This window comes from Virgisporangium ochraceum (assembly GCF_016863655.1).
Taxonomy (GTDB): domain Bacteria; phylum Actinomycetota; class Actinomycetes; order Mycobacteriales; family Micromonosporaceae; genus Virgisporangium; species Virgisporangium ochraceum.
On the sequence record NZ_BOPH01000062.1, the window covers coordinates 1 to 57,671 of the forward strand.

The window sequence follows — 57,671 nt, forward strand, 5'->3', positions numbered from 1 at the left end:
AACGATCAACAGACCCCCGAACGACTCGGGTTCCTAGTGTCCTGAGTCGTTAAATCGTTGTCAGTGGGTAGGGTGGGGTTATGCCTTCCCCGGTGGCGGTTCCGATCGTGCTCACTGACGACGAGCGTGAGCAGTTGCAGGCGTGGTCGCGGCGGCCGTCGTCGGCGCAGGCGTTGGCGCTGCGGGCACGGATCGTGCTGGCGTGCGCCGACGCCGCCGGTGAGTCCAACGGCGTGATCGCGGCATCGTTGGGCGTGTCACGCAACTCGGTGACCAAGTGGCGCAACCGGTTCGCCACGGACCGGCTCGACGGGCTGCTCGACGAGCCACGGCCAGGCCGGCCTCGCACGATCGCCGACGCCGACGTCGAGCGGGTCATCACCACGACGTTGGAGACCACGCCGCGTAACGCCACGCACTGGTCGACCCGTTCCCTGGCCGGCGAGGTCGGCCTGTCACAGACGGCGGTGTCGCGGATCTGGCGCGCGTTCGGCCTTCAACCGCACCGCCAGGACACGTGGAAGCTGTCGAAGGATCCGCAGTTCATCGACAAGGTCCGCGACGTCGTCGGCCTCTACCTCGATCCGCCCGAACGGGCGGTGGTGCTGTGCGTGGACGAGAAGTCCCAGATCCAGGCCCTCGACCGCACCGCGCCGGTCCTGCCGATGATGCCCGGCACCCCGGCCCGGGCCAGCCACGACTACCTCCGGGCCGGCACCTCCAGCCTCTACGCCGCCCTGGACATGGCCACCGGCAAGGTCGTCGGCAGCCTCCACACCCGGCACCGGGCCATCGAGTTCAAGAAGTTCCTGACCAAACTCGATCAAGAGGTCCCCGCCGATCTGGACGTGCATGTCGTGCTGGACAACGCCTCCACGCACAAGACCCCGGCGATCAAACGTTGGCTGCTGGCACACCCCCGTTTCGTCCTGCACTTCACCCCGACCAGCAGCTCGTGGCTCAACCTCGTCGAACGCTGGTTCGGCGAACTCACCACCAAGAAACTCCAACGCGGCACTCACCGCAGCGTCCGCGCGCTCAACGCCGACATCCGAGCCTGGATCGAGGATTGGAACGACAATCCACGACCCTACGTGTGGACCAAGACCGCCGACCAGATCCTCGAATCCATCGCCCGCTACTGAACCCGAATTAACGACTCACGACACTAGACCACCTGGATCAGCTTGCACAGCCAGGTGTCGGCGGGCCGCTCCATCCGGACGGCCATCGCCCAGGTCCGCGTTCCGTATCCGAGCACGGCGGCGACCTCCACCACGCCGTCGCGCGGTTGGCACATGCGCATTCCCAGCAGCCGCACCCGCGGTGGCCTCGTGGCCGTGGCCCCGGGGCGACCCAGGTAGGTGCGGTTGGTGCGGCCGATGAGCTGGTCGGTGACGGGCTTGAAGTCGGCCGGTGCGGTCACCGCCCGGAGGTGGCTGGCCGCCCGGTGCCCGTTCAGCACCTCGACGCACACGTGGACGAACCGCTGCGCCGCGAGCATCCCGGGCGACGGCCGGGGCCGGGGGTGCGGTGCCGCCCGGTCGCCGTGGGCGGTCGCAGCGGCGGGGCCGCCCGGGCCGGCGTGGCCGGCGGGGCCGCCTTGGCCGGCATGTCCGGCTTGGCTGGCGTCGAGCGGCCTGTGCGGTGGACGCGGGGTCACCGGTCGCTGGGTGCGCGGTCCGCGCCCGGGCTGGGCGAGCGGCGTGGGCGGGGGCCAGTACGGATCGACCTCGTCCTCGAACGGTGGCTCGAGCGGCGGTGCCCGGAGGACCCGCACGGGAGGGGGCTTCGCGAGGCAGGTGGCACCGGGATCGGCGCTCACGGTGGGACCCGCCCGGGTACCGACCTCGACCGACGGGACCGGCCCGGCGTCGGCGTTGGACACCGGCGTCGGTTCAGCAGCGGGTCTTGCAGCGGGCCCCGCCCCGGGGGCGACGGTGGGCGCAGACATCCCGAACGCTCCGATCTTGCGTTTGCTTTCGATTGCCTTGAGTGGCCTCCCGAAAGTTGTACCGGCGCAAGCGAGATCGCCTCAAGACCCTTGTGTTTGCTTTCGTTTGCCTCCGACGGGCATTACGACAATGGCGACGATTCGCCCGTGCCGCAGCGGCTACGGGCCCTCGTCGTCGGGTTCGTCGCGGAGGATGAGGGGGTTCGCCTGCACCCAGGCGGCGGTTTCCGCATACTTGCGCTCGATGTACTCCTCGAGCTTGCTGACCTCGATGCGCCACTGGCCCCGCCCACCGACCTTGATGGCGGGCAGTTCACCACTGCGCACCATGTGGTAGACCTGCGACGGCGAGACGTTGAGAAGTTCGGCAACGTCCGACATCTGCAGGAACCGGGGCTCCATGGCCTCAGTTTGCCATCGTTAGCCTTCGACAACGATCCCGGAGGACATTCGTGACCACAGGCCTGGTGCGGGTCTACCTTCCCGCGACGATCGCCCAGCTGGGCCCGTTGCGTGACAGGGGACCGCTGAGTCCCCCGCCGATGGCCCATGCCGTCACCCCCGATCTGCGCGAGTGGTACGCCGAGGGGGACGAGGAGGAGCTCGAGTACGTGGCGTTCACCCGGGCGGCTCAGGAGGCGCTACGGCTGCTCCGGCACAGTCCCGAGGCGAAGCGGCGGCGCGTGGTCATCTCCGCCGACGTGCCGCCGCAGACGGTGAAGCGGCTCGACCGTGACCTCGGGTCGAGCCTCGTCGAGGTCGCCGGTCCGGTGCCGTTCGAGGCGATCGCGGCGATCCACGTCGACAGCGCCGACGCCGAGGAGGCGGTCGCGGCGGCCGCCGCCGTGGTCGAGGAAGCGGTGGCGGGGGACCCCGACGCGCAGTTCACCGTCGACGGCGCTGAGGACCACGAGCTGGAGTGGTACGACCCTTCCGAGCTCGACCAGGTGTCGCCCTAACCTCGCCCCTAGCCTCGGCCCCAGCCTCGCCCGCGGGCACGTCACCGGCGGTGTTGTCGGCCGCTGCCGCCTTCCCGGTCGCCTTGGCCGCCGCAGCCCTGCTGGCGGTCTCGGCGGCCGCGGTCTCGGCGGTGGCGGTCTTGGTGGCCGCGGCCTTCCCGGTCGCCTTGGCGGCCGCCACCTTGCTGGCCGTCTTGCTGGCCGTCTTGCTGGCCGCCGTCTTGCCCGCTGCGGTCCTGGCCGTGGTCCTGGCCGGTGGCGGCGGAGCCGACGACAGCGTCCGCCCGTGCACGATGATCGCCACCACGGCGCCGGTGAACAGCACCACCAGGGCCGTGCTCAGGCGGGTGTCGGCGACCAGCTGCGTGGCGCGCTCGTCGAACGTGTCGTTGCCGCTCATCGCGCTCAGCAGCGGGGTCCCCCCGAGCCGCGTCGCGACCTCGGCGATCAGCAGGAGCAGGCCCGGCGCCGCGCCGGCGGCCAGGTGCGCGGGCCACTTCAGGCCGCTCCTCCGCAGATAGAGGGACGCGGTGAGCCCGGCGACCGCACCACCCAGCAGCGCCATGGCGAACCCGATCTGACCCACCGCGGCCAGCTGCGCGGCGACGGAGTCGTCACGCACGATCGCCTCGCGTAGGCGTCCACCGAAAAGCCCTTCGAGGAACCCGAGGGCGAACCGCACCAGGCTGCCGATCACCCCGGCCACGACGACGGCCGGCCACGGAACCCCGCCGATCGCGCCACCGACCGCCGCGGCCAGGGCCATCGCGATCGACAACGAGACGAGCGCCGCGACCGTGCCGTACCCCAACAGCACCAGCGCACCGGCGACGGCGCCGAGCGCGAGCCCGGCCCCCGCGCCGGCGAGCACCTGCCAGCGGGGCCGCACGAGCGTGCCCCGGAGGGTCAGCCACCCGACGACGACCACGGCGAGCGCCGCGCCGGCGACGATGCCCGACGCGATCAGCAGCGGCATCGCGAGGGACGCGTTGACGAGTCCGAGCTGCGGTTCGCGCTCGCCGACCACCGAGGCGTGCGTCAGCCAGAGGGCGGCGACGAACCACGCCACGCTGACGGCCGCCACCACCAGCGGACCTTTACCGATCTTCGCGGTTGTGCCGACCCGGCTGGCTGGCTCGTCCGTCATGCGGGCCAGCCTAACCGTGGGACGATGAAGGCCTCCCGTCACCCTGTAGAGCCACCCATACCTACGGAGTCGTCAATGGATGCCGTCTTCTCGGTCCCGGAACCCCGGAACGAGCCGGTTCTCACGTACGCGCCCGGAACCCCCGAGCGCAGCCGGTTGCAGTCGCGCCTGGCCGACCTGGCCGCCGAGCGCCTCGACCTCACGATGACGATCGGCGGCCGGGAGCACGCCGGCACCGGTGACCCGATCGACGTGGTGCAGCCGCACCGGCACGCGCACGTGCTCGGGGTCACGCGCAACGCGTCCACAAAGGACGCTGAGGCGGCCGTGACCGCCGCGATGACGGCGGCACCGATGTGGCGCGACCTTCCCTACAGCGAGCGGGCCGCGGTGTTCCTGCGGGCGGCCGACCTCCTCGCCGGCCCGTGGCGCGACACGCTCAACGCCGCCACCATGCTCGGCCAGTCGAAGACCGTGCAGCAGGCCGAGATCGACGCGGCGTGCGAGCTGATCGACTTCCTGCGCTTCAACGTCCACTTCGGACAGTGGTTGCTCACCGACCAGCCGCGCTCCTCGGCGGGCGTGTGGAACCGGTTCGACCACCGTCCGCTGGAAGGGTTCGTCTACGCGATCACGCCGTTCAACTTCACCGCGATCGCGGGGAACCTGCCGTCGGCGCCGGCCCTGATGGGCAACACGGTGGTGTGGAAGCCGTCGCCCACCCAGCAGTTCGCCGCGCACTTCACGATGCGGCTGTTCGAGGCCGCCGGTCTTCCTCCGGGCGTCATCAACATGGTGACCGGCGACGGGCTGGCCGTGTCGGAGGTGGCGCTCACGCACCCCGACCTCGCGGGCATCCACTTCACCGGGTCGACCGGCACGTTCCAGCACCTGGTGAAGACCGTCGGCGCGAACATCGCCGACTACCGCACCTACCCGCGGCTGGTCGGCGAGACCGGCGGCAAGGACTTCGTGATCGCCCACCCCTCCGCCGACGCCGACGCGCTGGTGACCGCGCTGGTGCGTGGAGCGTTCGAGTACCAGGGCCAGAAGTGCTCCGCCGCGTCGCGGGCGTACGTGCCGGCGTCGCTGTGGAACGCGGGGGTGCGCGACCGGCTGGCGTCGGTCACCGAGTCCCTGACCTACGGCGACGTCACCGACTTCGGCAACTTCGGCGGCGCGGTGATCGACCGCCGCGCGTTCGACAAGCACAGCGCCGCGCTCGACCGCGTGAAGAACTCAGCGGCCTGCACGGTGCTGGCCGGCGGCACCACCGACGCGTCCGAGGGCTTCTTCGTACGGCCCACGGTGATCGAGTGCACCGACCCCGGTCACGAGGTGTTCACCACCGAGTACTTCGGCCCGATCCTCGGCGTGTACGTCTACCCCGACGACAGGTACGACGAGGTGGTCGCCCAGGCCGAGAGCATCGCCCGCTACGCACTGACCGGCGCCGTCTTCGCCACCGACCGCGCCGCCATCGACCGGGCCCTGCACACGCTGCGCTTCGCCGCGGGGAACATCTACGTCAACGACAAGCCGACCGGTGCGGTGGTGGGCCAGCAACCGTTCGGCGGCGCCCGCGCCAGCGGAACGAACGACAAGGCCGGATCGTGGCAGAACCTGGTGCGGTGGGTGAGCCCGCGGACGGTCAAGGAGACGTTCGTGCCCCCGACCGACCACACCTACCCGCACATGGGGTGAGCGGGTAGGCAACCAGCGTCAACGGTCGAACGTGCGGCCCGGCCGTCGGCGTCAGGGGCGGGACACGCTCAGGATGCGGCTCAGCGCGAACGCCCGTTCCTCGTTGCGCAGGTGGCACCAGGCCAGCAGGATCTTTCCGCCGGTGATCTCGACGGGGTTGATCATGCGGCTGGAACGGCGGCCGTCTTTGCTCACGTAGTCGATGTGGACGGGTAGTTCCTTGGCGATGGCGTCGTCGAGGAGGTCGAGGTCGGTCGTGACGGGCGAGCCGGCCAGCCAGGTGCGGTCGGCCTCGTCGGTGCGATCAGGGGTGGAGTCCGCGGTGGACTCGCTGGCCGCGATCAGCTTCTTGGCCAGGGCGGCCGCGTCGGCCGGGCGGACCGACGGGGTGCGGCGGCGGACGCGGCGTACCGTCACCGGGCGTTCGGCCCGGCGCTGGGCCGGCACGTCGACGAGGACCTCGCCGGTGGCGTCTTCGGCGACCGGGGCGTAGCCCGCGCCGCGCAGCGCCGCCAGGGTCTCGGCGGGCGGGCGGGTGCTCGCCAGGACGGTCGGGGTGAGCGCGGCCAGGCCGAGGGGAGCCAGCCGGCGGTCGGCGGTGACCTCGGCCAGCAAAGCCGGGTCGAGCCCGTGCAGGACGCAGCCGACCGCGCGGACGCGCAGCGAGCCGTGGCGCCGGGCGACGTCGTTGACCAGGTACTCCACGGCCTGCGGCAGGGTGCCGGCGGCACGCAGCGACTCGACGAGCCCCTCCGGCGTGGCTCCGCCGTCGAGCGCCCGCCGCACCGAGGCCGGCGTGAAGCGCCACATCGACGCGGCGCCCCGCACCTCGCGTTCGGCGCACGAGTCGAGCAGCCGGCCCAGGGAGACCGACGGCGTACCCGACACCATCGCGGTGAGGTCGGCCTGGAAGGTCGCCCGCTCGGCGGGCTCGATGACCAGGGACTGTGCCGCCGCCACGAGGTCGGTGCCGTCGACCACGGCACGTCCCAGCGGGCTGAGCACGCCGCGGGCGACCAGGCCGAGCGCGACGGCCTCGCGCCACAGCCGCAGGACGACCGTTGCGGGCTCCTCGCCGGGCAGGTCGAGCGCCAGCGGGGCGTGCCACGACAGCAACGGGATCAACAGTGACCCGTTGGCCGGCAGGGCGCCGCCGACCTCGGCCAGCACGGCGAGCATCGTGTGCCGCAGGCCCTCGGTGCCGGCCAGGCCGTACTCGGGCTTGAGCGGGACGCTGGACGACCGCTCGCGGTGCTGCTCGTACCAGGCGTCGACGAGCGCGGCCAGCCGGACGGCCGGCGGCTCGGCGGCCCAGCCGTCGTACTCGGTGCTCGGCAGCACCTCGTCGGGCGTACCGGCCAGCAGACCCGCGGCCGACGCGAGATCGACGACGAAGCCCACCTCGAAGTCGGACGCGCCGGTGGCCCGGCTGACCCGCTTGATCTCGCGGGCGCCCAGGCCGCCGGCCCTGAGGAGGACGAACGGAGCCTCGTCGAGCACCGCGCCCACGGCGCTGAGCAGGGCCGCTGTCGCGGCGGCGGCCTCGCGCTCGACGGCGGCCGCGTCGGCGACGGCGAGCGGGGGCAGCGGCGGACGCGGCGTGAACGGCGCATGCCAGCCCGGCCCGCGCAGGGCGATGGACACCTCGCGCGGCATCTCGGCGCGCTCCCAGCCGTCGCTGACCAGGAGACCGCGCTCAACCGCCCATCGAAGATCGTCGGGCAGGTAGCCGAACTCGCCCTCGACCTGCGGACCGGTGGCGGCCACCTCGCCGAGGAACGTCGCCAGCCCCTCGGGCGCCCCGTCGACCAGTGCCCGCACCCTTTCGGGGTCGCCCAACCGGGTGGCGACCGCCTCGATCGCGGACTGCTTGTTGCGACCGGCGAGCCGCAGGCCGAGCCGCTCGCCGATCCGACGCACCTCGTCGGCCGGACGGGCCTCGAACAGCTTCGCGGCCGGACGCCCGAGCCCGAGCGGGAACGTGAACCCGCTTCGCAGCGGACCGACGAGCACCACCCGCTCGTCGGCCGGCCAGGCCAGCGCCCGCTGGTACAGCACCTCCAGTGCGGCGGTGAGCTCCGGGTCGTCGGCGGACCGGCCGAGCAGCTCGGCGAGCCCGGCCCGCGAGACGGCCTCGTCACCCGGCGCGACCAGCGCCTGCGCGGCCTCGGCGACCTGCACCGCCGGCGCGCACAGCCCCCGGAGCGTGGCGTGCACGTGGTGGTGCTGACTCAGCCGCGCGGCAAGGTCGCCCAGGTCGCGCAGGGTCGGCACGGCCGCCGACTCGGGACGCCGCACCAGGATGCCGGCCAGCTCCGCCGGCGCGAGGCCGCGGAGCCAACGAGACATCGAATGGGGTCGCACGAACCAGAGGTTACGCCCCGCATACGACAATTCGCGGATCGAGAAGCGGACCGGGAAGGGGTGTCCCCGATTCGTGCCACCGTTCGGCCGCCCTCGATTCCCCGGGGGCTTGCGCACGTAGCGTCTCCTTTCGATAGGTGTGAACGCAGCCCGGGGGAGGGCAAGGTCATGGATGGTCAGGTGCTCGACGGTCGTTACCGTCTCGACGCCGAGATCGCCCGCGGAGCCATCGGCGTGGTGTGGCGGGCGGTGGACCTCACGAACGGTGAACCCGTGGCGGTGAAGCTGCTCCGCCCCGAGGCCGCCGCCGCGCCCGACCTGGTGAGCGGCTTTCTCGCCGAGGCGGAGATCCTCGCCGAGCTCGACCACCCGAGCATTGTCCGGGTCCGCAACCTGATCACGGGTGACGGCGTGACGGCGCTCGTCATGGACCTGGTGGTCGGTTCCGACCTGCGTCGCCGGCTGCGCACGGGTGGGCCGCTGCCCGCCCAGCGGGCGGCCGAGGTGGTGGCACAGGTCGCCGACGCGCTGGGCCACATCCACGCCCTCGGCATCACCCACGGCGACGTCAAGCCCGGCAACATCCTGCTTCCCGACGACGGCGGACCCGTGCGGCTCGCCGACTTCGGGGTCGCCCGCCGGGCCGGCCAGCCGGCCGGGCCGACGCTCGCCACCCCCGAGTACGTGTCTCCGGAGGTCGTCGCCGGTGACCCGCCGTCGCCGGCCGCCGACGTCTACGCGCTCGGCATCGTGGTCTACGAACTGCTCTGCGGTCGCAGCCCGTACCGGGGCGGCCCGCCCAGCGACGTGCTGCGCCGCCACGCCGCGTGCGTGCCGGTGCCGCCCGCCGGCATGCCGACCCCGCTGTGGGACCTCGCCGACGCCTGCATCCAGCTCGACCCACGGCTGCGGCCGAGCCCCGACTCGCTCGCGTCGCGCCTGCGGGCCGCGCAGGCCGGGCTGGCCGACCACCCCGCGCTCGCGCCGCTGCCCGCCGGTGCCGTGACGTACTGGCCCCGCTCGGCCGAGGTGACCGCGCCGATGACGTCCGCCCTGCCGAAGGTCGCCTGGGTGCCGCTGGCCGCCGCGCCGGTGTCGCCGGCGGGTACCGACGCCGCCCGCTTCGTGGCGGTGCCGGTCGGTTCACCGGAGGCCGCCGCGGCCGCGACCGGACCCGTTCCGGAGGCCGCGACCGAGGCGGTGCCGGCTTCGGCCGCGGGGCTCGTCCCGCCGGTCGGCGCGCGGTCGAGCGTGCCGGTGCCGCCGTCGTCGGTCGCTCCGGTTCCGGTCCCGGTCCCGCCGGTGGCCGCAGAGCCGGGGACCGCGGAGGCGGCAGCCGTGGAGCCGGTGGCCGTGGAGTCGGTTGCCGCGTCGGTGCCCGCGGAGGAGCGGACCGTCGATACCCGCAAGCCGGAACCGCCCACCCTGGAGCAGCCGGTCTCCGGCGCTCCCATGCCGGGTGGACCGGTCTCCGGCGGCCCGATCTCGGGTGGCCCCGTCTCCGGTGGCCCCGTCTCCGGTGGCCCCGTCTCCAGTAACCCGGTGTCCAGCAACCCGGTCTCGCCCGGCCCGGGCGTCGCCGCGCCGTTCCCGCCGTTCCCCATGCCGGTGGGCGCGCCGGACATCCCGCCGGCGGGTGCGCCGGACATCCTGCCGCCGGTCAGCCCGGCGCCGTTCCCGCCGGCGGATCCGGTGGACCCGGCGCGGCCCGACGACCGGTCGCGGCGCCGCACGCCGGTGCTCGCCGGCCTCGCGGCGGCGGTGCTGATCCTGCTGATGGTCGGCGCGGGCGTGTTCCTCGCCACCAATGTCTTCGACGCGGAGAAGCGGCCGACCGGGTCGGTAGGTGAGGCGCCCGGACAGAACGGTCAGAACGGATCGCCGTCCACGGCGCCGTCGCCGAGCGGTGAGCCGTCGCAGCCGACGCCGTCGGCCTCCACGCCGAGCGCCGGACCCGGAACCGGAAACGACGGTTCCGGCAACGGTAACGGTGACGGCGGCAACGGAAACGGCAACGGAAACGGCAATGGTGGCAACGGAAACGGCGGAAGCAACGGCGGGAACGACGGCGGTGGCGGTAACGGCAACGACGGCGACCCCGAATTCCCCGGCGGTATCGGCGATCCGTTCCCTCCGATGCCCACTCCGCCGCGCCGCTGAACGCATGTAGACCGTCCACGATCGACTGTCCCGACCGGCCGTCCACACTCGACTGTCCGGTCGGGACAGTGCACAGTGGAGTCTGGTGGCGGTGAAATCCAGGAAAATCCTGGACTGTCGGCCGTCGAAGTGGCAACTTGGTGGCATGGCCGATTCCGGACTCAACCCCACCGCGGCTGCGCTGCTCGGTCTTCTGCACGACGGACCGATGACCGGTGGGCAACTGATGGGCGCCGCGCAGAAGCGTCTCGGTCCTTACTGGTCGATGACGCGCAGCCAGGTCTACCGCGAGCTTCCCGCGCTCGCCGAGGCCGGTTTCGTCAAGCTCGGCAAACCCGGTGCCCGGTCGAGCCAGCCGTACTCGATCACGCCGGCGGGCAAGCGGGCGTTCGTGCGCTGGCTCGGTGAGCCGGCGTCGCGCGAGGTGATGCGTAGCCCGCTCGCGTTGCGGGTGGCGTTCGGCGCGCACCAGTCCGCGGCCCAGTTGCAGCAGGCCTACGCGCAGGCGACCGAGTACCACACCGGTGCCCTGAACGAGGCGCGCGAGCAGGCCAAGGAGGCCAAGAAGGAAGGCGACGAGTTCGGCTCCGCCTCCCTCGAGCTCGCGGCCGCCTACCACCGCGCGGCGCTCGCCTGGCTGAAGAACGCTCCGGCCAAGTAAGCGCCTACAGTGAGAGTGTGACCGTCGCCGACCACTCCGAAGCTCTCGACTCCCTCGACTCGACCCTGCGCAACATCGAGGCGGTGCTCGACCTCGACCGGATGCGTAAGGAGAAGGGCGCCCTCGAGGAGCAGGCGTCGGCGCCCGACCTCTGGGACGACCCGGCCAAGGCCCAGCAGGTGACCTCCCGGCTGTCCTACGTCCAGGGTGAGATCAACCGCGTCGAGAAGCTGCGGTCGCGGCTCGACGACGCGCGCATCCTCCTCGAGCTGGCCGAGGCGGAGGGTGACGCCGCGTCGGTCGACGAGGTGGGCACCGAGATCGGTTCGCTGCGCAAGCAGATCGACGAGCTCGAGGTCCGCACCCTCCTCAGCGGTGAGTACGACTCACGTGAGGCCCTGGTGTCGGTCCGGTCCGGTGCGGGCGGCGTCGACGCCGCCGACTTCGCCGAGATGCTGCTGCGCATGTACCTGCGCTGGGCCGAGCGCCACGGCTACGCCACCGAGGTATACGACACGAGCTACGCCGAGGAGGCCGGCATCAAGTCGGCCACGTTCGCCGTCAAGGCGCCGTACGCGTTCGGCACGCTGTCGGTGGAGGCGGGCACCCATCGGCTGGTGCGGATCAGCCCGTTCGACAACCAGGGCCGCCGCCAGACGAGCTTCGCCGCGATCGAGGTCGTGCCGGTCGTCGAGCAGACCGACGACATCGAGATCAACGACGACGATCTCCGTGTCGACGTCTACCGCTCGTCGGGCCCGGGGGGTCAGGGCGTCAACACCACCGACTCGGCGGTGCGCCTCACCCACCTGCCCACCGGCATCGTGGTGTCCTGCCAGAACGAGCGCTCGCAGCTGCAGAACAAGGCGACCGCGATGGGCGTGCTCAAGGCGAAGCTGCTGGCGCTGAAGCAGGCCGAGGAGCAGGCGAAGATCGACCAGATCCGCGGCGACGTGGCGGGGTCGTGGGGCGACCAGATGCGCTCGTACGTGCTGCACCCGTACCAGATGGTCAAGGATCTGCGCACCGAGCACGAGACGGGCAACCCGTCGGGCGTCTTCGACGGCGATATCGACCCGTTCATCGAGGCGGGCATCCGGTGGCGCCGACAGCGGGCGGCGGAGTAACTTACACGCTCCGTAGTCGTCTGTGATGGGACGCACATCACAGTTGGGTGACTTGGCCTTGCGTGGCCTCGACGTTCGTGCTGCGTCTTTGCGGTGCATTAAGTATGAATCGGGCATCGTCGCACACGCCGGCCTTGGCGAATCCGTACCTACGCGTAGACTGACGCCCCGTGATTCAGCTCGAACGCGTGACGAAGACCTACCCCAAAGCGTCCAGGCCGTCGTTGGATGACGTCTCGGTCTCCATCGACAAGGGCGAGTTCGTCTTCTTCATCGGCCCGTCCGGGTCCGGGAAGTCCACCATCATCAAGCTGCTTCTGCATGAAGTCACCCCCACCAAGGGCAAGGTCATCGTCAACACCCGTGACGTGACCGCCATGAGGTCGTGGCGCATCCCGGCGTTCCGCCGGTCGATCGGCTGCGTCTTCCAGGACTTCCGGCTGCTGCCCAACCGCACCGCGTACGAGAACGTGGCGTTCGCGCTGGAGGTGATCGGCAAGTCGACGGCGGTCGCCCGACGGGTCGTGCCCGAGGTGCTGGAGCTGGTCGGCCTCGGCGGCAAGGAGCACCGCTACCCCCAGGAGCTGTCCGGTGGTGAGCAGCAGCGCGTGGCCGTCGCCCGCGCGTTCGTCAACCGGCCACTGATTCTGCTCGCCGACGAGCCCACCGGTAACCTCGACCCGGACACTTCGATCGAGATCATGCGCCTGCTCGACCGCATCAACCGCACGGGTACGACGGTCGTCATGGTCACCCACGACTCGAACATCGTGAACCAGATGCGGCGTCGGGTCATCGAGATCGAGAACGGTCGGATCGTGCGCGACCAGCCGCGCGGCGTGTACGGCTGAGCCCCGGAGAGGATTGTTCCTTCAATGCGCGTGAAATACGTCCTGTCCGAGGTTTTCACCGGCCTCTGGCGTAACGTCACGATGACCATCGCGATGATCATCACGATGGCGGTGTCGCTCACCATGCTCGGTGGCGGCCTGATGCTGTTCTGGCAGATCGACCGGATGGAGACCTTCTTCTTCGCCCGCGTCGAGGTCTCGATCTTCCTGAAGGCCGACATCACCGGCGAGCAACGCACGGCCCTCGATGAGGAGCTGCGGGCCGATCCGCTCGTCGACTCGGTCGAGTACGAGAGCAAGCAGCAGGCCTACGACAACTTCACCCAGTTGTACGAGGACTCGCCCGACCTGGTGGAGTCGGTCAAGCCCGACACCCTCCCCGAGTCGTTCCGGGTCAAGCTGAAGAACCCGGAGAAGTTCAAGGAGATCTCCGAGCGCTATCAGGACAAGGCCGGCGTCGACGACATCGTCGACCAGAAGGAGCTGCTCGGACGGGTGTTCAGCATCCTCGGGTCGATCCAGTCCGGAGCGCTGATCGTCTCGATCTTCCAGGGCGTGGCGGCCCTGCTCCTGGTGGCGAACACGATCCAGGTGGCGGCGTACTCCAAGCGGAGGGAGGTCGCCGTCATGAAACTCGTCGGCGCCTCCAACTGGTTCATCCAGGCGCCGTTCGTGCTGGAGGCCGTGTTCGCCGGTCTGATCGGCGCGATCCTCGCGTTCGCGTTCCTGTTCACGGGCTGGTGGGTGATGTTCTCCGAAGGCGGCAGACTCGAGTCGCTGGAGACCGTCCTGACCCCGGTCCGATGGCAGGACGTGCTGCTGATGCTGCCGATCCTCGCCGGGATCAGCGCGCTGGTCAGCGCGGTGACGGGGTGGATCACGCTGAGGTTCTACGTCCGCGTCTAGCCCGAATTGGTCGTAAATCGGCCAATATCCGCAAGACCGCCTATATTGTCGGAGTGTGCTACGCACTCTACTGATCGTCGTGGCCGGTGCCGTGCTCCTTGCGGCACCGGCCGTCGCGAGTCCAGAGGACGACAAGGCACGGGTCGACCGGGAACTGGCCGCCGCGTCGGAGGATCTGACGACGGCCACCGCGAAGGCCCAGAAGGCGGCGGCGGACTACGCCACCGCCGTGGAGGCGCTGCCGGCCGCCGAGACCGCCGCGGCGGAGGCCGCCGGACAGGTGGTCGCCGCCGAGGCCGCGGCGCGCCGGGCGCAGCGTGAGGTCGACGCCGCCCGGTCCGAACAGGCGAAGGCAGACGCGGTGCTGGCGTCGGCCTCCGTCGAGGTCGACCGGGCGCGCAACGGCGTGGCCCAGTTCGTCACCGCGACCTACAAGGGCGGCGGGGTGGCCCTGCTCGACTCCATCGTGACCGCCGGCTCGCCGAACGAGCTCGCGGTGCGCATGGGCTACCTCGACAAGGTCGCCGAGAGCCGCAACTCCGCGGTCGACGCGCTCGTCGACGCCCGCGGCGTCGCGCGGGAGCAGCGGGGGATCGCCGGGCTCGCGTCCCACAAGGCGCAGGAGGCGGCCGACGCCGCCGCGCGGGCGCTGGACCGCAGCCGGGCCGCCGCCGCTGCCGCGGCCGCCGCCACCGAGCGGGTCAAGACGCTGATCACCCAGCGGGAGGCGGCCGTGGCCGCCGCGACCGAGGAGCGCGGCGCGGTGCTGGCGAAGTACAACGAGCTGCAGGAGGAGAGTGCCCGCGTCGCGGCCGACCTGCGTGCGGCGGCGGCGCGCAAGCCGTCGCCCGGTGGTCCGACGGCCGGCGGCGGTGGCAACCTGCCGGCGGTCTCGAACGGGGCCTTCCTCACGATGCCCGTACGCGGACGCAAGACGAGCAACTTCGGCCGCCGCTTCCATCCGCTGTTCCACTACTGGCGGCTGCACAGCGGGATCGACGTCGGTGCCGGCATGGGCGCACCGATCGTGGCGTCTGCCGACGGCGAGGTCGTGCGGGCGGGGTACAGCGGCGGCTCCGGGAACTACACGTGCATCTACCACGGTCGACGGGGCGGCGACGCGGTGTCGACCTGCTACGCGCACCAGTCCCAGATTCTCGTGAGACCGGGACAGCAGGTGCGCCGCGGCCAGCTGATCGGTCGGGTGGGCAGCACGGGCACCTCCACCGGGCCGCACCTGCACTTCGAGGTCCGTCTCGACGGCAACCCGGTCGACCCCGTGAAATGGCTTCCGTCGTGCCTGTGTTGAACCGATAGCATTAGCCGCTCATCGGGACAGGGAGGCCAGAACCATGCCGCGCGAGAAGGGCCGCAAGGTCGTCGCCTCCAACCGCAAGGCGTACCACGACTACACGATCCTCGACACGTTCGAGGCCGGCATGCAGCTCACCGGTACCGAGGTCAAGTCGCTGCGGGCCGGCCGGGCCAACCTCGTCGACGCGTTCGCCGAGGTGCGGCAGGGCGAGGTCTTCCTGTTGAACATGCACATCCCCGAGTACGCCCAGGGCACGTGGACCAACCACGAGCCGCGGCGCACCCGCAAGCTGCTGCTCAAGCGGCCCGAGATCGACCGGCTGCAGGGCAAGGTCCGCGAGACCGGCAACACGCTGGTGCCGCTGGCCGTGTACTTCTCCGACGGCTGGGCCAAGGTCGAGATCGGGCTCGCCAAGGGCAAGCGCACCTACGACAAGCGGCAGGACCTCGCCAAGCGCGACGCCGACCGCGAGATCGCCCGCGCGGCAGGCCGGCGAGGCAAGGGCTACAGCGAGTGACGTTCACCTGAGGTGATCATGGGGTTGTTGTGGCGGGAGGGCCCCGGGTAAGTTGATCACAGTGTCACTTACCTATAGTCAATGAGTGACCGAAATTCGGCTCGACGTCGAGTTGGAGCACCCGCCGGAGCGGATCTGGCGGGCCATCGTCGAACCGGACAATCTGGCCGAGTGGTTCTTCCCGAACGGGTTACAGCCTGTCGTGGGTCACCGGTTCCGCATCGAGCCGGAGGGTGAGGCCGGGTTCGTCGACCCGATCGACGCCGAGATCCTCGAGGTCGACGCCCCGAAGCGGCTGGCGATGCGCTGGCTCGCCCCCGAACTCGACGCCCGGGTCACGTTCAGCCTCATGAAGGTGGCCGGTGGCAGCCGCCTCACCCTGCGGCAGAGCGGGTTCTTCGGCATGCAGGGCCTGCTGCGCCGCCGGGTGCTGCACCGGGTCTACACCGAGATGCTCGGCCGGCGGCTGCCGGAGGTGCTGGCGCGGCTCGCCGTCGACGACGGCCGGCGCGGTCCGAGCGGCGCGGTCGGCTCGGCCCTCGCCCGCCGACGCGCCCAGCGCGCCCGCTCCAACGACGCGGCCGGCCGGCGCAACGTCGCCCGCCCGTTCCGCCGGCGCAACTCGCTGGGCCGCCGGTTGCGCGCCGTCGGGCGCGTGCACGTCACCCGGCCGCTGAGCCTGGAGTCGACGCTGGCGATGGCCGCCGCGGCGCTGCCGGGCCGTCGTCGGGCGTCGCGGTCGGGTGGACGCCGGAAACCGCCGTCGGAGCGCCGGCGGGTCTACCGCGCGAAGCTCTACCGGACCCGGGAGCGCGTGGTCGACGTGCTCGCGTCCATCGGCACCGCGGTGGCGCGGCCGGCACCACAGACCGAGGACGCGCGGGCCCGCTCGGTGGCGATCGGGGCGGCCCTGATGCTCGTGCTCGTCGTGGTGCTGGCGATCGTGGCGGCTGCCACGATCATGATTCCGGCCAGCGATCCGCAGGTCGGGGAGGGCTTCGAGGGCAGGTCGGGCTACGCCGAGCTCCCCGGCCGTCCCGTCGCTTCGGTGTCCGCCGGCACCAGCCGCAACGCCTCGACGGCGCCCGCGCCCGGCGGGGGCCTCTCGGCCGCCGCCTCGGGCCGCGCCGCGCTTGCGGCGGCCTACGCCGAGGAAGGGCTGAGGATCGGCGGGTACCGCGGCAGGATCACGCTGACCAACCCCGGCCCGGCGCCGGTCTCCGGCTGGACGGTCGTGGTGACGCTGCGCGAGACCGTGACGCTTCCGCTGATCGGCACCGTGGTGCGCTCCCCGGTGGGTGCCGAGGCCCGGCAGGAGGGTGCCACGGTGACGTTCACCCCGGCCGCCGCCACCCGGGAGGTCACCCCGGGCACCCCGGTGACGTTCACCTTCGAGGTCGACGGCGTGGGCCGGCCCGCCACCTGCACCGTCGACGGCCAGCGCTGTAACGGGGTCGGGGAATAGGGCGGTGGGCTGGTAGTGTTGGTAGCTGTGGTAGATCCACTCCAGGGGGTGACTGGTTTCGACTTTGTGCGTTGCGGCAGGTGAAGCGAGCCGAGGAAGCCAACGTTGTCTCGCTAATCATTCGTTGGAAAGTAATAAGCGCCAAGATGAAGCGCTCCGAGCTCGCGCTCGCCGCCTGAGGCGGGTAGCGACTCTGTCGGCCTAGGAATGCCTTCGTCCTAGATCCCGGCATCAGCTAGAAGGCTGGCCAAGCGGACGCGGCTACGGCGTCCGGGCGGCGAGATCTAATGTGGCTGGGCCCGTCACTCCGACTCGCTCGTGTGATCGGAGGGGCCGAGTAGAGGCATAGCGAGCTGCGCTCGGAGAAGCCCTGTCAAGACGGCGAAGGACCCGGGTTCGATTCCCGGCACCTCCACAGGACGGAAGTGGCCTGTGTACGCGGACAACGCGGACACGGGCCATTTCGTTGTCCGGGCTGTCGGCCGTTCGGGTCGATGTCGCGGGTTTGGCTTCACCGCCGCCGGGGTCGAGCCGATCCCGGGCTCGTGACATGTGGCCATGTGGCGGAGCCGACGGCGCACCCCGACCCGCTCGAGTCGCTTCTCGAACGGGCCGAGGAGGCGCGCTCGAGCGGCGACTACCGCGCGGGAGCGGCCCTCGCCCGCCAGGGTGTCGCCGTCGCGGGCAGTCCGGCCGGCCGGGCACGGGCCCTGCGGTCGCTCGCCAACCAGCAGCTGCGGCTGGGTGAACTCGAGGACTGCGTGCGCGCCTGTCGCGACTCCATCGCCATCCTGGAGGAACTCGACGACGACGCCGGGATCTGCTGGGACCGAACGGCCCTGGCGTTCGCGTACTCGGAACTCGGACTCTTCGAAGAGGCCCTCGAGGAGCTGAACCTGGCCCGCGACCTGGCCCTCAAGTGCGGCGACCGGGGGCTGCTGTACTGGGTCCACAACCGCGCGGGCGTCGTCCACAGCACCATGGGCAACCACCAGCAGGGCAACGCCCTCCTGCTGCAGGCCCTGGAACTGTCGACCGACATGGACGCCGAGGCGCGCTTCTGCATCCTGAACAACCTGGCCGACAACGCCGTCGGGCTGCTGCGCGCGCAGGGCGGCACCGCACCGACCCACGCGATCCTGGTGGCCGCGCTCGACCACGCCGAACAGGCGCTGGAGCTGGCGCGAGCCGCGTCGCACCCGTTCCGCACCGCGATGAGCCTCGACAACCTCGCCATGCTGCTCGGCCTGGCCGGTCGAATTCCCGCGGCCTTCGCCGCCGTCGAGGAGTCGCGGCTGCTCGCGGCCGAGCGCGGGTACCGCTCGTTGGAGCTGTCGACCCTGTTGAGCGTCGCGCGGGTGCACCGGCTGGCCGGCGACACGGGCAGGGCTATCGACGGGCTCGTCGAGGCGCTCGGCCGGGCCGGCGGGGCCGGCGAGAAGCCGCTGATGATGACGGCGCACAAGGAGCTGTGCGACGCCTACGAGCAGAACGGCGACTTCCGCCGCGCCCTGGAGCACTACCGGAGCTACCACGAACTGGAGCGGGAGACGCGCAGCGATGTGGCGGCGGCCCGGGCGCGTCTGATGACACACCACTTCGAGCTGGACCACGCCCGCCTGGAAGCCGAGAACGCCCGGTTGGAGGCCGAGCTCCACCGGGTCCGCAGCCGCGAGCTCGAACTGCGCGCCGTGGAGCTCGACCGGTACGCGCACGAGGACTCCCTGACCGGCCTCGCCAACCGGCGCTGGGCCGATCTCACCGTGCCGCAGTTGCTGGACGCGGCCGAGCGGTCGGACGCGCCGTTCACCGTGGCGATCGCCGACATCGACCGGTTCAAGGGGGTCAACGACGACTTCGGGCACCTGGTCGGTGACGAGGTGCTGCGTCAGGCCGCCGCGGTGCTGCGCGCCGGCCTCGCGGAGCCCGCGTTCGTCGCCCGCCTCGGCGGTGAGGAGTTCGTCATCGTGCTGCCGGGCGCCGGACCGGACGCCGCGCTCGCCGTGTGCGACACCCTGCGGACCCTCGTGAGCGCGTACGACTGGGCCTCGGTGTGCGCGGGGCTGGCGGTCACGATCAGCATGGGCGTCGCCGACCGGCGGCCCGGCGACGACTACCGGAGCCTGCTCGACGCGGCCGATGCGGGCCTCTACGAGGCGAAGCGGACCGGACGCGACCGGGTCGTTCCCGCCCCGTCGCGGACGCGGGTGTTGTCCGGGTCGTAAAGGGGCTCCGCCGTGACCGTGGCCCGCTCCCACGCTCCGAAGACGCCGACCTCCACCTCCGCGCCGACCGTGACCTCCGCCGGCAGGTACGCGTACGCGATGGACGCCCCCACGCGGTAGCCGATGCCGCCCGAGGTGACCCGCCCGACCGGCACGCCGTCGACCCGGACGGGTTCGGTGCCCAGGCACGCGGTCGACGGGTCGGCGAGGACCAGGCAGCGCAGCCGCCGGCGCGGGGTCGCCGCCAGGAGGGCCTCGCGGCCGAGGAAGTCGCCGTCCGTGCGGACAGCGAACGTCAGGCCGGCCTCCGCGGGCGTGGTCTCGGGCGTGATGTCGGAGCCCCAGACCCGGTAGCCCTTCTCCAGGCGCATGGAGTCGATGGCACGGTAGCCGGCCGGCCTTGCCACGCCCGACCGCAGCAGCAGGTCCCACAGGGTCAGGGTGTACTCGGCACCGGCGTAGAGCTCCCACCCGAACTCGCCGACGAACGTCACCCGCTGGGCCAGCACCGGAACGGAGCCGACGAACAGGTCGCGGGCCTTCATGAAGCCGAAGTCCAACGGGTCGTCGGTCAGGGGTGCCAGGACGTCGCGGGCGTGCGGGCCCCACAGGCACAGGCAGCCGTAGGCGCCGGTCACGTCCACAATGGACACGTCGTGACCGGTGGCGTGCCGGCGCAGCCACTGGGCGTCGCGGGTGCCGCTGGCCGTGCTGGTCACCAGGCGGAAGTGGTCCGGGGCCAACCGGGTCACCGTCAGGTCGGCCTCGATCCCGGCGCGGGCGTTCAACAGCTGGGTGTACGTGACCGTTCCCGGCGCGCGGTCGACCCGGCCGGCGCACATCCAGGACAGGAACGTCGCGGCGTCGGGGCCGCGCACGTCGAGCTTGGCGAACGAGGACTGGTCGAACAGACCCGCGGCCGCCGTCGTGTGCGCGCATTCGGCGGCGATGGAAGGGGACCAGTTGCGGCCGGCCCAGCCGCGCGGGCGCGCCGCCGAAACGTCTGCGCCCCACCCGAACCAGTTGGCCCGCTCCCAGCCCGCCTTCTCGCCGAGCGCGGCACCGGCGTCGGACAGGCGCGGCCACACCGGCGAGCGGCGCAGCGGACGCGCGGCGGTCCACTCCTGGTGGGGGAGCACGATGTCGTAGTAGCGGGAGTAGGCGTCCAGCGCCTTGGCGGTGGCCCAGGAGCGGCTGCCGGAGAACGCGCCGAACCGGCGAATGTCCATCGTGGACATGTCCCACTCGGGCAGGCCGTCGACGATCCACTCGGCCATCACCTTGCCGACTCCGCCGGCGGCGGCGAGACCGTGCACGCAGAAGCCGGCGGCCACCCAGAACCCGCGCACCGCCGTCTCGCCGAGGAGGAACTCGCCGTCGGGCGTGAACGCCTCCGGCCCGTGCACCACCTTCGCGATCGACGCCGGCCGCAGTGACGGAACCCGCTTCCGGGCGTTGGACCACGACTCGTCGAACTTACCGAGGTCGGGCTCGAACAGCGTCCGCGGGGAGGCCAGGGTCGAGGACTCCCAACAGGTCTCGGTGTCGCGGATGTAGCCGCCGACGAGCAGCCCATCGCCCTCGGGCCGGAAGTACACGATGTGATCGGGGTCGCGCACCGTCGGCAGGTCCGCGAACGACGGCGACGGCGACGACACCACGTACTGGTGCCTGATCGGGACCACCGGAACCGCCGCACCGGCGAGCCGGCCGACGCTTCCGGCCGCCGCACCGGCGGCGTTCACGACGGTGGAGGTCTCGATGCGTCCGTGCGTGGTGACGACCGCCCGCACCTCACCGTCCGTGGTCTCGATCGCATCCACCCGGACGCCCGTGAGCAGCGTCGCCCCGAGCTGACGCGCACCGGCGGCCAGGGCCTCCGCGAGGCGGGCCGGTTCGAGGTAGCCGTCGCCGGCGAGCCACCCGGCCGCCAGGACGTCGGCGACGTCGAGGGCCGGTGCGAGGGCTGCGGTCTCGGCCCGGTCGAGCAGGTGCAGGTCGAGCCCGTACGTGGTGGCGGAGCTGACCTGCCGGCGCAGCTCGTCCACCCGGTCCGGGGTGGTGGCCAGCCGCAGCCCGCCGACGCCGCGCCACCCCGGGTCGAGGCCGGTGCGCTCCCGGAGTTCGGCGTAGAGCGACGACGAATACATGATCATCTTGGTCTGGGTGATGGTGGACCGGAGCTGGCCCACGAAGCCGGCCGAGTGCCAGGTGGTGCCCTCCGTCAGCTCGTGCTGCTCGACGAGCACGATGTCGGTCCAGCCGAGCCGGGCCAGGTGGTAGGCGATGCTGCAGCCGGCGACGCCACCGCCGATGACGACGGCGCGGGCCCGCTCGGGAACCGTGATCTCCACGGGGGCTTCATAGCACCGCGGGACCGGAGAGATAAAGGTCTGACGCCGTTCCAATATTTCCCCGGCCGCCTATTGACGGCTGGCATCGCCCAGGCCCAAACTGCGCTGATCAACCCCGTCCAGGTCAGGCGGAGGGCTCACGCATGAGCGATGTACCGGTCGAGGTCCTGCTGGGCCGGATCGCGACCGTCGCTGGGCGTGCGGTGACGTGGGAGCCGCTCCCGGGCGGGCTCAGCCACCACATCTACCTGGTCGACGCCGACGGTGACCGGTACGTGCTGCGCGTGCTGCAGCCCGCGGTCTCGGCGGCCGGTCTGGGCGTAGCACCGGCCGACGAGGTCGAGAACACCCTCGCCGCCGCGCGGAGCGGGATCGGCGCGCGGGTGGTCGAGGTGCTGCCCGACGTCCCGGCGCTCCTGCTCGAGTTCCTGCCCGGCCGCACGCTCGGCGCCGCCGACGTGCGCGACCCGGGTCTGGCGCACCCGATCGCCACCGCCTGCCGCGCGCTGCACGCCGGCGAGCGGTTCGGTACCGACTTCGACATCTTCGCCAAGCGCGAGGAACTCCTGGCCCTGTGCGCGCGGCACGATCTGCCGGTGCCCGAGGGTTACCACGACCACGACGACGCGGTCGGCCGGCTCCGGCGGGCGCTGGCGACGGACCCGTTGCCGACCGTGCCGTGCCACAACGACCTCCTGCCCGAGAACTTCGTCCAGGAACCCGACGGGCGGGTCCGCATCATCGACTACCAACTGGCTGGCAACAACGACCCGGCTTTCGAGCTGGGTGACATCGCCGCCGAAGCCGACTTCGACCCCGATCAGGCGGGTCGGCTCGCCGCGGCGTATTTCGGGCCGGAGCACAGCGCCGCGCTCCTGGCCCGGGTGCGGCTGAACCTCATCGCGTCCAACGTGACGTGGACGCTGTGGTTCGCTGTCCACTGTGGATTGATCACCGGCGGGGACAGTGGATTCGACTATGCCGGGGAAGCGGCCGACAAGTGGGGGCAGGCCGTACGCGACCTGACCGCACCCGGGTTCGGCCGGTTGCTCGACACCGCGGCGGGTCGACGGCCCGCGGCCAACCCCATGTAGCGGGCTTCCTTAGCGGGAAAGAGGTGCCATGGCAACGGCATCGCAGCGGGTCAACGAACCCGACGACGACGAGAGACTCCTCGCGGAGCTCGGTTACAAGCAGGAGCTCAAGCGGAAGTGGAGCGCGTTCTCCAACTTCGCCATATCCTTCAGCATCATCTCGATCCTGGCCGGCTGTTTCACGACGTTCGGCCAGGCCTGGAACAACGGCGGCCCGGTCGCGATCTCCTGGGGCTGGCCGCTCATCTCCATCTTCATCCTGCTCATCGGTTTCGCGATGTCGGAGCTGGTGTCGGCGTACCCGACGGCCGGTGGCATCTACTGGTGGGCCTCGAAGATGGGTGGGCCGGCGTACGGCTGGTTCACCGGCTGGCTCAACCTCATCGGTCTGATCGCGGTGACCGCGTCGGTCGACTACGGGTGCGCCACGTTCCTGAACCTGGTGCTGGCCAACACGGTCGACGGCTGGGACGGCACCCTCAACCAGGCGTTCGTGCTGTTCGTCGTCATCCTGGTGGCGCACGGGCTCATCAACATCTTCGGCCAGCCCATCATCCACACGCTGCAGAACGTCTCCGTGTGGTGGCACGTCTTCGGCGCGGTGGTGATCGTCGCGATCCTGATGTTCGTGCCCGACAAGCACCAGAGCGCCGGCTGGGTGTTCGGTGAGCGGTTCAACAACTCCGGCTTCGCCGACGGGGCCAACAGCGGCGGAATGTACTGGCTCTACGTGCTGCCGCTCGGCTTCCTGCTGACCCAGTACACGATCACCGGGTTCGACGCGTGCGCGCACGTGTCGGAGGAGACCAAGGGCGCGGCGCGGTCAGCGGCCAACGGCCTGTGGCAGTCGATCGCGTACTCGGCCATCGGCGGCTGGATCCTGCTGCTGGCACTGCTGTTCGCGGCCACCGAGGTCGACGCGATCAACGAGTCGGCCGGGTTCTCCGGCACCGTGCTGGAGACGGCGTTGTCGTCGGGCTTCTTCAAGGCCGTCATCATCATCTCGACGATCGGCCAGTTCTTCTGCGGCATGAGCTGCGTGACGAGCATGTCGCGCATGACGTTCGCGTTCGCCCGTGACCGCGGCATGCCGGCGTCGAAGACACTGTCCAAGGTGGACCGCAACGGAACCCCGGTGGCGGCCATCGTCTTCGGCACCGCGGCCGGCCTGATCCTGACCCTGCCGGCGCTGTACGAGGCGCCCAACGGTGTTCCGGTGGCGTTCTACGCGGTCGTCTCGGTGGCCGTCATCGGTCTGTACGTCGCGTTCCTCATCCCGATCCTGCTGCGGCTGCGGATGGGTGACCGGTTCGTGCCCGGCCCGTGGACGCTCGGCCGCAAGTACAAGGTGATCGGCTGGATCGCCGCGATCGAGATCATCGTGGTGTCGATCTACTTCATCCTGCCGTTCAGCCCGGCCGGTATCCCGGGCAACGCCGACTTCGACTGGAAGGCCGTCAACTACGCGCCGATCGCGCTCCTGATCGTCGTCGTGTTCGTCGCGGCGCTGTGGTTCGCCAACGGGCGCAAGCACTTCACCGGTATGCGGCGCAACGTCGACGAGCCCGCGCAACAGTAGATCCGTACGAGACCGGCCGTCGGTGTACCGCACCGGCGGCCGGTACGGGGAAGGCGGCTCGTGGCGGCGGATCTGACGGAAGTGCCGGTGTGGCGGCCGGTCCGGGGCGGCAACGCCTTCGAGATCACCGTCGCCCGGTTGGCCCAGGCCATCCGGCTCGGGCTGGTCGCGGTCGGTGAGCGGCTCCCGCCGGAGCGCGAGCTGGCCGAGCAGTTGCGGGTCTCGCGGGTGACGCTGCGGGAGGCGATCGCCGCCCTGCGGGAGGCCGGGTACCTGGAATCGCGCCGGGGCCGGGCGGGCGGCACGTTCGTCGTCCACTCCGGTCCCACCACCGGGCCGGCGCCCGACGCCGGGACCCTCGCCCGCGCGATGGGCGACCAGTTGCACGACGCGCTCGACTTCCGGCGGGTGCTCGAACCGGGTGCCGCCGCGCTGGCGGCCGGCCGGCCGCTGTCGGCCGCGCAGCGCTCGCGCCTGGTGGCCTGCCTCACCGCGAGCCGCGAGCGCGACCCGACGACCAGGCGGGTCAACGACTCGCGGCTGCACCTCGCGATCGCGGCGGCCAGCGGCAGCGAGTCGGTGGCTGCGGCGGTCGCCGACGTGCAGCTGCGCCTCGACCAGCTGCTCGCCGCCATCCCCGTGATCCGCCGTAACCTCGACCACTCCGACGCCCAGCACACCGCCGTGGTCGACGCGATCCTCGCCGGTGATCCGGAGGTGGCCCGGGTGGGTATGGAGGAACACTGCGACGGCACGGCCGAGCTGCTCCGCGGTTTGCTGGGTTGAGCTTGTCGTCAAAGGTTTGCTGGTAGACCATTTACGGTGGAGGTCCAATGTTGACGCTGGAAGAGCTGGCCACCCGGGTCGAGCGCGGGGACATCGACACCGTGGTCGTCGCGATCACCGACATGCAGGGGCGCCTGCAGGGCAAACGGTTCCACGCCCGGCACTTCCTCGACGAGGTGGCGGAACACGGCACCGAGGGCTGCAACTACCTGCTGGCCGTCGACGTCGAGATGAACACCGTCGAGGGCTACGAGATGTCCTCGTGGTCACGCGGCTACGGCGACTTCGCGATGACGCCCGACTTCTCCACGCTGCGCACCATGCCCTGGCACCCGGGCTCGGCCCTCGTGCTGGCCGACCTGAACTGGCTCGACCACACCCCGGTGCCCGCGTCACCGCGGCAGATCCTGCAGAAGCAGCTCGCCCGCCTCGCCGACGCCGGGTACCGCGCGTACGCCGGAACCGAGCTCGAGTTCGTCCTCTACAAGGACTCCTACGAGGACGCGTACGCCAAGGGCTACCGCAACCTCGTGCCCGGCAACATCTTCAACGCCGACTACTCGCTGCTCCAGACCGCCCGCGTCGAGCCGTTCCTGCGCCGGATCCGCAACGACATGTACGGCGCCGGGCTCACCCCGGAGAGCGCGAAGGGCGAGTGCAACCTCGGACAGCACGAGGTGGCGTTCAGGTACGCCGAGGCCCAGGAGGCCTGCGACAACCACGTCATCTACAAGAACGGCGCCAAGGAGATCGCCGCGCAGGAGGGCATGTCGGTCACGTTCATGGCCAAGCCCAACGCGCGCGAGGGCAACTCCTGCCACATCCACTTCTCCATGCGCGGCATCGGGAACGACGAGCCGGTGTCGTACGGCGACGGGCCCGGGCACACGTCACCCGTGATGGGCCACGTGATGGCCGGGATGCTCGCCACGATGCGTGAGTTCACGCTCCTGTTCGCGCCGAACATCAACTCGTACAAGCGGTACGTGGAGGGCTCGTTCGCGCCGACGGCCGTGCGGTGGGGCACCGACAACCGCACCTGCTCGCTGCGCCTGGTGGGCCACGGCCCGTCGTCGTTGCGGGTGGAGAACCGGGTGCCGGGCGCCGACGTCAACCCGTACCTGGCCGTGGCCGGCCTCGTGGCCGGGGCACTGCACGGCATCGAGAACGAGCTGGCACTCGAGGACGAGTACGTGGGCAACGCCTACGCCGACGCCGACGCGCCGCACGTTCCGGCCCACCTGCGCGACGCGTTGGCGCTGTGGGAGTCGAGCGAGATCGCGAAGAGCGCCTTCGGCGACGACGTCGTCGCGCACTACGCCAACAACGCGAAGGTCGAGCTGGCCGCGTTCGACGCGGCCGTCACCGACTGGGAACTGGTTCGAGGGTTCGAAAGGCTGTAATGACCGATGTCATAAGCCCCGTCACCGAAGAGGTGGTCGCGACCGTACCGGCGGCGTCCACTGAGGACACCGACGCGGCGATCGCACGGGCGCACAAGGCCTTCCCGGCGTGGAAGGCAGTCTCGCCGGGTGACCGGGCGCGGCTGCTCCGGAGCTTCGCGTCGATCGTGGACGACCACATCGAGGAGCTGGCGCAGCTGGAGGTGCGCAACTCCGGCCACACCATCGGCAACGCCCGCTGGGAGGCCGGCAACGTCCGCGACGTCCTCGCGTACTACTCGGCCGCGCCGGAACGCCTGCTGGGGCACCAGATCCCGGTGCCGGGCGGAATGGACGTCACGTTCCACGAGCCGCTCGGCGTCGTCGGGATCATCGTGCCGTGGAACTTCCCGATGCCGATCGCCGGCTGGGGCTTCGCGCCCGCGCTCGCGGCCGGCAACACCGTGGTGCTCAAGCCCGCCGAGCTCACGCCGCTGACCGCCATCAGGCTCGGCGAGCTGGCGCTGGAGGCCGGCATCCCCGAGGGCGTGTTCACCGTCGTGCCGGGCAAGGGCTCGGTGGTGGGGGAGCGGTTCGTCACGCACTCGTTGGTGCGCAAGGTGTGCTTCACCGGGTCCACCGACGTGGGCAAGCGCATCATGGCCGGCTGTGCCGACCAGGTGAAGCGGCTCACGCTCGAGCTGGGTGGCAAGAGCGCCAACATCGTGTTCGCCGACGCCGACCTGGAGAAGGCGGCCGCCGCCGCGCCGGGCGCCGCGTTCGACAACGCCGGGCAGGACTGCTGTGCCCGGTCGCGGATCCTCGTGCAGCGTCCCGTGTACGACCGGTTCCTCGGTCTGCTGGAAGCCTCCGTGACCGCGTTCAGGTGCGCCGATCCGGCCCGGCCCGACGCGGAGATGGGCCCGCTCATCTCGGCCGGGCAACGCGCGAGCGTCGCGTCCTATGTGGACGGTGCGGACGTCGCATTCCGCGGCGGCGCCCCCGCCGGCAGGGGCTTCTGGTTCCCGCCCACGGTGCTGCTGGCGAAGAGCGCCGACGACCGGCACTGGCGCGAGGAGATCTTCGGACCGGTCGTGTCCGTGCTGCCGTTCGACGACGAGGACGAGGCTGTCAGACTGGCCAACGACACCGAGTACGGGCTGTCCGGCTCGATCTGGACCAGCGACCTCGGGCGGGCCATCCGCGTTTCCCGTGGTGTGGAGACCGGCAACCTGAGCGTCAACTCGAACTCCAGCGTCCGGTACTGGACGCCGTTCGGCGGCGTGAAGCAGAGCGGCCTCGGCCGCGAGCTGGGCCCCGACGCGGTCGCGGCCTTCACCGAGGTCAAGAACGTCTTCTTCAGCAGCGAGTAGGAGAACCATGAACCGGTTGGAAGGGCGCGTCGCCGTCATCACCGGTGCCGGCAGCGGCATCGGGCTGGCGACCGCGCGGCGGTTCGCGTCGGAGGGCGCCGTCGTGGTGGCGGCCGACCTGAACCCCGACGCCGCGAAGGCGGCCGCCGACGAGGTCGGCGGCGATCCGGTGACCGTCGACGTGGCCAGCGAGGAGCAGGTGCGTGACCTGTTCGACGGCGTCGTCGAACGGCACGGCCGGGTCGACGTCGCGTTCAACAACGCGGGTATCTCGCCGCCCGAGGACGACTCGATCCTCGACACCGGCATCGAGGCGTGGGAGCGCGTCATGTCGGTGAACGCGACGAGCGTCTACTACTGCTGCAAGTACGTGCTGCCGCACATGCGCCGGCAGGGCAAGGGATCCATCATCAACACGGCCAGCTTCGTGGCGCTGCTCGGCGCGGCCACGTCGCAGATCGCCTACACCGCCAGCAAGGGCGCCGTGCTGTCGATGACGCGCGAACTCGGCGTGCAGTTCGCCCGCGAGGGCATCCGGGTGAACGCGTTGTGCCCGGGCCCGATCGCCACCCCGATGCTGATGGAGCTGTTCGCGAAGGACCCGGAGCGCGCCGCCCGCCGGCTCGTGCACGTGCCGATGGGACGCTTCGGCGACCCGGCCGAGATCGCGGCCGCGGTGGCGTTCCTCGCGAGCGACGACTCCAGCTTCATGACCGCCAACACGTTCGTGGTCGACGGTGGCATCACCGGCGCCTACGTGACCCCGCTGTGACCGCGCGTCCGCTGATCGGGATCACCGCGTACGTCGAGCAGGCGCGGTGGGGCGTGTGGGATCTGCCCGCTGTGCTGGTCCCGGAGAGCTATGTGCGCATGGTGACCGAAGCCGGCGGCCGCGCGATCGTGCTGCCGCCCGACGACGCTGGCGCCGCCGACCTGGTGAGCCGGCTCGACGGGCTGGTGCTCGCCGGCGGCGCCGACATCGAGCCGGCCCGGTACGCGGCGGAGCCCCACGAACTCACCGTGACCCGGCCCGACCGCGACGCCGGCGAGTTCGCCGTGCTCGACGCGGCGCTGGCGGCCGACCTGCCGGTGCTCGGCGTGTGCCGGGGCATGGAACTGCTGGCCGTGGCCTACGGCGGCACCCTCCACCAGCACCTGCCCGACGTGCTCGGAGGTGCCAGCAAGCACGCCCCGGCGCCGGGCGTGTACGGCAGCCACCTGGCGAGCTTCGTGCCCGGCAGCCGGGCGGCGGAGATCTTCGGCGAGCGGGCCGAGGTGAACTCGTACCACCACCAGGCGACGAACGACCCGGGCAAGCTCACGATCACCGGCCGGGCCGACGACGGGGTGATCGAGGCGCTGGAGGACCCGGGCCGGCGGTTCGTGTTCGGCGTGCAGTGGCACCCCGAGATGGCCGGCGACGTCCGTCCGTTCCGCGCGCTGGTCGAGGCCGCGTAGCGTCGTCCGCATGGGGAAGATCTACGAGACGATCGACGGGCGGCTCCGCGAGTTCATCGAGGCGCAGCCGATGTTCTTCGTGGCCACCGCGCCCGCCGGGCCGGAGGGCCACATCAACGTGTCACCGAAGGGCGGGCGCGGGACGTTCGCCGTGCTCGACGGGAACCGGTTCGCCTACCTCGACTACCTGGGCAGCGGCGTGGAGACCCTCGCCCACCTCCGGGAGAACGGGCGCATCGTGATCATGTTCTGCGCGTTCGAGGGCGCGCCGAACATCGTCCGCCTGCACGGCACGGGACGGGCCGCGCCGCCCGACGACCCCGACCTTCTCCCGGCGTTCCCGGAGCCGCGCACCCACGGCCTGCGGTCGGTCATCGAGGTCTCGGTGAGTCGGATCAGCGACTCGTGCGGCTACGGGGTGCCGTTCATGGACTACGTCGGCGACCGCGACCTCATGGAACGGTGGGCCGAGCGCAAGACCGACGACGACATCGCCGACTACGTGCGGAAGAAGAATCTGACCAGCATCGACGGCCTCCCGGGGATGGACGGTCGGCTACCGGTCACAGGTTAGGCTCGACCCCATGCAGACCCGCGCCCCACTCCGGCCCGGCACGCTGTCCCCGTGGCGGGAGGTGCCGGCGTCCATCGCCCGCCCCGAGTACGTCGGCAGGCCCGGGCCCAGGAAGTACCGTGGCTCCGACGTCCAGACGCCCGAGACGATCGAGAAGATGCGCATCGCCGGGCGGCTCGCCGCGCAGGCCACGCAGCTCGCCGGGGAGCACTGCCAGCCGGGCGTCACCACCGACGAGATCGACGCCGTCGTACACGAGTTCCTCTGCGACCACGGCGCGTACCCGTCGACGTTGGGGTACCGGGGGTTCCCGAAGTCGTGCTGCACCTCGCTCAACGAGGTCATCTGCCACGGCATCCCCGACACCACCGTGATCGAGGACGGCGACATCATCAACGTCGACGTCACGGCGTTCATCCACGGGGTGCACGGCGACACCGACGCGACGTTCTGCGTCGGCAACGTCACCGAGGAGAACCGGCTGCTCGTCGAGCGCACCCACGAGGCGATGATGCGCGGCATCCGCGCGGTCGCCCCGGGCCGGCAGCTCAACGCCGTCGGCCGGGTGATCGAGGCGTACGCGCGCCGCTTCGGCTACGGGGTCGTGCGCGACTTCACCGGTCACGGCATCGGCGAGACGTTCCACTCCGGGCTCTACGTGCCGCACTACGACAAGCCCGACCTCACCACGATGATGGAACCGGGCATGACGTTCACGATCGAACCGATGATCACTCTCGGCACGCACCGGTACGAGATGTGGAAGGACGGCTGGACGGTCGTCACCAAGGACCGGAAGTGGACCGCGCAGTTCGAGCACACGGTGCTGGTCACCGACGACGGGGTCGAAATTCTGACCCTTCCGTAAGCGGGCCCGGACGCTACGAGAGCGTCCGGGCCTACTTCTTGTCACGGGCATACGGGGTATGCATACTCGGTATCCATGTCGATCAGGTACGGGTTGCTGGCGTTGCTGCGGCGGGGACCGATGTACGGGTACCAGCTGCGCGTCGCGTTCGAGGAGACGACCGGCGGGACGTGGCCGCTCAACATCGGGCAGGTCTACACGACCCTCTCGCGGCTCGAACGCGACGGCCTCGCGGTCGCCCTGCCCGAGAGCGAGACCGGTCAGCGGCCGTACTCGATCACCGACGCGGGGCGGGCCGACCTGGACGCCTGGTTCACCACCCCGGTGCAGCGCGGTGAGCGTCCCCGCGACGAACTCGCCATCAAGCTCGCGCTCGCGCTGACCACCGCGGGTGTCGACGTGCCCCGCGTGATCCAGGCGCAGCGCAGCGCGACCATGCGCGCGCTGCAGGAGTACACGCGGCTCAAGAACCGCACCGCCACGCCGACGGACCTGTCGTGGCTCCTGGTGCTCGACGCGATGATCTTCCAGGCGGAGGCCGAGGTGCGGTGGCTCGACCACTGCGAGACCACGGTCGTCCGCCACGCGCGCACCACCCCACCCACCGAAACCGGGGCGGAAGAGCCCGCGAAGGAGCGTGCGCGATGACCATCCTCGAACTGCGTGACGTGCACCGGGTCCACGGGAGCGGCGACACGGCAGTGCACGCGCTGCGCGGCGTCTCGCTGTCGGTCGGGTCGGGCGAGCTGGTGGCCGTGATGGGACCGTCCGGGTCGGGCAAGTCGACGCTGCTCAACCTGTGCGGCGGCCTCGACGCGCCGTCCCGCGGCGAGGTGACCGTGGAGGGGCAGGTGCTCGGCACGCTGTCCAAGCGCAAGCTCGCCGCGGTGCGCCGGCGCCGGGTCGGCTACGTGTTCCAGGAGCTGAACCTCCTGCCCAGCCTCACCGCCGTGGAGAACGTGGCGTTGCCACTGGAACTCGACGGGAGGTCGATCCGGGCCGCCCGCCGGCTCGCGCTGGCCGCGCTCGCCGACCTCAACCTCGGTGACCTGGCCAAGCGCTTCCCCGAGCAGCTGTCCGGCGGCCAGCAGCAGCGGGTGGCGATCGCCCGCGCGCTGGTCGGCGAGCGGCGGCTGGTGCTGGCCGACGAACCGACCGGTGCACTGGACTCGGAGACCGGCGAGGCGGTGCTGCGGGTGCTGCGCGCCCGTGTCGACGCCGGTGCCGCCGCGATCCTGGTGACCCACGAGGCGCGGCACGCCGCCTGGGCCGACCGCGTGGTGTTCCTCAAGGACGGCGTGATCGTCGACACCACCGGCCCGATCGGCGAGGCCGACCAGCTCCTCACCGGGGCGCCGCGGTGAGGGCCTGGCTGGTCGCGCTGCGGATCGCCCGCCGGGAGGCGCTGCGTTCGAAGGGACGCAGTGCGCTCGTGCTCGCGCTGATCGGGCTGCCCGTGCTGGCGTTCGCGTTCTTCGCGGTCACCTACGACACGTTCACCCTGACGCCGACGGAGCAGGCCGACCGGGACCTCGGCACCGCCGACATCAGGCTCACCGGCCTGTACGACAAGCCGGTCAAGCAGGAGCCGACCGACTTCGGCCTGACGACCGAGGGGGACCAGGTCGAGCTGACCGCCGCGGCCGCGACCGGTCTGCTGCCGGCCGGCAGCCGGATCATCCCGTGGACCGAGGGCTCGGCCACGTTCACCACGAAGACCGGCCGCGGCGGGCTGAACGTCTGGGAGCTCGACTACACCGACGCACTGGCCAGGGGGATCCTGCGTCCGGTGGCAGGGCGGGCACCGGCCAACGCCGGCGAGGTGGCGATCACCACGGCCGCGCGTGACCGGGTGGGCGCCGGCGTCGGCGGCACGCTCTCGGCACCCGACGGCCGGACGTGGAAGATCGTCGGGCTGGTCGACAACCCGCAGAGCCTGAACAGCGACCTGGTCGTCTTCCGACCGGGCGCGGCGCCGTTCTCCTCGCGGAACACGTCGTGGCTCGCCGACACGCCGGCGCCCCTGGCGTGGTCGGACGTCGTGGCGCTGAACAAGCGCGGCGGGGTCGGCTACTCGCGGGCGGTGATGATCGACCCGCCGCCGTACGACCCGGCCACGATGCCGCAGCGGTCGCAGAACAGCGGCGAGGCGTTCCAGTTCGCCACGGTGTTCGCCGGCGCGCTGATCCTCGAGGTGGTGCTGCTCGCCGCACCGGCGTTCGCGGTCGGCGCCCGCCGCCGGCGGCGTGAGCTCGCGCTCGTCGCCGCCGCCGGTGGCAACCCGGCCCACCTGCGCCGGATCGTGCTCGCCGACGGCATCGTGCTCGGCGCGGTCGCCGCCGCGCTCGGCCTCGTGCTGGGGACGTTCGTGGCCTGGGCCACCCGCCCGCTGATCGACGACACCGTGATGGGCGCCTCGCCCGGCGCGTTCCGGATCTTCCCGTCCGCGCTGGCCGGGCTGGCGCTGCTGGCGGTCGTCTCGGGGCTGCTCGCCGCGCTCGTCCCGGCGTGGACGGCGGCCCGCCAGCCGGTGGTCGCCGCGCTGCGCGGCCTGTACGCCGTCACCCGGCTGCGCCGCCGCTGGGCGGTGATCGGCCTGGTGACCCTCGTGGCCGGGATCGCGCTCACCGGGTTCGGCGCCTCACGGGCCGACGACACGATGTCGATGGCCGGCATGGTGATCGGCGAGATCGGGCTGGTGCTGTGCACCCCCGCGCTCGTCGGGCTGATCGCCCGGCTCGGCGGCCGGTTCCCGCTGTCGGCCCGGATCGCGCTGCGTGACGTCGGCCGTAACCGGGCCGCGGCCGCTCCCGCGATCAGCGCCGTACTCGCGGCCGTCGCGGTCAGCACGCTCGCCGGTGTGACGCTCGCCAGCGGCACCAACAAGTACGTCGACTCCGGCGAGCCGCTGGCGGTGCCGGCCGGCTGGGTCACCGCCCAGCTGAACCTCTACCCGCCGGGCCCCGACCAGCCCCCGCTGCCGGCGCCGCCGGCCAGTGCGTTCCCCGCCCTCGCCGCGGCGATGTCGAGCACCATGCCGGTGACCGCCACCGTCGCCGTCGGCCGGGTGCTCTGCGCCGACGCCACCGACCCGATCTGCTGGGTCGGCACCGAGCGGCCGACCGCACAGAAGTGCCCGTTCGAGAACCGGGGCGACCTCAGCCGCGACGACCAGAAGGCCGCCCGCGGAGACCCCCGCTGCGAGACGACGCTGCGCCAGTCCTACGGTCCCGCGTTCGACCAGGTCGTGATCGACGCGAAGGACCTGGGCACGCTCGTCGACCTCGACGCGCCGACCCTCGACGCGGCCACCGCGATGCTGCGCTCGGGTGGCGTTCTCGTGGCCGACCGGTTCGCGGTCGTCGACGGCCACACCACGCTGACGCTCAGCGGCGCCACGAGCGAGGCCCGGGAGCTGCGGGCGGCCGCGCTCGCGCTGCCGGAGGTCGACTCGCCCGTCGTCGTCATCTCGCCCGAGGGCGTGGCGACGCTGGGACTGGCGAGCGCGCCGGCCGGCTTCATCGGCGTCACCGACCACATGCCGACCCTGGCCGAGCGGGACGCGTTCCTGGCCGCGGCGGCGAAGGTCGCGGGCAGCTGGCAGATCGACGTGCAGACGCCGCCCAAGCCCCGAGACGAACCGTTCCTCGTGGTGCTCGCGATCGTCGCGGGCGCGGTGACGATCGGCGCCGCCGGCATCGCGACCGGCCTGGCCGCGGCGGAGGGCAGGGCCGACCTGACCACGCTGGCGGCGGTCGGCGCGTCGCCGGGGGTGCGCCGGATGCTGTCGCTCAGCCGCACCGGCATCGTGGCGGGTCTTGGCTCGCTGCTGGGTCTGCTGGCCGGACTCGGCGCGGCGGCGGCGGTGATCGCGGGCTCGAACCGGGCACTGGCGTACACGTGGCCGGCGTTCGAGCAGCCGATGCCGTACGTGGTCCCGTGGCTGAACGTGTTCGTGTCCCTGGTGGTGGTCCCGGTGGCGGCAATGGTCGGCGCCGCCCTGTTCACGAGATCCCACCTCCCAGTGGAACGCGCCGCCTGACACCCCACCCCCGGGTGGCCCTCGCCCGCGCCGATCTTGCACTTGTGGCCCCGGATAAGTCAGGACATAGCGCTAGAAAGGTGCGGCCACAACTGCAAGATCGGCGCGTGGATGGCCGGCGGGCGGGCCCGGCGGGGCACGGCCCGCGGGGGGGTCAGAGGCGGCCGGGGAAGGGGACGGTGGCCGGGGTCTGGTTGGCGGCCTTGCGGAGGCGGGTGGCCCGGACGGCGCAGTCGGTGAGGGCGTCGACGGCGGTGCGGCGGTCGGCGGCCTCGGTGGAGAGCAGGGCGGCACGCCACACCGCGGCCGTGCGTTCCTCGATGCCGATGGCCAGCTTGAGGGCGCTGGCCTGGTCGGTGACCGGCTCGGGCAGGCTGTACGCCGGCTCGGCCGGTGGGACCTTGGCGCCGCGTTCGGTCAGGCGTAGGACGAGCACGTCGCGGCGGGCGCGGTGGGCCAGCTCGGCCTGGGTGGCCAGGGGCAGCGTGGCGCTCTCGAGCCTGGCGCCGACCAGGCCGTAACCGAAGACCGCGGCGTGCTCGGCAACCAGGGCCGATGCCAGGGCCTCCTCCGGCGTCGTCACGAAGTTCTCCTGTAGCCGGCTCTGGGAACGTGCGTCACCTTCACTGCAGCACCTCGGCGTGGCTGGCGCGGGCCGCCGCGACCGTGCCCAACAACGGTGCGTGATAGGAGGTGGCCGCGACGCACGCGGCCACCGCGCGCTCGGCGGCGGCCTTCTCGGCGGCGGCGAGTGCCTTGAGGCCGCTGCCCGACGCCTGGCTGCCCGACGCGGCGGGAGCGGCCGCCGGCGCGACCGACGTGTCGAGCGAGCGACCGATGGCGGCGGCGTGCTCGCGGTGGGCATCGCGGATCGCGGTGAGGCGGGCCGACTGGTCGGGGTTCTGCGAGATCGCCGCGTCGTACCGGTTGGCCAGGTCGAGGGACTCGCCGGCGACCTGGCGCAACGCGGCGGCGGCAGCCTCGGGAACAGCCGACGGCTCCGCGCCGTTGAGATCACAGCCCGCTGCGACGACCACCCCGGCGGAGCCGGCGGCGGCGAGAACGGTACGGCGCGTCCACCCCCACGGCATCGCCACAGTCAACACCATCGGCGCAACGCGCCCGCAGTCGGAGCGCCGTGCGGGCGTGCATCATTACGGCGCGTTAGGCTCTCAGGCGAGCCGCTCGCGAAACCTGCGAGCGGCGTATCGGCGTGAACAGCGCCAGCCGGATCGACTGAGCGACAGGGAAGAGGCCGAGATGGCGCAGCGGCACGGGCGCGGTGGCAGCGGCGGCGGCCGCGGCGCTGGCGGGCCGCGCTCCGGCTCCCAACGTTCAGGCCCGCAGCGGCACGCCGCCGCGCCGGCCCAGCGGGAGCACCAGGCCGGGCCGGCGCCGAACCGGGCGCGGGTCCGGGAGGTCATCGAGCCGGTCGTCACCGGGGCCGGGTACGACCTCGACGGGCTGTCGTTGTCGCGGGCCGGCCGCCGGCACCTCGTGCGGCTGACCGTCGACCGGGACGGCGGGGTGAACCTCGACGCGGTGGCCGACGTGTCGCGGCTGGTGTCGGCGGCGCTCGACGCGGCGGAGGCCGGCGGTGAGGTGCTGTTCGCGGGCGAGTACGAACTCCAGGTCAGCTCGCCCGGCGTCGACCGGCCGCTCACGCTGCCCCGGCACTGGCGGCGCAACGTCGGCCGGCTGGTGCAGGTGCGGGCCGGCGACCGGCAGCTCACCGGCCGGGTCATGAAGGCCGACGACGACGGCGTCGTGCTGTCGGTCGACGGCACCGACCACGAGCTCGCCTACGGAGACCTCGGGTCCGGGAAGATCCAGCTCGAGTTCAGCCGGGTCGAAGAGGTCTCCGACGATGACCTGGCGCCGATCGACGGCGCCGAAGACTATGACGATGTCGATTCCGACGATGACTTCGAGGAGGACGAGGAGTGAACATCGACCTCGCGGCCCTCCGGGCGCTGGAGCGCGAGCGGGAGATCCCGTTCGAGACCATCCTGTCGGCCATCGAGACCGCCCTGCTGACCGCGTACCGGCACACCGAGGGCGCCCACCCGCACGCCCGCGTGGAGATCGACCGCAAGACCGGCTTCGCCGCCGTGTTCGCCCAGGAGACGGGCGAGGACGGCCAGGTGGTCCGCGAGTTCGACGACACCCCCCACGACTTCGGGCGCATCGCCGCGATGACCGCCAAGCAGGTGATCCTGCAGCGGCTGCGCGAGGCCACCGACGAGGCGCACTTCGGCGAGTACGCCGGCCGCGACGGCGACCTGGTCACCGGCGTGGTTCAGGCGCACGAGTCGCGGGCCGAGAAGGGCATCGTCACCGTCGACCTGGGCAAGGTCGAGGCCATGCTGCCGCCGGCCGAGCAGGTGCCCGGCGAGGAGTACGTGCACGGGCACCGGCTGCGGTGCATCGTCGTGCACGTGGTGAAGGGGTTCCGCGGGCCGCAGATCACGCTGTCGCGGTCGCATCCCGGCCTGGTGAAGAAGCTGTTCGCGCTCGAGGTACCGGAGATCGCCGACGGCACCGTGGAGATCGCGGCGATCGCCCGCGAGGCGGGGCACCGCACCAAGATCGCGGTCCGGTCGACGGCGCCGGGTGTCAACGCCAAGGGCGCCTGCATCGGCCCGATGGGTCAGCGGGTCCGCGCGGTCATGAGCGAGCTCCATGGTGAGAAGATCGACATTATCGACTGGTCTGAGGATCCCGCGGCGTTCGTCGGCAACGCTCTGTCGCCCGCGAAGGCACTGCGCGTCGACGTCGTCGACGCCACGAACCGCACCGCGCGGGTGATCGTGCCCGACTTCCAGCTTTCGTTGGCTATTGGACGCGAAGGTCAGAATGCCCGGCTTGCGGCTCGTTTGACCGGTTGGCGCATCGACATTCGTCCGGACAACGAGCCCGCGGGTGGATCTCCTGCCACACCGGGAGGCGCACGCGCGGAGAGCGCGGGGTAGACTTTCCGTGGTACGTCGCGCACGACCGGCCGCCCCTCCGGTGCTTACGGATCAACCCGTCCGCACCTGCATCGGCTGCCGGAAGCGCGTACCGGCATCCGAGTTGTTGCGTTTCGTCGCTGTCGAATCTCAGGCGGGCACCTTCCGCCTGGTTGCCGACGCGGCACGTAAACTGCCCGGTCGCGGGGCGCATCTGCATCCCGGTCCGGGTTGTTTCGCACTAGCGCAGCGGCGGCGCGCCTTCGGGCGTTCGTTGCGCGTCACCGGAGTCGTCGACACCGGTGAGCTGGCCGAGGCTCTTCTTTCGAGTGGGTCAGGGCTGGCACCGTCGGCGGTGGGTCAATCGGCCCACCCGCACCCGCAAGGTAGGACGACCAACATGAGCACACCGTGAAGTCCCTGAAATGACAAGGCTTCAAGTGCACGAGTGAGGTCGGCGTGGGCTCCCACCAGGAGCTGCTGCCGACCTCGAGATGAGGAGTGCAGTGGCAGGGAAGGCCCGCGTACACGAGCTCGCCAAGGAGCTCGGGGTCGAAAGCAAGACCGTACTGGCGAAGCTCCAGGAGCTCGGCGAGTACGTCAAATCAGCTTCCAGCACGGTAGAGGCGCCCGTGGCGCGTCGTCTGCGTGCGTCGATGCAGGCCGGATCGGCACCGTCGGTGTCCGTGACGCCCGCTCCGCCGCCCACCAGGGCGGCCCATCCCGGTCCGCCGCGAGGTGAGGGCAAGCCGGCCGCGCCGGCTCCGCCCCGTACCTCGGCGCGTCCCGGTCCGCCGCCGCCGAAGCGTCCGGCCCCGGCCGCCGGTGGCGACCGTCCGGGTGGCGACCGGCGCAGTCCCGTTCCGGGTCCGCCGCGTCCGGTCACGCCGGCCGCGCCGGTGGTCAAGCCGGCCAGCGCCCACGACATCGAGGTGGCGGCCGCCGAGGCGCGCGCCGCTGCCCTGAAGGCCGAGCAGGAAGCGGCGATCCGTGCCGCGCAGGCTGCCCGGCAGCAGGAGACGACCCGTCGCCCGTCGGGTGGCCAGCCGGGTACCGGCGCGCCGCGTCCCGGCCCGCGTCCGGGTCCTGCCGGTGGCGCACCCGCTCCCGGCGGTGGCGCACCGCGTCCCGGTGGCGGCGCCACGCCGCGTCCGCCGGCCCGTGGCGGTAACAACCCGTTCGGCATCAACCCGGCGGCCGGCGGTGCCCGCCCGACGCCGAACTCGATCCCGCGGCCCAACCCGGCGTCGATGCCGCCGCGGCCCAGCCCGGCCTCGATGGGCGGCCCCCGGCCCAACCCGTCGCAGATGCCGAGCCAGCGTCCGGCCCGTCCGGGCGGTGGTCCCGGTGGTGGTGGCGCCGGTCGTCCCGGTGGCGGCGGCGGTTTCCGCGGCGGTCCCGGTGGCGGCGGCGGTGCCGGTCGTCCCGGTGGCGGCGGCGGTGGCTTCCGTGGCGGTCCCGGTGGGGGCGGCGGCGGTGGCGGTGGCGGTTTCCGCGGCGGTCCCGGTGGGGGCGGCGGCGGTGGCGGTGGCTACCGTCCCGGTGGTGGCGGCGGCGCGCCCGGTGCGGGTGCTCCGGGTCGTCCCGGTGGAGGCGGCCGCGGTCGCGGTGGCGGTGCGGCGGGTGCCTTCGGGCGTCCCGGTGGCCGGCCCACCCGTGGCCGCAAGTCGAAGAAGCAGAGGCGTCAAGAGTTCGACAACCTCTCCGCGCCCACGATGGGTTCGGGTGCGCCCCGGGGCCAGGGCCAGGAGGTCCGGTTGCCGCGAGGCGCGTCGCTGAGCGACTTCGCCGACCGCATCGGTGCCAACCCGGGCTCGCTCGTCCAGGAGATGTTCAACCTGGGCGAGATGGTCACGGCCACCCAGTCGTGCACCGACGAGACGCTGCAGCTGCTCGGTGAGCACCTCGGCTTCGACGTCAAGATCGTCAGTCCGGAGGACGAGGACCGCGAGATCCTCGCCCGCTTCGACATCGACCTCGACGCCGAGATCAACGAGGAGCGCCTGGTCAGCCGGCCGCCGGTCGTGACCGTCATGGGTCACGTCGACCACGGTAAGACCAAGCTGCTCGACGCGATCCGGTCGAGCAACGTGGTCGAGGGCGAGGCCGGCGGCATCACCCAGCACATCGGCGCGTACCAGGTGCACGTCGAGCACGAGGGTGAAGACCGCGCGATCACGTTCATCGACACCCCGGGTCACGAGGCGTTCACCGCCATGCGTGCCCGTGGTGCCCAGGCCACCGACATCGTGGTCCTGGTGGTCGCGGCCGACGACGGCGTCATGCCCCAGACGATCGAGGCACTGAACCACGCACAGGCGGCCGAGGTGCCGATCGTGGTCGCGGTGAACAAGATCGACAAGGAGGGCGCGAACCCCGACAAGGTGCGCCAGCAGCTCACCGAGTACGGGCTGGTCGCCGAGGAGTACGGCGGCGACACGATGTTCGTGAACATCTCGGCGAAGAGCCGGATCAACATCGAGGGTCTGCTCGAAGCCGTGATCCTCACCGCCGACGCGTCGCTCGACCTGCGGGCGCCGCTCGACGGTCCGGCACAGGGCATCGCGATCGAGGCCCACCTCGACCGCGGCCGCGGTCCGGTGGCCACGGTGCTCGTGCAGAAGGGCACGCTCAACATCGGTGACTCGATCGTCGCCGGCCGGGCCTACGGGCGCGTCCGGGCGATGCTCGACGACAACATGCGGCCGATGGAGACGGCGGTTCCGTCGCAGCCGGTGCTGGTGCTCGGCCTCACGGCCGTCCCCGGCGCGGGCGACACGTTCCTCGCCGCCGACGACGACCGCACCGCCCGCCAGATCGCCGAGCAGCGGCAGGCCCGCCGTCGCGCGGCCGAGATGGCGATGAGCGGCCGCCGTCGTTCGCTGGAAGATCTGTTCAGCGAGCTCAAGGAAGGCGAGAAGACCAGCCTCAACCTCATCCTCAAGGGCGACGGTTCGGGTTCGGTCGAGGCCCTGGAGGACGCGCTCGTCAAGCTCGAGGTGTCCGACGAGGTCACGCTGCGGATCATCCACCGCGGCGTCGGCTCCGTCACCCAGGACGACGTCAACCTGGCCAGCGCGTCCGACGCGATCATCATCGGGTTCAACGTGCGGGCGGAAGGCCGCACGAAGGACCTCGCCCAGCGCGAAGGCGTGGAGATCCGGTACTACACGGTCATCTACCAGGCCATCGAGGAGATCGAGTCGGCCCTCAAGGGCATGCTCAAGCCCGAGTTCGAAGAGGTCGAGCTGGGCAGTGCCGAGGTGCGCGAGGTGTTCCGTTCGTCGCGGTTCGGCAGCATCGCCGGTTGTATGGTGCGCAGCGGCCTCATCCGCCGCAACGGCAAGGCGCGTCTCATCCGCGACGGCGTCGTGGTCGCCGACAACCTCACGGTCGTGGGGCTGCGGCGGTTCACGGAGGACGCCACCGAGGTCCGCGAGGGCTTCGAGTGCGGTATCAACCTGGGTAACTACAACGACATCCAGGTCGGCGACGTGATCGACACGTTCGAGATGCGCGAGAAGCCGCGCGCGTAGTAATTGGATCGATGTGGCAAGGCCCGGCCGGTACGTTCGGCCGGGAGACCGGGAGGCCTCTGTCCGCGGAAAGCGCGGACCGGGGCCTCCCGGCATGTTGACTCCGGGGGCCGGGCCCCCGGACACCCCACGAGGTGATGACCCCTGTTCACAGGTACTGCCGAGTTCGACCTGCTGCTCCCGGGTGACAGCCGGTCGTTGAAGGACAAGCGCGGCTACGTCCGGCCGATCATCGCCGCGCTGCGGAAGTTCGACGTGTCCGTCGCCGAGGTCGACTCGCTCGACCTGCACGCCCGGGCCGGCATCGGGGTCGCTGTGGTCGCGGCGGAGTCGGCGCACGTGCGTGACGTGTTGGACCGGTGTGAGCGGCTGGTCGCCGCGCGACCCGAGGTGGAACTGCTGTCCGTGCGGCGCCGCCTGCACGGTGACGACGAGTAGATCTGAGTACGCTCGGAGGGGTACGGATGTCGTCGCGCGGGCCCTCGTGAAGAAGTCACTGTGGGATCGCGGTTGATCAGGAGGTGAGGGAGATGTCTGACCCGGCCCGGGTTCGTCGCCACGCCGAGCGGGTGCGCGAACTGGTTGCTTCGGTCGTGCGTACCCAGATCAAGGATCCCCGCCTCGGAATGCTCACGATCACCGATGCCAGGATCACTGCCGACCTGCGGGAAGCCACCGTCTTCTACACCGTTCTGGGCGACGCCGCGGCGCAGGCCGGCACCGCCGCCGCGCTGGAGAGCGCGAAGGGGCTGCTGCGCAGCACGGTGGGCAAGGCGCTGGGGCTGCGGCACTCGCCGTCGCTGGCGTTCGTGCACGACGACGTGCAGGACCACGTCAAGGAGATCGACGAGCTGCTCGCGGCCGCCCGTACCGCCGACGCCGAGGTGCAGCGCCTCGCCGCCGGCAAGCAGTACGCGGGTGGGGCGAACCCGTACAAGACCGAGGAAGAGGCGTCCGAGGACGATGAGGTCTCGGTGAGCCGCGAAAGCTGAGAACCGCGCGCGTAGCGCGGGATCGAGGGGGCGTCGGGTTTCCGACGCCCCTTCGGCGTCTCACTTCACGGGAACAGCGCGCACATGCTGGAACTAAACGATAGTTTAGATCCCATGCGCATCGTCGTACTTGTCCTTCGCAGCCGCGACGGGATCTGCCCTTAAAGCAGCCAGCTCCCCGCCGCGGAGACGAACTGCTGGCCGCGAAGGGGAGAACGACAGATGCGTCACAAGCCGCTATCCGGTCTCCATGGCTGGCCCACCAGGCCGGCCCGCTCCCGCCGTGTGTGCACCGGCGATCCCGGTCACCGCGCACCGTTCAGCGGCCGTTCGACGGCCGCCTAAAGGTTCAACCGGAGACGTCCGAGGAGACTTCGCCATGGCTGAGAAGCCCAAGCCGCAGCCCAAGCCCGAGCCCACCGACCGCGAGAGCGCCCGGGCCGCGCTGCAGGCATCGATGGACCGCCGTTACTAGACAGCTTTCTGCCCTGTGGACGCCCGCCGGCAGGTGGGCGTCCACAGGTGTGTTCGGAGTGCCCCTGTTACCCCTGGGCCGGCGCTGTAAGTGCTGTAAGGGTTGTTACGCCTTACGGCACGGGTGCAGGATCTACGTATGACCGGCCCGCCCACGATGCGCCGGGTGGCTGAGCTCGCGCTACCGGCGCTGGTGGTGCTCGCTATCGAACCGACGTACGTGCTGGTCGACACCGCGGTCGTCGGGCACCTGGGTCGGGTGCCGCTCGCCGGGCTGGCGATCGGTGGCAGCGTCCTCACGGTCGCGGCGTGGCTGGGCACCGTCGTGTCGTACGGCACCACCGCCCGGGTCGCCCGCCGGTTCGGGGCCGGCCAGCGCGCCGAGGCCATCGCCGAGGGCGTGCAGGGCTCCTGGCTCGCGCTCGGGTTCGGGCTCATGGTCGCGCTGCTGGCGCAGGTCGGCGCGGGTCCGCTCACCACGGCCATGGCCGGCGGCGACGCCGAGGTGGCCGCCGCGGCGGCCACCTGGCTGCGGGTCGCCTCGCTCGGTGCGCCGGGCCTGCTGCTCGCCACCGCCGGCAACGGCTGGATGCGCGGCGTGCAGGACATGCGCCGTCCCCTCTACTACGTGCTGTCGGCGAGCCTGCTGTCGGCCGTGCTCTGCCCGCTGCTGGTCTACCCGGCCGGATTCGGGCTGGTGGGTTCCGCGATCGCGAACGCGGTCGCGCAGACGCTCTGCGGCCTGCTGTTCGTGCGGGCACTGGTGCGGGAGCGGGCGCCGATGCGCCCCGATCTCACCGTGCTGCGCGGCCAGCTCGTGATGGGCCGCGACCTGTTGCTGCGCGGAGCCGCGATGCAGGGGTCGTTCCTCAGCGCCACGGTGGTCGCGGCGAGCTTCGGGTCGGCCGCGGTCGCCGGTCACCAGATCGCGCTCCAGCTCTGGATGTTCTGCACGCTGGCCCAGGACGCGGTGGCGATCGCCGCGCAGTCGCTGATCGGCGCCGAACTCGGCGGCGGCCGCGCCGACGGCGCGCGCTGGCTGGCCCGGCGGGTCGCGCTGGTCGGCGTCGTCACCGGGGTGGGCTTCGCGATCGTGATCGGCATCGGGGCCACGTTCATGCCCGGACTGTTCACCGGCGACGGCGCGGTGATCGACCAGGCGCTGCTGGCGTGGCCCTGGTTCGTGGCGATGCAACCGTTCGCCGGGCTGCTGTTCGCGCTCGACGGCGTGCTGCTGGGCGCCGGCGACACCCGGTTCCTGCGCAACCTCACGATCGTCGCCGGGTTCGGCGTGTTCATGCCCGGCGCGCTGCTGGCGGGTTGGCTCGACCTCGGACTCGGCGGGGTGTGGGCGGCGTTGGCGCTGTTCATCGTCGCGCGGCTCGTGGGGATGCTGGTGCGCGTGCGGTCGGGCCGGTGGGCGAGGGTCGGCGCCACGGTCTGAACGCATAAGGTGTGCATCCGTGAACAGGGGTGGCATCGTCGTCGTCGACAAGCCGGCCGGCATGACGTCGCACGACGTCGTGGCCCGGGTGCGGCGGCTGGCCGGTACCCGGCGGGTGGGGCACGGCGGAACGCTCGACCCGATGGCGACCGGTGTGCTGGTGCTCGGCGTCGAGCGGGCGACCCGGCTGCTCACCTACGTGGTCGGCGGCACCAAGCGGTACCTGGGAACGATCCGGCTCGGTCAGTCGACCGTCACCGACGACGCCGAGGGCGAGGTCACCTCGACGGCGAGCGCCCACGCGGTCCCGGACGATCTGATCGCGCAGGGGATCGCGGCCCTGACCGGCGCGATCCAGCAGGTGCCCAGCTCGGTGAGCGCCATCAAGATCAAGGGCCAGCGGGCGTACGCGAAGGTCCGCAAGGGCGAGGACGTGGAGCTGGCCGCCCGGCCGGTCACGGTGTCGCGGTTCGACCTGCTGGCGACGCGCCGCCACGGCGACCTCATCGACCTCGACGTCGACGTCGAGTGCTCGTCCGGCACCTACATCCGGGCGCTGGCCCGGGACCTGGGCGCCGCCCTGAACGTCGGCGGACACCTGACGGCGCTGCGGCGCACCGCGGTCGGCGGGTTCACGCTCGCCGAGGCCGCCACGCTCGAGGAGCTCGCCGAAAACCCGATCAACCTCGACATCTCGGCGGCCGCCGCCCGGCTCATGCCGCGGCGCGAGGCCACCGAGGCCGAGACGCGGACGCTGCGCCACGGCGGTCCGCTCTCGACGGTCGGCATCGCCGGCCCGTACGCGGTGTTCGACCCGGCCGGCGAGGTGCTGGCCGTGGTGTCCGAGCGGGACGGGCGGGCCCGCCCCGAGATCGTGCTCGTGGGAGGAGACTGATGCTCAGGTGGCGGGGTCTGGACTCGGTGCCGGGCGGGTGGGGCCGGTCGGTGGTGACGATCGGCGTGTTCGACGGCGTCCATCGGGGCCACCAGCAGATCATCGGGCACACCGTGAAGCGGGCCCGGGAGACCGGCGTGCCGGCGGTCGTCATGACGTTCGACCCGCACCCGGCCGAGGTCGTGCGACCCGGGTCGCACCCGGCGGTGCTCACCGAGCCCGGACGGAAGGCCGACCTGATCGCGGGCCTCGGGGTCGACGCGCTGTGCGTCATCCCGTTCACGCTCGACTTCTCGAAGCTGTCGGCCGAGGGCTTCGTGCACGACGTGCTGGTCGACACGCTGCACGCCAGCCTCGTCGTGGTGGGGGAGAACTTCCGGTTCGGGCACAAGGCGGCCGGTGACGTCGACCTGCTGCGCCGGCTCGGCCGAACGTTCGGCTTCGGGGTGGAGGCGGCGCCACTGGTGTCGGGCGGCGACACCGTCTTCTCGTCCACCTACATCCGCTCGTTGATCGCGGCGGGTGACGTGGGAGCGGCGGCCGCCGCGCTCGGACGCCCCCACCGCCTCGAAGGTGTGGTGGTGCGCGGTGACCAGCGCGGACGGCAGCTCGGCTTCCCGACGGCGAACCTGATGAGCGGCCAGTACGCCGCGGTGCCGGCCGACGGCGTGTACGCCGCACGGGTGGCGATCGGCCACCCCACACCCACCCGGCCCGGGGCCGGCTTCGCCTGGACCGAGGAGCGTAGGGAGCGCAGCGACTGGAGCGACGAGGGAAGGCGAAGCCGGGAAGGCCCCGGGCCCGCGCCCGCGGACGCGGGCGCATCGGGTAGCGCGGATCGGATGGGTGCCGTCTCGGTGGGGACGAACCCCACCTTTTCCGGCCGGGAGCGGCGGGTCGAGGCGTTCATCCTCGACTTCGACGCCGACATCTACGGCGAGCGGATCGCGATCGACTTCGTCGAGCGGCTGCGTGAGCAGCGCACCTACACGTCGCTGCCGCCACTCGTGGAGCAGATCAACGACGACGTCGCCCGCACCAGGGGCCTCCTGAGCGAACCTGGTACGGTTGGGGAGTCCGCCGGCTGATCCGGCGGTTCATCGTGCCCCGTTTCGGGGCGCACCCCGGTCGCCTGCCCGACGCCGCGGGCCCGGGACACCCGGTGACAATCATTGAGGGAGAACATGGCGCTCGACACCGACCAGAAGAACGAGATCATCGCTGAGTACAAGACCGCCGAGGGCGACACCGGTTCTCCGGAGGTCCAGGTCGCGATGCTCAGCAAGCGGATCCGCGACCTCACCGAGCACCTGCGGATGCACAAGCACGACCATCACAGCCGCCGCGGCCTGCTCCTGCTGGTCGGTCGCCGCCGCCGGCTCCTGAACTACCTCCAGAAGACCGACATCGCGCGGTACCGGACGCTGATCGAGCGTCTCGGCCTGCGTCGATAGGCTTCCGAGGGAGCGGCGTAACTCGCCGCTCCCTCTCGTTTTCTGTAACACTGGTGCGCACGCCCCGTGAGCGACGGTGCACCGGTCCTCGGTAGTGGCTTTCGGATCTGCTGCAAAACCGCAAACCGCGAGCTTCGATCGAAGACCGGCGGCCGGTCGCTCTGGGTGGGGCACCTCGACGAACACGCGTCGTAATCAAAAGGAGTACACACCCACATGACCCAGCCGACGTCTCTCGGCACCCACCAATCCCGCGCAGTGATCGACAATGGTGCGCGCGGCACCCGTGAAGTGATCTTCTCGACCGGGCGGCTGGCCCGGCAGGCCGCCGGTTCGGTCATCGCCCAGCTGGGCGAGACCGTGGTCCTCTCGGCCACCACCGCCAGCAAGAACCCCCGCGACAACTTCGACTTCTTCCCGCTGACGGTCGACGTCGAGGAGCGGATGTACGCCGCCGGGCGGATCCCCGGCTCGTTCTTCCGCCGCGAGGGCCGCCCCAGCGAAGACGCGATCCTCACCTGCCGGCTCATCGACCGCCCGCTGCGGCCCACGTTCCAGAAGGGCCTGCGCAACGAGGTCCAGGTCGTCGAGACCGTGCTGGCGCTCGACCCGCAGATCCCGTACGACGTCGTGGCGATCAACGCCGCGTCGGCGTCGACGAAGCTCTCCGGCCTGCCGTTCAGCGGCCCGGTCGGCGCCACCCGCATGGCGCACGTCGAGGGCCAGTGGGTCGCGTTCCCCACCAACGACGAGATCGCCAAGGCCACGTTCGACATGGTCGTCGCCGGGCGGGCGCTGCCCGACGGTGAAGTGGCGATCATGATGGTCGAGGCCGAGGCCACCGAGCACACCGCTGCCCTCGTCGCCGCCGGCGCGTCCGCTCCCACCGAAGACGTGGTGGCGGCGGGCCTGGAGGCCGCGAAGCCGGCCATCCGCGAGCTGTGCCGGGCGCAGTCCGAGCTGGCCGAGGTCGCCGCGAAGCCGGTCCAGGAGTTCCCGGTCTTCCTGGAGTACCAGGACGACGCCTACGAGGCCGTCGCCGAGATCGCCCGGGCCGACGTCGCCGAGGCGCTGAAGATCGCTCCGAAGGCCGAGCGCGAAGAGGCGCTCGACCGGGTCAAGGACTCCGTGGTCGAGCGGCTCGCCGCCCGCTTCGAGGGTCGCGAGAAGGAGCTCGGCGCCGCGGTCCGGTCGCTCACCAAGAACGAGGTGCGTGCCCGGGTCCTGCGTGAGCAGATCCGCATCGACGGCCGCGGCCTGCGCGACATCCGTCCGCTCACCGCGGAGATCGGCGTGCTGCCGCGGGTGCACGGTTCGGCGCTGTTCGAGCGCGGCGAGACCCAGATCATGGGTGTCACCACGCTGAACATGCTGCGCATGGAGCAGACGCTCGACACGCTCGGCCTCGCGAAGTCCAAGCGGTACATGCACAACTACAACTTCCCGCCCTACTCGGTCGGCGAGACCGGCCGGGTCGGCGCGCCGAAGCGGCGCGAAATCGGGCACGGCGCGCTCGCCGAGCGGGCCCTGATCCCGGTGCTGCCGACGCGTGAGGAGTTCCCGTACGCGATCCGGCAGGTGTCGGAGGCGTTCGGCTCCAACGGGTCCACCTCGATGGGCTCGGTCTGCGCGTCGACGATGGCGCTCCTGTCGGCCGGTGTGCCGCTGAAGGCGCCGGTCGCGGGCATCGCGATGGGCCTGATCTCCGACGAGGTCGAGGGCAAGACCGAGTACGTCACGCTCACCGACATCCTCGGTGCCGAGGACGCGTTCGGCGACATGGACTTCAAGGTCGCCGGCACGCGGGAGTACGTCACCGCGCTGCAGCTCGACACCAAGCTCGACGGCATCCCGTCCGACGTGCTGGCGGCGGCTCTGCAGCAGGCGCACGAGGCCCGCCAGACGATCCTCGATGTGATGGAGGAGGCGATCGCGGGGCCGGCGGAGATGTCCGACCATGCGCCGCGCGTCACCACCATCAAGATCCCGGTCGACAAGATCGGCGCGGTCATCGGCCCGAAGGGCCAGATGATCAACGCGATCCAGGACGAGACCGGCGCCGACATCACCATCGAGGACGACGGCACCATCTACGTCGGCGCCACCGACGGTCCCTCGGCGCAGGCGGCGGTCGAGCGCATCAACGCGATCGCCAACCCGACGCTGCCGAAGGTCGGCGACCGCTTCCTCGGCACCGTGGTGAAGACGGCCGCGTTCGGCGCGTTCGTCTCGCTGCTGCCGGGCCGCGACGGCCTGCTGCACATCTCGAAGGTGGGCGACGGCAAGCGGGTCGAGCGCGTGGAGGACTTCCTCAACGTGGGCGACAAGGTCGAGGTCCAGATCGCCGACATCGACGCGCGGGGCAAGGTGTACCTCGACAAGGTGCGCCCCGACGGCGAGGTCGCGCCGGCCGCCGAGGGTGGCGGGGGCGACCGCGGTGGCGACCGCGGCCCGCGCCGTGACCGCGGCGACCGCGGCCCGCGCGGTGACCGTGGCGGTGACCGCGGCGGTGACCGTGGCGGTGACCGTGGCCCGCGCCGCGAGCCGCGGGGCGACCGCGACGGCGCTCCCCGCGCCGCGTCCGCCGACGGCGGCGGCTCGCCGTCAGGCGAGGGCGGCGGCGGAGAGTCCGCTGACGGCGGCGAGGGCGGCGAGTTCCGTCGCCGGCGCCAGCGCCGCGACTGACCACCTCCGGCGCGGGCGCGTCAGCGCCGCGCCGGACTGATCGACAGGCATGACCGGGGCGCCTCGACTGGATTCGGGGCGCCCCGCCCCTTACCCACACCCCCGAGCAGGAACATGAACGCTGACACTATGCGCCGCACCGTCCTCCCGAACGGCGTGCGGGTTCTCACCGAGGCGATCCCGACGATGCGCAGCGCGGCGGTGGGCGTCTGGGTCGGCGTCGGCGCCCGCGACGAGACCCCCGCCCAGTCCGGCGTCTCGCACTTCCTCGAGCACCTGCTGTTCAAGGGCACCGAGAAGCGCTCGGCGATGGACATCTCCAGCGAGATCGAGGCGGTGGGCGGCGAGACCAACGCGTTCACCACCAAGGAGTACACCTGCTACTACGCGCGCATCCTCGACGCCGACCTGCCGATGGCCGTCGATGTCATGTGTGACGTGGTGGCCAACTCGCTGCTCGCGGCCGGCGACGTCGAGACCGAGCGCGGCGTGATCCTCGAAGAGATCGCGATGCAGGACGACGAGCCCGGCGACGAGGTGCACGACCTGTTCACCGAGGCCGTGTTCGGCGACCACCCGCTCGGTCAGCGCATCAGCGGGTCCACCGAGACCATCGGCGCGCTCACCCGCGACGAGATCAACGACTTCTACCGCTCGCGCTACACGGCGCCGGCGATCGTCATCGCCGCCGCCGGCAACCTCGACCATGACGCCGTCGTGGCCGGGGTGGTCGCGGGGCTGTCCGGCCGTCGCGGTTTTGAGGAGACGGGCCGCGCCCTGTCGCCGCGGGCGGCGTCGCCCCTGGTGGTGCCGCGTACGGGACAGGTCGTGCTGCTCGACAAGGACACCGAGCAGGCCCACGTGGTGCTCGGTGGCGGCGGGCTGGCCCGCGGCGACGAGCGGCGCTTCGCGCTGGGCGTCCTCAACAACGTTCTCGGCGGCGGCATGTCGAGCCGGCTGTTCCAGGAGATCCGGGAGAAGCGCGGGCTGGCGTACTCGGTCTACTCGTTCACGTCGCTCTACGCCGACTCGGGGCTCTTCGGCGTCTACGCCGGCTGCGCGCCGGGCAAGGTCGACGAGGTGCTCGCGATCACCCGCGACGAGCTCGCGAAGGCCGCGGCGAGCGGTCTCACCGACTCGGAGGTGGCCCGCGGCAAGGGGATGCTGAAGGGCGCGCTGGTGCTCGGCCTGGAGGACACCGGGTCGCGGATGAGCAGGCTGGGCAAGGGCGAGTTGCTGCACCCCGACCTGCTGTCGGTCGACGAGATCCTGGCCCGGGTCGACCGGGTGACCACCGACGAGGTCGCGGCGGTGGCCGCGGAGCTGCTCGACTGCCGGCCGTCGTTGGCGGTGATCGGGCCGTTCGACGACCGCGACTTCAGTCCGGCGGTGGCCTGACAGTAAGTTGTCCCGCGTGACAACAGAACCACTGCGCGTCGGGGTGCTGGGAGCACGCGGCCGAATGGGTACCGAGGTGTGCCGTGCCGTCGAGGGTGCCGCCGACATGGACCTGGTGGCCACGGTCGACGAGGGCGACGCCCTGTCGCTCGTCACCGACGCCGGCGCCGAGGTGGTGGTCGACTTCACCACCCCCGACACCGTGATGGACAACCTGCACTGGTGCGTCGAGCAGGGCATCCACGCGGTGGTGGGTACGAGCGGCTTCTCGCAGGCCCGGCTCGACCGGGTCGCGGCGTGGCTGGTCCACAAGCCCGACCTGGGCGTGGTGGTCGCGCCGAACTTCGCGGTCGGCGCGGTGCTGATGATGGAGTTCGCGTCGCGGGCCGCGAAGTACTTCGAGTCGGTCGAGATCGTCGAGCTGCACCACCCGAAGAAGCTCGACGCGCCGAGCGGCACCGCGGTGCGCACGGCCGAGCTCATCGCGGAGGCGCGCGAGGCTGCCGGCTGCGCGCCGATCCCCGACGCCACCAAAGACGAACTCGACGGCGCGCGTGGCGCGTCGGTGGGCGGGGTGCGGGTGCACTCGATCCGCTCGGCGGGTCTGGTGGCGCACCAGGAGGTGCTGTTCGGCGGCACGGGCGAGACCCTGACCCTGCGGCACGACTCGTACGAGCGCGTGTCGTTCATGCCGGGGGTGCTCCTGGCCGTCCGGGCGGTGCGGAACCGGCCCGGACTGACCGTCGGCCTCGGAAATCTCCTGTGAATCTTCCGAGCCATTAGAGACGCGTTCGATACCTGACCTGCGGCACGAGTAGGTCGTCGACATCCAGCGCGCGGGCGGCGCCGTCGGGTGCCCAACCGGCCGACGTGAGAAAGCTCACGGTGGCGGCGTCGTCCCTGAACACCCAGAACACGGCGGTGTCGAAGCCATCCTGCCGCCAGTGATCGACAGATGCGCTGAGTAACCGGCTGCCGTGGCCCCGGCGGCCCCATCGCGGCTCGACCATCAACTCGGTGACCGCAACCGTTCCGTCACTCAGCGCGTTGTGATTCTCGTCGGGAGCGAGCGCCGACGGGTCTGCCGGGCCTGACGCCGCAAACCCCGCACGGTAGGCTTGCCCCGGTTTCGTGCCAGGCTTTTCTGCCTGCTCAACCGCTACCAGCACACGATGCTGTGATGTTGGAGGAGACGTCACCGCGTCTTCCCACTGCCGAGTGAGCCAGTTTTGATCAAGCTGATCGATCACTGTCCGTGGAATGAAACGGTCGTAGGCGACCTGCCAGGTCGTCATTTGGATTCGGGCAATTTCGCCCGGATCATCGGGTGTCGCAACCCGGACGTAACACAGCACCACAAAGCAAAGGGTACGTACCGGTTTCGTAACGAGACGTGCAGGGTGGGCGTGCCGCACCCCACCCTTGACGCGGGCGGCGGCAAAGGTGTTCGAGCCAACTGTCGGGGCAAGTGTTCGGGCCCTGCTTTCTGGGCAGAGTCAACCGAGGTCTGATCGAGGAGGGCACAGGCGTGTCTACGCGGGAACGGGTCGCACAGCGGTCGGCTGAGATGCCGGCGCGGCTGCGGCAGCTGCCTGCCTGGCTGCCTGCGTGGGCCAGGCGGAAGGGTGCGCAGCAGGCGGCCATCGTCTTCGGGCTGTTCCTGGCCGCGTGGGCGTTCGACGCCGCGTTCGCGGTCCGCCACGGGTTCTTCGACCTGCGGGTCTACTACGGGGCCCTGAACCACTGGGTCGACGGCAACGGCGCGCTCTACGACTATCTGCTGCCGCGCACCAAGTACGGCTTCACCTACCCGCCGTTCGCCGCGCTCACGATGCTGCCGATGGCCTACCTCGGCTGGCACGTCGCGATCGGCATCAGCATGCTGCTCACGGTCGGCGCCGCGCTCGCGGTCATCTACTGGCTGGTCGAGCCGATGGCGCGCCGCAACGGCTGGTCGCCGTGGTTCGTGCTGGGTGTCGCGGCGGCGCTCGTCGTGGCGTTCGAGCCGATGCGCGAGACGTTCCTGTTCGGCCAGGTGAACGCGATCCTGCTGGTGCTGGTGGCGGCCGACGTGCTGTTCCTGGTGCGCTACAACCGCAGCGTCGCCGGTGTGGGCATCGGCCTCGCCACCGCGATCAAGCTGACGCCGGGCATCTTCATCATCTACCTGATCATCACCGGGCGGATCCGCGCCGCGGTGGTGGCCAGCGGCACCGTCATGGCGGCCACGGTCTTCACCGGCGCGGTCGCCCCCGACGAGTCCCGGGTCTTCTGGACCGACGCGCTGTGGAACACCAGCCGCGTCGGCGAGAACTCGTTCGTCTCGAACCAGTCGCTCAACGGTGTCGTCCACCGGTGGGACCCCGACCAGCCGTCGAACCTCGCGTGGATGGCGCTGGTGCTGATCACGCTCGCCGTCTGGGCCTGGCGTTCGCGGGCCGCCGCGAAGCGGGGCGACGAGGCGATGGGCCTGGCGCTCACCGGCATCGTCGGCGTGCTGATCAGCCCGATCACCTGGGTGCACCACCTCGTGTGGGTGCTGCCGGCGATCATCCTGCTGGTCGACCGCGGCACCGTGAAGGGCCTGTCGAAGCGGCGCCGCAACTGGCTGCTGGGCCTCGCCGCGTTCACCTACGCGGTGATGTGCAGCCGCCTGGTGTGGGCGTTCAACGGCGGTTTCGACACGTTCCCCGGCTGGGTGGGCAGCAACGCCTACGTGTGGCTGAGCCTCGTGCTCCTGGTGGCAGTGCCGCTGGCGCCGAAGCCGGAGCCGGTCGGGCCGCCGCGTCCGCGGGCCGTCGACGCGGGTGTCGACGACCTCGACCGGGAGCTGGCCGACGTGACGGCCACCGTTCGGGTGCCGTCCCAGGACGATCGGCGTCTCGTTCAGGCGTAGCCGTAGTCATGCGGTTCGGGGTCACCACCCGCTCCGGGAGCTTCTCCCGGCGGGTGGTGGCCCCGAGTCGTGCTTCCCGGGCCCTCGGCGGGACGGGGGGAACTGTCGTACCCGGGCCATAGGCTGGCCGCGATGGACACGCTCTCCCTCAGGCACGCCCGACGGATCGCCCTCGCGGCGCAGGGGTTCACCGATCCGCAGCCGGGCGGGCCGCCCGACGTGCGGCACCTGCGCCGGGTGCTGCGTCGGGTCGGGCTGCTGCAGATGGACTCGGTCAACGTGCTCATGCGGGCGCACTACATGCCGCTGTACAGCCGGCTCGGGCCGTACCCGGTCTCGTTGATCGACCGGGCGGCCTACCGGGGTCCCCGGGAGCTGTTCGAGTACTGGGGGCACGAGGCCTCGCTGCTGCCGGTCGGGTTGCACCCGGTGATGCGGTGGCGGATGGCGCGCGGGCACTCGTGGGGGCCGCCGTCGCGGTTGGCGAAGGAGAAGCCCGAGCTCATCAAGCGGGTGCTCGAGGAGGTGCGCGAGCGGGGGCCGGTGGCGGCCGCCGAGATCGACGACCCGAGCGAGCGGGTGAAGCATTTCAACTGGGGCTGGAACTGGAACGAGGTCAAGACCGCGCTCGAGTACCTGTTCTTCGCCGGCGAGGTCACGGCCGCGGCGCGGAACTCGGCGTGGGCGCGGTTGTACGACGTCCCCGAGCGGGTGCTGCCGGCGGCGGTGCTGAACGCCCCGACGCCACCCGACGACGAGGCGTTCCGCGACCTCGTGCGCATCTCGGCGGCCGGCCTGGGGGTGGCGGCCGAGCCCGAGCTGCGCGACTACTTCCGGCTGCCGCTGGCCGCGGCCCGCACGGCGATCGCCGAGCTGGTCAGCGCCGGCGAGCTGCGGCCGGTACGGGTGGAGGGCTGGAAGGCGCCCGCGTACCTGTACGAGGCGGCGCGGATCCCGCGGCGGGTCACCGCGGCCACGTTGATCAGCCCGTTCGACCCACTGATCTGGGAGCGCGGCCGGGTCGAGCGGTTGTTCGGGTTCAGCTACCGCATCGAGATCTACGTGCCGGCGCCGCTGCGGGTGCACGGGTACTACGTGCTGCCGTTCCTGCTGAACGACCGGTTCGCCGCCCGCGTCGACCTGAAGGCCGACCGGAAGGCCGGCGTGCTGCGGGTCCCGGCCGCCTGGCTCGAACCGGCGACGGCCCGCACCGACCCGTCGCCGGCGGAGGTCGCGTCGGCGCTCGCCGCCGAGCTGCGGCGCCTGGCCGGCTGGCTGGGCCTGTCGGGCGTCGAACCGCCCGTGCTCGGTGACCTCGCCCGCGAACTGACTGCGGAGTTGGCGGCCCAGAGCCGGCCTGGTCTGGCCTGAGCCCGGCGCCGGGAGCCCCGGGCCCGCGCGAGCGGAGCGGGCGTATCAGCGGAGCCCGTGTACCGTGAACGGCGTGACCTCCGCAGTTCCGCCCGCAGTGCAGCCCGCAGCACCGGCCACCGTGCCGCACGCTGCGGCCGGGTCGGGCAACGCCAGCGAAACGCCCGCGCCGCACGCGTCGGCCACGTCCTGGAACGCCGGCGGGACATCGGCGCCGCACGCGGCGGGCGAGACGCCCGGGGTGTTTCCGCCGCCGCTGCCGCCCGACAGCCCCTACGGGCCGTACGCGGTGTACTACGCCGAGCCCGACAAGGTCACCCAGTTCTTCGGCAAGGTCAACCGCCGCACGCCGAGATGGATCGCGCCGGTGGCGCTGGCCGGCACCTGCGTGGCCGCCTCGGCGTACGTGCTGTGGAGCAACCCCACCGACGGCGGAGCCGCCGACACCCCGGGCTGCCTGGTGCGGCTCACCACCGGCTTCGACTGCCCCGGCTGCGGCGGCACCCGCGCCGCCTGGTACCTGCTGCACGGCGACCTCGCGGCCGCCGCACAGCATCACCTGGTGTTCGTGTTCGCGCTGCCGTTCCTGCTCTACGCCTACGCGGTGTGGGCGGCCGGCGCGCTGTTCAACAAGCAACTGCCGAAGCTGCGCGTGTCGTACCGGACCCTCGCCGTCGCGCTCGGCGTGTGGGCCGTGTTCTCGGTGCTGCGCAACCTGCCGTTCGAGCCGTTCAGCTGGTTCTACGTGTAGGTGGTCAGGCCGCGTCCTGCGCCACCTGGGCCCGCATGATCGCCACGTCGCCGCTCGCCGTGTGCACCCGCAGCGACAGCGTGCTCTTCGACGTGTTCCCGGCCGGCGGGGCGTCACCGAGACTCAGATCGCTCTGCGTATACCCCGACAGCGAATGCACGTCCAGGTAGACGCCGGTGCCCGGAAGCACCGAGATCTGCACATCGCCCGAGGCGGTCTGTGCCCGGACCTCGCCCTGGCGGGCCCGGAACAGCTCGATGTCGCCCGAGGCGGTGCGCGCCATCGCCGAGCCGCCGGTGTCGTGAACGGCCAGGTCGCCGCTGGCACTGGTCAGAGACGCGTCGCCGCCGACCGAGCCGATCTCGGCGTTGCCCGACGCGCTGCGCAGGTTCAGGCCACGCCCGACCGCGTGGACACGCACGTCGCCGCTCGCGGTGTTGATCTTCAGGTTGCCGGCGACCGCGCCGATCTGCAGGTTGCCCGACGCGCTGTTGGCGGTGCCCTCGCTCCACCGGCCGGCCAGGACCGTCTCGGCCGACGCGACGTTGCACTCGAAACCGCTGTCGAGCGGCACCTGCGCGGTGACCCGCACACTGCCGCGCCGCCAGATGAAGCTGCTCTCCGGCGCGTGGATGATCAGCCGGCCGCCGTCGACGGCGACCCGGGTGCTCTCCGCGAGCGAGCGCGACGCGTCGGAGTTGTCGTAGGGCTCCACCGTGACCACGGTGGTGTCGCGCTCCTCGGCCGTGATCGTGGCGGCGCCACCACCCAGCCGGACGGAGACCAGGATCGGGTCGGGGGTCTGGAACTCGTACATCGGTGTTCCTCCTCGAAAGAACTCAGGCCTGTGCGAAGCCGGTCATCCGGCGGGGACGGCGGCCACGGCCACCCGGCGGCGGACCGCCGGGGCCGGGGAACCATCCGGGCGGCCCGGGCGGACCGGGCGGCATGGGCGGCGTCGGGGGAACCGGCGGCCACCCGCCGTAGCCCTGCAGCGCCGCCGCGACCGCACGCACCAGCCACGCGTTGACGGAGATGCCCTCTTCGGTGGCGGCCCGCTCGGCCTGCTCCTTGAGCGCCTCCGGGAGCCGGAGGGTGATGCGGGCCACGTCGCCGCCGCCGTCGGCCACGAGAGGTGGTGGCGGCGCGCTCGCCATCGGCGCGCCGTCGGTGACCACGAGCTCGGCGTCGCGGCCGCGAAGCCGCACCTCGACACTCGACCCGTCGAGCTTCGTGGTGATCTCGGCCGCGGCGTCGGACAGCGCCTCCAGGAGGCTCAGCCGCGCGGCCGACTCCAGCGCGGACGACAGCAGCTCGGCGCTGCGAGCGGCGGTCTCCCCGCCGGGCGCGGCCGCGGCGGCGAGATCGCGACGAAGCGATTCCAGGTACGGCGTCAGGTCCATGACACCATGATGGCGTCACGATGACGTCGCGTCAAGTCGAAATGATGTCAGAGACGTCGCGCGAACCACGCGCGGAGGAATTCGCCCTGCTCGGCGATGATGTCGTCGGGCACCGCGGTGAAACAGGCGACCTCGGCGCCCATGTCGCTGCCGGACAGGTCCCCGCTGACCCGCGTCGCGGTGAACGCCATCCCGACCGGCCACCCCGGGTAGCCGTCGGCGTGCATCCGGGGGTACTCGATGTAGCCGACGAGCGCTCCGGGCGTCACCTCGACCCCCAACTCGACGAGCGCGACCCTCCGCACGGCCGCGGGCAGCGACTCGCCGAAGTGGACCGTTCCGCCGGGGATGTGCCACTGTCCGACACACGGCTCGATGTCGCGACGCGCGAGCACGAGCCCGCCCTCCAGCTCCAGCAGCACCTCGACGGTGAGCCGCGGCACCCGCGCGTAGATGGCGTCGAAGTCAGCCTTCGGAAGTGGATGAACCTGGACCTTGTGCCGCACGCGCCTGAAGTTAATAGAGTGTCGGCATGCCCGAGATCGTGCCCCCCAAG

The 57,671-nt window shown here is 71.6% G+C and carries 52 protein-coding genes and 1 other RNA gene (1 of these 53 running past the window's edge); 42 read left to right on the top strand and 11 right to left on the bottom strand.

The genetic code is table 11. The features are described from left to right. Window positions 1–80: 80 nt before the first annotated feature. The gene (locus Voc01_RS21685) at window positions 81–1,145 is read left to right on the top strand and encodes an IS630 family transposase (protein WP_203929327.1); all 1,065 of its coding nucleotides are present in this window, start codon (window positions 81–83) and stop codon (window positions 1,143–1,145) included. Between the two features lie 23 nt (window positions 1,146–1,168). Here the strand turns inward: Voc01_RS21685 and Voc01_RS21690 are convergent, their stop codons facing one another. Beyond that, on the bottom strand, window positions 1,169–1,888 hold the full coding sequence (locus Voc01_RS21690) for an Rv3235 family protein (protein ID WP_203929328.1): 720 nt from the start codon (window positions 1,886–1,888) through the stop codon (window positions 1,169–1,171). A gap of 225 nt (window positions 1,889–2,113) precedes the next feature. Then, window positions 2,114–2,356 carry a helix-turn-helix domain-containing protein gene (locus tag Voc01_RS21695; protein ID WP_203929329.1) on the bottom strand — a complete coding sequence of 81 codons (243 nt, stop codon included), beginning with the start codon at window positions 2,354–2,356 and terminating at the stop codon, window positions 2,114–2,116. A 50-nt stretch (window positions 2,357–2,406) separates the two neighbouring features. On the opposite strand from Voc01_RS21695, the gene Voc01_RS21700 reads away from it, so the two are divergent. Then, window positions 2,407–2,913 (top strand): DUF6912 family protein, encoded by a 507-nt coding sequence (locus tag Voc01_RS21700; RefSeq protein WP_203929330.1) that lies wholly within the window; start codon window positions 2,407–2,409, stop codon window positions 2,911–2,913. On the opposite strand, the gene Voc01_RS21705 is transcribed toward Voc01_RS21700, so the two are convergent. Next, entirely contained in the window at window positions 2,840–4,060 is a 1,221-nt protein-coding gene (locus Voc01_RS21705) for a hypothetical protein (protein ID WP_203929331.1), read from the bottom strand. The genes Voc01_RS21700 and Voc01_RS21705 overlap by 74 nt on opposite strands. A gap of 75 nt (window positions 4,061–4,135) precedes the next feature. Between Voc01_RS21705 and pruA the strand changes: the two genes are divergently transcribed. Continuing rightward, window positions 4,136–5,764, top strand: a complete 1,629-nt coding sequence (gene pruA / locus Voc01_RS21710; protein ID WP_203929332.1) for an L-glutamate gamma-semialdehyde dehydrogenase — start codon at window positions 4,136–4,138, stop codon at window positions 5,762–5,764. A 51-nt stretch (window positions 5,765–5,815) separates the two neighbouring features. On the opposite strand, the gene Voc01_RS54140 is transcribed toward pruA, so the two are convergent. Then, window positions 5,816–8,113 (bottom strand): helicase C-terminal domain-containing protein, encoded by a 2,298-nt coding sequence (locus Voc01_RS54140; protein WP_203929333.1) that lies wholly within the window; start codon window positions 8,111–8,113, stop codon window positions 5,816–5,818. A 183-nt stretch (window positions 8,114–8,296) separates the two neighbouring features. On the opposite strand from Voc01_RS54140, the gene Voc01_RS21720 reads away from it, so the two are divergent. The 10 genes from Voc01_RS21720 to Voc01_RS21765 all read left to right on the top strand — a co-directional run bounded on the left by Voc01_RS21720 (window position 8,297) and on the right by Voc01_RS21765 (window position 19,355). Further along, window positions 8,297–10,288 (top strand): serine/threonine-protein kinase, encoded by a 1,992-nt coding sequence (locus Voc01_RS21720; RefSeq protein ID WP_203929334.1) that lies wholly within the window; start codon window positions 8,297–8,299, stop codon window positions 10,286–10,288. A 145-nt stretch (window positions 10,289–10,433) separates the two neighbouring features. Continuing rightward, a complete protein-coding gene (locus Voc01_RS21725; RefSeq protein ID WP_203929335.1) occupies window positions 10,434–10,949 on the top strand; it encodes a PadR family transcriptional regulator in 516 nt (171 codons plus the stop codon). A 17-nt stretch (window positions 10,950–10,966) separates the two neighbouring features. Beyond that, a complete protein-coding gene (gene prfB / locus Voc01_RS21730; RefSeq protein ID WP_203929336.1) occupies window positions 10,967–12,076 on the top strand; it encodes a peptide chain release factor 2 in 1,110 nt (369 codons plus the stop codon). Between the two features lie 170 nt (window positions 12,077–12,246). Beyond that, a complete protein-coding gene (ftsE, locus tag Voc01_RS21735) occupies window positions 12,247–12,927 on the top strand; it encodes a cell division ATP-binding protein FtsE (protein WP_203929337.1) in 681 nt (226 codons plus the stop codon). Between the two features lie 24 nt (window positions 12,928–12,951). Further along, the gene (gene ftsX / locus Voc01_RS21740; protein ID WP_203929338.1) at window positions 12,952–13,833 is read left to right on the top strand and encodes a permease-like cell division protein FtsX; all 882 of its coding nucleotides are present in this window, start codon (window positions 12,952–12,954) and stop codon (window positions 13,831–13,833) included. Window positions 13,834–13,888: 55 nt separating this feature from the next. Next, entirely contained in the window at window positions 13,889–15,142 is a 1,254-nt protein-coding gene (locus Voc01_RS21745; protein WP_203929339.1) for a M23 family metallopeptidase, read from the top strand. Window positions 15,143–15,185: 43 nt separating this feature from the next. Next, a complete protein-coding gene (gene smpB, locus Voc01_RS21750; protein ID WP_203929340.1) occupies window positions 15,186–15,665 on the top strand; it encodes an SsrA-binding protein SmpB in 480 nt (159 codons plus the stop codon). Between the two features lie 85 nt (window positions 15,666–15,750). Beyond that, window positions 15,751–17,130 carry an SRPBCC domain-containing protein gene (locus tag Voc01_RS21755; RefSeq protein ID WP_203929341.1) on the top strand — a complete coding sequence of 460 codons (1,380 nt, stop codon included), beginning with the start codon at window positions 15,751–15,753 and terminating at the stop codon, window positions 17,128–17,130. 44 nt (window positions 17,131–17,174) lie between these two features. Then, window positions 17,175–17,548: a transfer-messenger RNA gene (gene ssrA / locus Voc01_RS21760) on the top strand. 142 nt (window positions 17,549–17,690) lie between these two features. Then, entirely contained in the window at window positions 17,691–19,355 is a 1,665-nt protein-coding gene (locus Voc01_RS21765; RefSeq protein WP_203929342.1) for a GGDEF domain-containing protein, read from the top strand. Here Voc01_RS21765 and Voc01_RS21770 read toward each other — a convergent pair. Continuing rightward, window positions 19,280–21,709, bottom strand: a complete 2,430-nt coding sequence (locus Voc01_RS21770; RefSeq protein WP_203929343.1) for a GcvT family protein — start codon at window positions 21,707–21,709, stop codon at window positions 19,280–19,282. The two genes, Voc01_RS21765 and Voc01_RS21770, sit on opposite strands and share 76 nt — an antisense overlap. Window positions 21,710–21,852: 143 nt before the next feature. On the opposite strand from Voc01_RS21770, the gene Voc01_RS21775 reads away from it, so the two are divergent. The 12 genes from Voc01_RS21775 to Voc01_RS21830 all read left to right on the top strand — a co-directional run bounded on the left by Voc01_RS21775 (window position 21,853) and on the right by Voc01_RS21830 (window position 34,865). Further along, a complete protein-coding gene (locus Voc01_RS21775; protein ID WP_203929344.1) occupies window positions 21,853–22,803 on the top strand; it encodes a phosphotransferase in 951 nt (316 codons plus the stop codon). Between the two features lie 28 nt (window positions 22,804–22,831). Continuing rightward, the gene (locus tag Voc01_RS21780) at window positions 22,832–24,382 is read left to right on the top strand and encodes an amino acid permease (protein ID WP_203929345.1); all 1,551 of its coding nucleotides are present in this window, start codon (window positions 22,832–22,834) and stop codon (window positions 24,380–24,382) included. A gap of 60 nt (window positions 24,383–24,442) precedes the next feature. After that, entirely contained in the window at window positions 24,443–25,168 is a 726-nt protein-coding gene (locus Voc01_RS21785; protein WP_203929346.1) for a FadR/GntR family transcriptional regulator, read from the top strand. Between the two features lie 47 nt (window positions 25,169–25,215). Further along, on the top strand, window positions 25,216–26,571 hold the full coding sequence (locus Voc01_RS21790; protein ID WP_203929347.1) for a glutamine synthetase family protein: 1,356 nt from the start codon (window positions 25,216–25,218) through the stop codon (window positions 26,569–26,571). After that, window positions 26,571–27,923, top strand: a complete 1,353-nt coding sequence (locus Voc01_RS21795) for an aldehyde dehydrogenase family protein (RefSeq protein ID WP_203929348.1) — start codon at window positions 26,571–26,573, stop codon at window positions 27,921–27,923. Before Voc01_RS21790 ends, Voc01_RS21795 begins: the two co-directional genes overlap by 1 nt. Window positions 27,924–27,930: 7 nt before the next feature. Beyond that, window positions 27,931–28,695: a 3-oxoacyl-ACP reductase gene (locus Voc01_RS21800; protein ID WP_203929349.1), complete on the top strand. Its 765-nt coding sequence runs from the start codon at window positions 27,931–27,933 to the stop codon at window positions 28,693–28,695. After that, window positions 28,692–29,381, top strand: a complete 690-nt coding sequence (locus Voc01_RS21805; RefSeq protein WP_239160375.1) for a gamma-glutamyl-gamma-aminobutyrate hydrolase family protein — start codon at window positions 28,692–28,694, stop codon at window positions 29,379–29,381. The genes Voc01_RS21800 and Voc01_RS21805 overlap by 4 nt, the downstream gene beginning before the upstream one ends. A gap of 10 nt (window positions 29,382–29,391) precedes the next feature. Then, the gene (locus Voc01_RS21810; protein ID WP_203929350.1) at window positions 29,392–29,955 is read left to right on the top strand and encodes a pyridoxamine 5'-phosphate oxidase family protein; all 564 of its coding nucleotides are present in this window, start codon (window positions 29,392–29,394) and stop codon (window positions 29,953–29,955) included. A 10-nt stretch (window positions 29,956–29,965) separates the two neighbouring features. Next, window positions 29,966–30,823, top strand: coding sequence for a type I methionyl aminopeptidase (map, locus tag Voc01_RS21815; protein ID WP_203929351.1), 858 nt, complete (start codon window positions 29,966–29,968; stop codon window positions 30,821–30,823). Between the two features lie 75 nt (window positions 30,824–30,898). Beyond that, window positions 30,899–31,471, top strand: a complete 573-nt coding sequence (locus Voc01_RS21820; protein WP_203929352.1) for a PadR family transcriptional regulator — start codon at window positions 30,899–30,901, stop codon at window positions 31,469–31,471. Next, window positions 31,468–32,187, top strand: coding sequence for an ABC transporter ATP-binding protein (locus Voc01_RS21825; protein WP_203929353.1), 720 nt, complete (start codon window positions 31,468–31,470; stop codon window positions 32,185–32,187). The genes Voc01_RS21820 and Voc01_RS21825 overlap by 4 nt, the downstream gene beginning before the upstream one ends. Continuing rightward, complete coding sequence (locus tag Voc01_RS21830) at window positions 32,184–34,865, top strand: ABC transporter permease (RefSeq protein WP_203929354.1); 2,682 nt, start codon at window positions 32,184–32,186, stop codon at window positions 34,863–34,865. Before Voc01_RS21825 ends, Voc01_RS21830 begins: the two co-directional genes overlap by 4 nt. Before the next feature lie 154 nt (window positions 34,866–35,019). Here Voc01_RS21830 and Voc01_RS53200 read toward each other — a convergent pair whose 3' ends face one another. Next, the gene (locus Voc01_RS53200) at window positions 35,020–35,448 is read right to left on the bottom strand and encodes a ferritin-like domain-containing protein (protein WP_239160376.1); all 429 of its coding nucleotides are present in this window, start codon (window positions 35,446–35,448) and stop codon (window positions 35,020–35,022) included. A 40-nt stretch (window positions 35,449–35,488) separates the two neighbouring features. Then, window positions 35,489–35,974, bottom strand: coding sequence for a hypothetical protein (locus Voc01_RS53205; RefSeq protein ID WP_239160377.1), 486 nt, complete (start codon window positions 35,972–35,974; stop codon window positions 35,489–35,491). A gap of 151 nt (window positions 35,975–36,125) precedes the next feature. Between Voc01_RS53205 and rimP the strand changes: the two genes are divergently transcribed. The 13 genes from rimP to dapB all read left to right on the top strand — a co-directional run bounded on the left by rimP (window position 36,126) and on the right by dapB (window position 51,460). After that, the gene (gene rimP, locus Voc01_RS21840) at window positions 36,126–36,812 is read left to right on the top strand and encodes a ribosome maturation factor RimP (RefSeq protein ID WP_203929356.1); all 687 of its coding nucleotides are present in this window, start codon (window positions 36,126–36,128) and stop codon (window positions 36,810–36,812) included. Next, window positions 36,809–37,837 (top strand): transcription termination factor NusA, encoded by a 1,029-nt coding sequence (nusA, locus tag Voc01_RS21845; RefSeq protein ID WP_203929357.1) that lies wholly within the window; start codon window positions 36,809–36,811, stop codon window positions 37,835–37,837. The genes rimP and nusA overlap by 4 nt, the downstream gene beginning before the upstream one ends. A gap of 40 nt (window positions 37,838–37,877) precedes the next feature. Further along, entirely contained in the window at window positions 37,878–38,231 is a 354-nt protein-coding gene (locus tag Voc01_RS21850; protein ID WP_239160378.1) for a YlxR family protein, read from the top strand. A gap of 91 nt (window positions 38,232–38,322) precedes the next feature. Beyond that, window positions 38,323–41,352 (top strand): translation initiation factor IF-2, encoded by a 3,030-nt coding sequence (infB, locus tag Voc01_RS21855; RefSeq protein ID WP_203929358.1) that lies wholly within the window; start codon window positions 38,323–38,325, stop codon window positions 41,350–41,352. A gap of 144 nt (window positions 41,353–41,496) precedes the next feature. Continuing rightward, window positions 41,497–41,790: a DUF503 domain-containing protein gene (locus Voc01_RS21860; protein WP_203929480.1), complete on the top strand. Its 294-nt coding sequence runs from the start codon at window positions 41,497–41,499 to the stop codon at window positions 41,788–41,790. A gap of 92 nt (window positions 41,791–41,882) precedes the next feature. After that, a complete protein-coding gene (gene rbfA / locus Voc01_RS21865) occupies window positions 41,883–42,344 on the top strand; it encodes a 30S ribosome-binding factor RbfA (RefSeq protein ID WP_203929359.1) in 462 nt (153 codons plus the stop codon). 613 nt (window positions 42,345–42,957) lie between these two features. Beyond that, window positions 42,958–44,262, top strand: a complete 1,305-nt coding sequence (locus Voc01_RS21870) for an MATE family efflux transporter (RefSeq protein WP_203929360.1) — start codon at window positions 42,958–42,960, stop codon at window positions 44,260–44,262. A 4-nt stretch (window positions 44,263–44,266) separates the two neighbouring features. Continuing rightward, on the top strand, window positions 44,267–45,157 hold the full coding sequence (gene truB / locus Voc01_RS21875) for a tRNA pseudouridine(55) synthase TruB (protein ID WP_373873847.1): 891 nt from the start codon (window positions 44,267–44,269) through the stop codon (window positions 45,155–45,157). Further along, window positions 45,157–46,245, top strand: coding sequence for a bifunctional riboflavin kinase/FAD synthetase (locus Voc01_RS21880; RefSeq protein WP_203929362.1), 1,089 nt, complete (start codon window positions 45,157–45,159; stop codon window positions 46,243–46,245). The genes truB and Voc01_RS21880 overlap by 1 nt, the downstream gene beginning before the upstream one ends. Before the next feature lie 96 nt (window positions 46,246–46,341). After that, window positions 46,342–46,611, top strand: a complete 270-nt coding sequence (rpsO, locus tag Voc01_RS21885; RefSeq protein ID WP_203929363.1) for a 30S ribosomal protein S15 — start codon at window positions 46,342–46,344, stop codon at window positions 46,609–46,611. A gap of 216 nt (window positions 46,612–46,827) precedes the next feature. Further along, a complete protein-coding gene (locus tag Voc01_RS21890) occupies window positions 46,828–49,296 on the top strand; it encodes a polyribonucleotide nucleotidyltransferase (RefSeq protein WP_203929364.1) in 2,469 nt (822 codons plus the stop codon). Between the two features lie 114 nt (window positions 49,297–49,410). Next, window positions 49,411–50,694: a M16 family metallopeptidase gene (locus tag Voc01_RS21895; protein ID WP_239160379.1), complete on the top strand. Its 1,284-nt coding sequence runs from the start codon at window positions 49,411–49,413 to the stop codon at window positions 50,692–50,694. A 16-nt stretch (window positions 50,695–50,710) separates the two neighbouring features. After that, the gene (gene dapB, locus Voc01_RS21900; RefSeq protein WP_275423742.1) at window positions 50,711–51,460 is read left to right on the top strand and encodes a 4-hydroxy-tetrahydrodipicolinate reductase; all 750 of its coding nucleotides are present in this window, start codon (window positions 50,711–50,713) and stop codon (window positions 51,458–51,460) included. 13 nt (window positions 51,461–51,473) lie between these two features. On the opposite strand, the gene Voc01_RS21905 is transcribed toward dapB, so the two are convergent. Then, complete coding sequence (locus tag Voc01_RS21905; RefSeq protein WP_203929365.1) at window positions 51,474–52,052, bottom strand: GNAT family N-acetyltransferase; 579 nt, start codon at window positions 52,050–52,052, stop codon at window positions 51,474–51,476. Window positions 52,053–52,261: 209 nt separating this feature from the next. Between Voc01_RS21905 and Voc01_RS21910 the strand changes: the two genes are divergently transcribed. From Voc01_RS21910 to Voc01_RS21920, 3 genes are all read left to right on the top strand, one after another. Then, window positions 52,262–53,590: a glycosyltransferase 87 family protein gene (locus tag Voc01_RS21910; RefSeq protein WP_203929483.1), complete on the top strand. Its 1,329-nt coding sequence runs from the start codon at window positions 52,262–52,264 to the stop codon at window positions 53,588–53,590. Between the two features lie 123 nt (window positions 53,591–53,713). Further along, window positions 53,714–54,961: a winged helix-turn-helix domain-containing protein gene (locus Voc01_RS21915; RefSeq protein ID WP_203929484.1), complete on the top strand. Its 1,248-nt coding sequence runs from the start codon at window positions 53,714–53,716 to the stop codon at window positions 54,959–54,961. Between the two features lie 73 nt (window positions 54,962–55,034). Next, window positions 55,035–55,712, top strand: coding sequence for a DUF2752 domain-containing protein (locus Voc01_RS21920; RefSeq protein ID WP_239160381.1), 678 nt, complete (start codon window positions 55,035–55,037; stop codon window positions 55,710–55,712). A gap of 4 nt (window positions 55,713–55,716) precedes the next feature. Here the strand turns inward: Voc01_RS21920 and Voc01_RS21925 are convergent, their stop codons facing one another. The 3 genes from Voc01_RS21925 to Voc01_RS21935 are packed head-to-tail and all read right to left on the bottom strand — an operon-like array spanning window position 55,717 to window position 57,621. Then, on the bottom strand, window positions 55,717–56,529 hold the full coding sequence (locus Voc01_RS21925) for a DUF4097 family beta strand repeat-containing protein (protein WP_203929366.1): 813 nt from the start codon (window positions 56,527–56,529) through the stop codon (window positions 55,717–55,719). Window positions 56,530–56,551: 22 nt separating this feature from the next. After that, window positions 56,552–57,115, bottom strand: a complete 564-nt coding sequence (locus tag Voc01_RS21930) for a toxin-antitoxin system HicB family antitoxin (protein WP_203929367.1) — start codon at window positions 57,113–57,115, stop codon at window positions 56,552–56,554. Window positions 57,116–57,162: 47 nt separating this feature from the next. After that, on the bottom strand, window positions 57,163–57,621 hold the full coding sequence (locus Voc01_RS21935) for an NUDIX hydrolase (protein ID WP_203929368.1): 459 nt from the start codon (window positions 57,619–57,621) through the stop codon (window positions 57,163–57,165). Window positions 57,622–57,647: 26 nt separating this feature from the next. Here Voc01_RS21935 and thyX point away from each other — a divergent pair, with 26 nt between their 5' ends. Then, window positions 57,648–57,671, top strand: partial view of an FAD-dependent thymidylate synthase gene (gene thyX / locus Voc01_RS21940; protein WP_203929369.1) — the start only. 729 nt of this gene lie beyond the right edge of the window; 24 of the gene's 753 nt are visible here — the first part of the coding sequence; it begins with the start codon at window positions 57,648–57,650; its stop codon lies beyond the right edge, outside the window.

What these genes read in the sequence shown, in the direction of transcription:
- Voc01_RS21695 (WP_203929329.1), bottom strand. Translation starts at nt 2,356, where the DNA reads ATGGAGCCCCGGTTCCTGCAGATGTCGGACGTTGCCGAACTTCTCAAC.
- Voc01_RS21925 (WP_203929366.1), bottom strand. Translation starts at nt 56,529, where the DNA reads ATGTACGAGTTCCAGACCCCCGACCCGATCCTGGTCTCCGTCCGGCTG.
- Voc01_RS21780 (WP_203929345.1), top strand. Translation starts at nt 22,832, where the DNA reads ATGGCAACGGCATCGCAGCGGGTCAACGAACCCGACGACGACGAGAGA.
- Voc01_RS21895 (WP_239160379.1), top strand. Translation starts at nt 49,411, where the DNA reads ATGAACGCTGACACTATGCGCCGCACCGTCCTCCCGAACGGCGTGCGG.
- smpB (WP_203929340.1), top strand. Translation starts at nt 15,186, where the DNA reads ATGCCGCGCGAGAAGGGCCGCAAGGTCGTCGCCTCCAACCGCAAGGCG.
- Voc01_RS21870 (WP_203929360.1), top strand. Translation starts at nt 42,958, where the DNA reads ATGACCGGCCCGCCCACGATGCGCCGGGTGGCTGAGCTCGCGCTACCG.
- Voc01_RS21880 (WP_203929362.1), top strand. Translation starts at nt 45,157, where the DNA reads ATGCTCAGGTGGCGGGGTCTGGACTCGGTGCCGGGCGGGTGGGGCCGG.
- rpsO (WP_203929363.1), top strand. Translation starts at nt 46,342, where the DNA reads ATGGCGCTCGACACCGACCAGAAGAACGAGATCATCGCTGAGTACAAG.
- Voc01_RS21725 (WP_203929335.1), top strand. Translation starts at nt 10,434, where the DNA reads ATGGCCGATTCCGGACTCAACCCCACCGCGGCTGCGCTGCTCGGTCTT.
- Voc01_RS21705 (WP_203929331.1), bottom strand. Translation starts at nt 4,060, where the DNA reads ATGACGGACGAGCCAGCCAGCCGGGTCGGCACAACCGCGAAGATCGGT.
- Voc01_RS21720 (WP_203929334.1), top strand. Translation starts at nt 8,297, where the DNA reads ATGGATGGTCAGGTGCTCGACGGTCGTTACCGTCTCGACGCCGAGATC.
- Voc01_RS21910 (WP_203929483.1), top strand. Translation starts at nt 52,262, where the DNA reads ATGCCGGCGCGGCTGCGGCAGCTGCCTGCCTGGCTGCCTGCGTGGGCC.
- Voc01_RS21775 (WP_203929344.1), top strand. Translation starts at nt 21,853, where the DNA reads ATGAGCGATGTACCGGTCGAGGTCCTGCTGGGCCGGATCGCGACCGTC.
- Voc01_RS21800 (WP_203929349.1), top strand. Translation starts at nt 27,931, where the DNA reads ATGAACCGGTTGGAAGGGCGCGTCGCCGTCATCACCGGTGCCGGCAGC.
- Voc01_RS54140 (WP_203929333.1), bottom strand. Translation starts at nt 8,113, where the DNA reads ATGTCTCGTTGGCTCCGCGGCCTCGCGCCGGCGGAGCTGGCCGGCATC.
- rbfA (WP_203929359.1), top strand. Translation starts at nt 41,883, where the DNA reads ATGTCTGACCCGGCCCGGGTTCGTCGCCACGCCGAGCGGGTGCGCGAA.
- ftsX (WP_203929338.1), top strand. Translation starts at nt 12,952, where the DNA reads ATGCGCGTGAAATACGTCCTGTCCGAGGTTTTCACCGGCCTCTGGCGT.
- Voc01_RS21790 (WP_203929347.1), top strand. Translation starts at nt 25,216, where the DNA reads ATGTTGACGCTGGAAGAGCTGGCCACCCGGGTCGAGCGCGGGGACATC.
- Voc01_RS21825 (WP_203929353.1), top strand. Translation starts at nt 31,468, where the DNA reads ATGACCATCCTCGAACTGCGTGACGTGCACCGGGTCCACGGGAGCGGC.
- pruA (WP_203929332.1), top strand. Translation starts at nt 4,136, where the DNA reads ATGGATGCCGTCTTCTCGGTCCCGGAACCCCGGAACGAGCCGGTTCTC.
- Voc01_RS21810 (WP_203929350.1), top strand. Translation starts at nt 29,392, where the DNA reads ATGGGGAAGATCTACGAGACGATCGACGGGCGGCTCCGCGAGTTCATC.
- rimP (WP_203929356.1), top strand. Translation starts at nt 36,126, where the DNA reads ATGGCGCAGCGGCACGGGCGCGGTGGCAGCGGCGGCGGCCGCGGCGCT.
- Voc01_RS21685 (WP_203929327.1), top strand. Translation starts at nt 81, where the DNA reads ATGCCTTCCCCGGTGGCGGTTCCGATCGTGCTCACTGACGACGAGCGT.
- Voc01_RS21890 (WP_203929364.1), top strand. Translation starts at nt 46,828, where the DNA reads ATGACCCAGCCGACGTCTCTCGGCACCCACCAATCCCGCGCAGTGATC.
- Voc01_RS21820 (WP_203929352.1), top strand. Translation starts at nt 30,899, where the DNA reads ATGTCGATCAGGTACGGGTTGCTGGCGTTGCTGCGGCGGGGACCGATG.
- map (WP_203929351.1), top strand. Translation starts at nt 29,966, where the DNA reads ATGCAGACCCGCGCCCCACTCCGGCCCGGCACGCTGTCCCCGTGGCGG.
- Voc01_RS53205 (WP_239160377.1), bottom strand. Translation starts at nt 35,974, where the DNA reads ATGGTGTTGACTGTGGCGATGCCGTGGGGGTGGACGCGCCGTACCGTT.
- Voc01_RS21795 (WP_203929348.1), top strand. Translation starts at nt 26,571, where the DNA reads ATGACCGATGTCATAAGCCCCGTCACCGAAGAGGTGGTCGCGACCGTA.
- Voc01_RS21930 (WP_203929367.1), bottom strand. Translation starts at nt 57,115, where the DNA reads ATGGACCTGACGCCGTACCTGGAATCGCTTCGTCGCGATCTCGCCGCC.